The sequence below is a fragment of the Streptomyces sp. NPDC002138 genome, assembly GCF_040296485.1.
Lineage (GTDB): Bacteria > Actinomycetota > Actinomycetes > Streptomycetales > Streptomycetaceae > Streptomyces.
The window spans coordinates 1-43,344 of sequence record NZ_JBEOXE010000064.1; the positions used below are offsets into that span (position 1 = coordinate 1).

Annotated in this window: 40 protein-coding genes, 3 tRNA genes and 2 pseudogenes; 27 read left to right on the plus strand and 18 right to left on the minus strand. The window is 72.9% G+C overall.

The window, feature by feature from the left end; translation table 11 throughout:
• Nucleotides 1–91 precede the first annotated feature (91 nt).
• Nucleotides 92–460, minus strand: a complete 369-nt coding sequence (locus ABT084_RS30430) for a hypothetical protein (protein ID WP_351050678.1) — start codon at nucleotides 458–460, stop codon at nucleotides 92–94.
• 145 nt (nucleotides 461–605) lie between these two features.
• Between ABT084_RS30430 and ABT084_RS30435 the strand changes: the two genes are divergently transcribed.
• The gene (locus ABT084_RS30435; RefSeq protein ID WP_351050681.1) at nucleotides 606–1,466 is read left to right on the plus strand and encodes a MurR/RpiR family transcriptional regulator; all 861 of its coding nucleotides are present in this window, start codon (nucleotides 606–608) and stop codon (nucleotides 1,464–1,466) included.
• Nucleotides 1,467–1,510: 44 nt separating this feature from the next.
• Here the strand turns inward: ABT084_RS30435 and ABT084_RS30440 are convergent, their stop codons facing one another.
• Nucleotides 1,511–2,965, minus strand: coding sequence for a type III PLP-dependent enzyme domain-containing protein (locus tag ABT084_RS30440; RefSeq protein ID WP_351050684.1), 1,455 nt, complete (start codon nucleotides 2,963–2,965; stop codon nucleotides 1,511–1,513).
• A gap of 114 nt (nucleotides 2,966–3,079) precedes the next feature.
• On the opposite strand from ABT084_RS30440, the gene hutU reads away from it, so the two are divergent.
• The 12 genes and pseudogenes from hutU to ABT084_RS30500 all read left to right on the plus strand — a co-directional run bounded on the left by hutU (nucleotide 3,080) and on the right by ABT084_RS30500 (nucleotide 16,337).
• Nucleotides 3,080–4,744 (plus strand): urocanate hydratase, encoded by a 1,665-nt coding sequence (gene hutU, locus ABT084_RS30445; RefSeq protein ID WP_351050687.1) that lies wholly within the window; start codon nucleotides 3,080–3,082, stop codon nucleotides 4,742–4,744.
• Nucleotides 4,745–4,779: 35 nt separating this feature from the next.
• Entirely contained in the window at nucleotides 4,780–5,970 is a 1,191-nt protein-coding gene (locus tag ABT084_RS30450) for an allantoate amidohydrolase (RefSeq protein WP_351050769.1), read from the plus strand.
• A complete protein-coding gene (locus ABT084_RS30455; RefSeq protein ID WP_351050690.1) occupies nucleotides 5,961–7,310 on the plus strand; it encodes a formimidoylglutamate deiminase in 1,350 nt (449 codons plus the stop codon). The genes ABT084_RS30450 and ABT084_RS30455 overlap by 10 nt, the downstream gene beginning before the upstream one ends.
• A 96-nt stretch (nucleotides 7,311–7,406) precedes the next feature.
• On the plus strand, nucleotides 7,407–8,627 hold the full coding sequence (hutI, locus tag ABT084_RS30460; RefSeq protein ID WP_351050693.1) for an imidazolonepropionase: 1,221 nt from the start codon (nucleotides 7,407–7,409) through the stop codon (nucleotides 8,625–8,627).
• A gap of 126 nt (nucleotides 8,628–8,753) precedes the next feature.
• Nucleotides 8,754–9,449: an LPXTG cell wall anchor domain-containing protein gene (locus ABT084_RS30465; protein WP_351050695.1), complete on the plus strand. Its 696-nt coding sequence runs from the start codon at nucleotides 8,754–8,756 to the stop codon at nucleotides 9,447–9,449.
• Nucleotides 9,450–9,466: 17 nt separating this feature from the next.
• On the plus strand, nucleotides 9,467–10,573 hold the full coding sequence (locus tag ABT084_RS30470; RefSeq protein WP_351050696.1) for a COG1470 family protein: 1,107 nt from the start codon (nucleotides 9,467–9,469) through the stop codon (nucleotides 10,571–10,573).
• Complete coding sequence (locus ABT084_RS30475; RefSeq protein WP_502969232.1) at nucleotides 10,570–11,580, plus strand: hypothetical protein; 1,011 nt, start codon at nucleotides 10,570–10,572, stop codon at nucleotides 11,578–11,580. The genes ABT084_RS30470 and ABT084_RS30475 overlap by 4 nt, the downstream gene beginning before the upstream one ends.
• A 15-nt stretch (nucleotides 11,581–11,595) precedes the next feature.
• A pseudogene (locus ABT084_RS30480) lies at nucleotides 11,596–12,282 on the plus strand (acyl-CoA dehydrogenase family protein); the annotation flags it as partial.
• Nucleotides 12,283–12,300: 18 nt separating this feature from the next.
• Entirely contained in the window at nucleotides 12,301–12,693 is a 393-nt protein-coding gene (locus tag ABT084_RS30485; protein ID WP_351050775.1) for a MaoC family dehydratase, read from the plus strand.
• Nucleotides 12,690–13,856, plus strand: a complete 1,167-nt coding sequence (locus tag ABT084_RS30490) for a lipid-transfer protein (RefSeq protein ID WP_351050699.1) — start codon at nucleotides 12,690–12,692, stop codon at nucleotides 13,854–13,856. The genes ABT084_RS30485 and ABT084_RS30490 overlap by 4 nt, the downstream gene beginning before the upstream one ends.
• A 132-nt stretch (nucleotides 13,857–13,988) precedes the next feature.
• On the plus strand, nucleotides 13,989–14,546 hold the full coding sequence (locus ABT084_RS30495; RefSeq protein ID WP_351050701.1) for a SigE family RNA polymerase sigma factor: 558 nt from the start codon (nucleotides 13,989–13,991) through the stop codon (nucleotides 14,544–14,546).
• A 141-nt stretch (nucleotides 14,547–14,687) separates the two neighbouring features.
• On the plus strand, nucleotides 14,688–16,337 hold the full coding sequence (locus tag ABT084_RS30500) for a long-chain fatty acid--CoA ligase (protein WP_351050704.1): 1,650 nt from the start codon (nucleotides 14,688–14,690) through the stop codon (nucleotides 16,335–16,337).
• A gap of 30 nt (nucleotides 16,338–16,367) precedes the next feature.
• Here ABT084_RS30500 and ABT084_RS30505 read toward each other — a convergent pair whose 3' ends face one another.
• The 3 genes from ABT084_RS30505 to ABT084_RS30515 all read right to left on the minus strand — a co-directional run bounded on the left by ABT084_RS30505 (nucleotide 16,368) and on the right by ABT084_RS30515 (nucleotide 20,779).
• Nucleotides 16,368–16,943 (minus strand): antibiotic biosynthesis monooxygenase, encoded by a 576-nt coding sequence (locus ABT084_RS30505; RefSeq protein ID WP_351050706.1) that lies wholly within the window; start codon nucleotides 16,941–16,943, stop codon nucleotides 16,368–16,370.
• A 13-nt stretch (nucleotides 16,944–16,956) separates the two neighbouring features.
• Nucleotides 16,957–20,223 (minus strand): response regulator, encoded by a 3,267-nt coding sequence (locus ABT084_RS30510; RefSeq protein ID WP_351050708.1) that lies wholly within the window; start codon nucleotides 20,221–20,223, stop codon nucleotides 16,957–16,959.
• Between the two features lie 130 nt (nucleotides 20,224–20,353).
• On the minus strand, nucleotides 20,354–20,779 hold the full coding sequence (locus ABT084_RS30515; RefSeq protein ID WP_351050711.1) for an SSI family serine proteinase inhibitor: 426 nt from the start codon (nucleotides 20,777–20,779) through the stop codon (nucleotides 20,354–20,356).
• 185 nt (nucleotides 20,780–20,964) lie between these two features.
• Between ABT084_RS30515 and ABT084_RS30520 the strand changes: the two genes are divergently transcribed.
• The 11 genes from ABT084_RS30520 to ABT084_RS30570 all read left to right on the plus strand — a co-directional run bounded on the left by ABT084_RS30520 (nucleotide 20,965) and on the right by ABT084_RS30570 (nucleotide 30,883).
• Nucleotides 20,965–21,055, plus strand: a tRNA-Ser gene (locus ABT084_RS30520).
• Nucleotides 21,056–21,315: 260 nt separating this feature from the next.
• Nucleotides 21,316–21,388, plus strand: a tRNA-Arg gene (locus ABT084_RS30525).
• A gap of 76 nt (nucleotides 21,389–21,464) precedes the next feature.
• Nucleotides 21,465–21,830 (plus strand): PH domain-containing protein, encoded by a 366-nt coding sequence (locus ABT084_RS30530; RefSeq protein WP_351050712.1) that lies wholly within the window; start codon nucleotides 21,465–21,467, stop codon nucleotides 21,828–21,830.
• A 90-nt stretch (nucleotides 21,831–21,920) separates the two neighbouring features.
• Complete coding sequence (locus tag ABT084_RS30535) at nucleotides 21,921–22,355, plus strand: Lrp/AsnC family transcriptional regulator (RefSeq protein WP_351050715.1); 435 nt, start codon at nucleotides 21,921–21,923, stop codon at nucleotides 22,353–22,355.
• A 34-nt stretch (nucleotides 22,356–22,389) separates the two neighbouring features.
• A complete protein-coding gene (locus ABT084_RS30540; protein ID WP_351050718.1) occupies nucleotides 22,390–23,265 on the plus strand; it encodes a DUF2797 domain-containing protein in 876 nt (291 codons plus the stop codon).
• A gap of 153 nt (nucleotides 23,266–23,418) precedes the next feature.
• Nucleotides 23,419–24,333, plus strand: a complete 915-nt coding sequence (locus ABT084_RS30545) for an amidohydrolase family protein (RefSeq protein WP_351050721.1) — start codon at nucleotides 23,419–23,421, stop codon at nucleotides 24,331–24,333.
• Between the two features lie 104 nt (nucleotides 24,334–24,437).
• A complete protein-coding gene (locus ABT084_RS30550) occupies nucleotides 24,438–25,205 on the plus strand; it encodes a response regulator transcription factor (RefSeq protein WP_351050724.1) in 768 nt (255 codons plus the stop codon).
• Entirely contained in the window at nucleotides 25,205–26,749 is a 1,545-nt protein-coding gene (locus ABT084_RS30555; RefSeq protein WP_351050726.1) for a sensor histidine kinase, read from the plus strand. Before ABT084_RS30550 ends, ABT084_RS30555 begins: the two co-directional genes overlap by 1 nt.
• Nucleotides 26,750–26,774: 25 nt before the next feature.
• A complete protein-coding gene (locus ABT084_RS30560) occupies nucleotides 26,775–28,043 on the plus strand; it encodes a bifunctional glycosyltransferase family 2/GtrA family protein (RefSeq protein ID WP_351050729.1) in 1,269 nt (422 codons plus the stop codon).
• Nucleotides 28,040–30,160, plus strand: a complete 2,121-nt coding sequence (locus tag ABT084_RS30565) for an ArnT family glycosyltransferase (RefSeq protein ID WP_351050731.1) — start codon at nucleotides 28,040–28,042, stop codon at nucleotides 30,158–30,160. The genes ABT084_RS30560 and ABT084_RS30565 overlap by 4 nt, the downstream gene beginning before the upstream one ends.
• A gap of 93 nt (nucleotides 30,161–30,253) precedes the next feature.
• On the plus strand, nucleotides 30,254–30,883 hold the full coding sequence (locus ABT084_RS30570; RefSeq protein WP_351050734.1) for a TetR/AcrR family transcriptional regulator: 630 nt from the start codon (nucleotides 30,254–30,256) through the stop codon (nucleotides 30,881–30,883).
• 24 nt (nucleotides 30,884–30,907) lie between these two features.
• Here ABT084_RS30570 and ABT084_RS30575 read toward each other — a convergent pair.
• Both ABT084_RS30575 and ABT084_RS30580 read right to left on the minus strand, forming a co-directional pair.
• Nucleotides 30,908–32,488: pseudogene (locus ABT084_RS30575) on the minus strand (MDR family MFS transporter); the annotation flags it as partial.
• An 89-nt stretch (nucleotides 32,489–32,577) separates the two neighbouring features.
• Nucleotides 32,578–32,982, minus strand: coding sequence for a MarR family winged helix-turn-helix transcriptional regulator (locus tag ABT084_RS30580; RefSeq protein WP_351050778.1), 405 nt, complete (start codon nucleotides 32,980–32,982; stop codon nucleotides 32,578–32,580).
• Nucleotides 32,983–33,181: 199 nt separating this feature from the next.
• Between ABT084_RS30580 and ABT084_RS30585 the strand changes: the two genes are divergently transcribed.
• Complete coding sequence (locus tag ABT084_RS30585) at nucleotides 33,182–33,400, plus strand: hypothetical protein (protein ID WP_351050739.1); 219 nt, start codon at nucleotides 33,182–33,184, stop codon at nucleotides 33,398–33,400.
• 51 nt (nucleotides 33,401–33,451) lie between these two features.
• Here ABT084_RS30585 and ABT084_RS30590 read toward each other — a convergent pair whose 3' ends face one another.
• From ABT084_RS30590 to ABT084_RS30630, 9 genes are all read right to left on the minus strand, one after another.
• Nucleotides 33,452–34,285 carry a hypothetical protein gene (locus ABT084_RS30590; RefSeq protein ID WP_351050742.1) on the minus strand — a complete coding sequence of 278 codons (834 nt, stop codon included), beginning with the start codon at nucleotides 34,283–34,285 and terminating at the stop codon, nucleotides 33,452–33,454.
• Nucleotides 34,286–34,370: 85 nt separating this feature from the next.
• Nucleotides 34,371–35,231 carry an RNA polymerase sigma factor SigF gene (locus ABT084_RS30595; RefSeq protein WP_351050745.1) on the minus strand — a complete coding sequence of 287 codons (861 nt, stop codon included), beginning with the start codon at nucleotides 35,229–35,231 and terminating at the stop codon, nucleotides 34,371–34,373.
• Between the two features lie 219 nt (nucleotides 35,232–35,450).
• Nucleotides 35,451–36,404 carry an RNA polymerase sigma factor SigF gene (locus ABT084_RS30600; RefSeq protein ID WP_351050748.1) on the minus strand — a complete coding sequence of 318 codons (954 nt, stop codon included), beginning with the start codon at nucleotides 36,402–36,404 and terminating at the stop codon, nucleotides 35,451–35,453.
• Between the two features lie 220 nt (nucleotides 36,405–36,624).
• On the minus strand, nucleotides 36,625–36,786 hold the full coding sequence (locus tag ABT084_RS30605) for a hypothetical protein (protein ID WP_351050749.1): 162 nt from the start codon (nucleotides 36,784–36,786) through the stop codon (nucleotides 36,625–36,627).
• Between the two features lie 368 nt (nucleotides 36,787–37,154).
• Complete coding sequence (locus ABT084_RS30610) at nucleotides 37,155–37,442, minus strand: hypothetical protein (RefSeq protein ID WP_351050751.1); 288 nt, start codon at nucleotides 37,440–37,442, stop codon at nucleotides 37,155–37,157.
• Between the two features lie 134 nt (nucleotides 37,443–37,576).
• Nucleotides 37,577–37,663 (minus strand) — tRNA-Ser (locus tag ABT084_RS30615).
• Between the two features lie 138 nt (nucleotides 37,664–37,801).
• Entirely contained in the window at nucleotides 37,802–38,425 is a 624-nt protein-coding gene (gene tadA, locus ABT084_RS30620; RefSeq protein WP_351050753.1) for a tRNA adenosine(34) deaminase TadA, read from the minus strand.
• On the minus strand, nucleotides 38,425–38,991 hold the full coding sequence (locus ABT084_RS30625; protein ID WP_351050756.1) for a tRNA adenosine deaminase-associated protein: 567 nt from the start codon (nucleotides 38,989–38,991) through the stop codon (nucleotides 38,425–38,427). Before ABT084_RS30625 ends, tadA begins: the two co-directional genes overlap by 1 nt.
• 313 nt (nucleotides 38,992–39,304) lie before the next feature.
• Nucleotides 39,305–39,502: a hypothetical protein gene (locus ABT084_RS30630; RefSeq protein WP_351050759.1), complete on the minus strand. Its 198-nt coding sequence runs from the start codon at nucleotides 39,500–39,502 to the stop codon at nucleotides 39,305–39,307.
• A gap of 216 nt (nucleotides 39,503–39,718) precedes the next feature.
• Between ABT084_RS30630 and upp the strand changes: the two genes are divergently transcribed.
• Nucleotides 39,719–40,354: a uracil phosphoribosyltransferase gene (upp, locus tag ABT084_RS30635; protein WP_351050762.1), complete on the plus strand. Its 636-nt coding sequence runs from the start codon at nucleotides 39,719–39,721 to the stop codon at nucleotides 40,352–40,354.
• Nucleotides 40,355–40,465: 111 nt separating this feature from the next.
• On the opposite strand, the gene ABT084_RS30640 is transcribed toward upp, so the two are convergent.
• Together ABT084_RS30640 and ABT084_RS30645 are read right to left on the minus strand one after the other, a co-directional pair.
• Nucleotides 40,466–41,149 (minus strand): LytR C-terminal domain-containing protein, encoded by a 684-nt coding sequence (locus ABT084_RS30640; protein ID WP_351050764.1) that lies wholly within the window; start codon nucleotides 41,147–41,149, stop codon nucleotides 40,466–40,468.
• A 135-nt stretch (nucleotides 41,150–41,284) separates the two neighbouring features.
• Nucleotides 41,285–41,581: a type II toxin-antitoxin system VapB family antitoxin gene (locus ABT084_RS30645; RefSeq protein WP_330331599.1), complete on the minus strand. Its 297-nt coding sequence runs from the start codon at nucleotides 41,579–41,581 to the stop codon at nucleotides 41,285–41,287.
• An 88-nt stretch (nucleotides 41,582–41,669) separates the two neighbouring features.
• Here ABT084_RS30645 and ABT084_RS30650 point away from each other — a divergent pair, with 88 nt between their 5' ends.
• On the plus strand, nucleotides 41,670–43,256 hold the full coding sequence (locus ABT084_RS30650; RefSeq protein ID WP_351050766.1) for a helicase HerA-like domain-containing protein: 1,587 nt from the start codon (nucleotides 41,670–41,672) through the stop codon (nucleotides 43,254–43,256).
• The last annotated feature ends 88 nt before the right edge of the window (nucleotides 43,257–43,344 follow it).

Consider the following 43,344-nt stretch of genomic DNA (forward strand, 5'->3'; position numbering starts at 1 on the left):
CCGGACCCGAACCGCAGCAAGCTCCCCAGCCCTCATACAACCAGCGAACTACCAGACACACGCCGTGACAAGAGCAGCTAACAAAGCACTACTAGTCGCCGGTGTGGCGGTGGGGGAGTTTCGTGTGGGCGAGGTTTACGCCCAGGATGCCGGCCCAGGAGATCAGGAGGCCGGTCAGGCCCGCGTTGACGACGCCGATCGCCGACAGCGGGATCGCCAGGACCAGGGTCACGATGGCGAAGCCGAAGCGCTCGGCGAAGTTCGGCCCGCCGGACCGACCGGCGGCGGGACCGCCCCGGACCTCGTGCAGGCGCTGCTCGGCCAGCCGCCGCCTGACCTGGGTGTCCACCTTCTCGATGAAGGAGTCGACCAGCGCCGCCTCGTACTCGGCCCCCAGCTCCCCGCGGGCCTTCAAGGTGGCGTCGAAGTCCTTCTTCAGCTCTTGGGCGTGGGGTTCCATGCCCTCCAGGCTAGGAAGGCACGCAGCCCCGGGGCACTGGGGCTAGCCCCCGTATCCGACCGGCCAGGGTTGCCGTCCTGCATAACCGCATGCAGAGTGCTTGCTGACTGAATACGTCAGGGGTCCACGGGACGGAGGGGGCGGGATGAGCGACAAGAGCGACCGGGGCGACAGCCCGGCCGCGCGGCTGCAGAAGCTGTTCGAGGGGCACCGGCTGACGCCGACGCAGCGGCGGATCGCCCACTGCATGGTCCGCGGGGCGGCCGAGGTGCCGTTCCTGTCCAGCGTCGAGCTGGCCGAGCTGGCCGGGGTCAGCCAGCCGTCCGTGACCCGCTTCGCGGTGGCGCTCGGCTTCGACGGGTACCCGGCCCTGCGCCGCCACCTGCGCGAGGTGGCCCCCGCCGGCCGCCCCGGCGGGCCGGGCAGCGACTCGTACAACTCATACCAGCAGGCCGTGCAGGCCGAGATCGACAACCTGCGCCACCTCTCGGCGATGCTCGCCGACCCCGGCCCCGTCGAGGAGGCGGGGCGGGTGCTCGCCGGGTCGGTGCCGCTGCCGGTGCTCGGGCTGCGGGCCGCGTCCTCGCAGGCGCGCGGGTTCGCGTACTTCGCCGGCAAGGTGCACCCCGATGTGCGGCTGCTGGACGAGGGCGGTTCGATGCTGGCCGACCGGATCGACGCGGCGGCCGCATCCGGTGCCTCGGCGCTGCTGTGCTTCGCGCTGCCGCGGCACCCGCGCGAGGTGGTGGCCGCCCTGGAGTACGCCCGTACGGCAGGCCTGACCGTCGTCACGGTCGCCGACTCCGCGTTCGCCCCGGTCGCCCGCCACTCGGACCTGCTGATCCCGGCGCCGGTCGGCACCGGGCTCGCCTTCGACACGGCGTGCGCGCCGATGCTCCTGGGGCGGGTGCTGCTGGAGTCGATGGCGGACGCCCTGCCGGACGCCCAGGCGCGCCTGGAGGCCTTCGACGCGAAGGCCGCCGCCCGCTCCCTGTTCGTGGAGTAGAGCCGGGGCACGGGCGGGCCCGGGGCCCGGGCCCGGGGCCCGGGTCACAGCAGCGCGTCGCGCTGCTCCGCGCCCGCCTCCGCGACCAGGGCGGCGAGCGGCTGCCCCGGCCGGACCAGGGCGAAGCGGACCGCGCCCTCCTCGCCCGCGCCCTCCTCGCCCGCGCCCTCCCCGCCCGCACCGTCCCCGCCCGCACCGTCCCCGCCCGCACCGTCCCCGACCGTGAAGCCGTGGACGGGCGGGCGCGGCAGGCTGTTGTAGCCGTAGTGGGCCGTGAAGAAGTACGCGCCCGTGTCCGGTACGGCGATCAGGTCGCCCGGACCGAGCGGCGGCAGCGGCCGCGCCTCGGCCAGCAGGTCGCCCGCGAAGCAGGCGGGCCCCGCGACGTCCTGGGCGAGGGGCGCGCCGCCCTTCGGGACGCCCCGGCCGTCGTAGGCCAGGATCCGCACCGGCCACACGGCGGGCGCGTACACGGTACGGGTGGCCAGCTGGACCCCCGCGTGGGTGAGCGCGATCGGGCGGGAGCCGGTGGTCTTCGTGTACTCGACCCGGGCGATCACCAGGCCGTGCTTGGCGGTCAGCGCCCGGCCGAATTCGGTGACCAGGCCGTACGAGCCGTCGAAGAGGGCGGGGACGGCCGTGCGCAGGGCGGCCACGTGGTCGGCGTACGAGGGGGTAGCGGCGTCCGAGGCGAAGTTCACCGGCAGGCCGCCGCCGATGTCGAGGGTGTCGATCTGCCGCCGCCCGGCCGCCGCGTTGATCTCCTGCGCGAGCGCGTGCACCGCCCGCACCCCCTGCGCCATCAGCGCCAGGGGGACGCCCTGGGACCCCGAGTGGGTGTGCAGCCGGGTCAGCCAGGGGCGCTCGACGCAGGCGCGCACCAGCCACTCGCGCGCCCCCTCGTCGCGCAGCGCGAACCCGAACTTCGAGGTCGCGGTGGCGGTGGAGAGCGCGTCGATCGTGCCCGCGCCGGTCTGCGGGTTGATCCGCAGGCCCACCGGGGACCGGACGGGACCCGGGGCCGCCGCGATCAGGGCGTCGACGCGCTCCAGCTCCTGGCGGTTGTCGGCGTTGACGGCGATGCCCAGGGCCAGCGCCTCGCGCAGCTCGGCGGTGGTCTTGGCGGGGGAGTCCAGGACCGTGCGCTCCGGGGCCACCCCCGCGGCCCGGGCCAGCGCCACCTCCCCGGCGCTGGCCACCTCGCAGCCCAGCCCCGCGGCGTCGAGCAGCCGCAGCACCGGGACCAGCGGGCAGGCCTTGACGGCGAAGGCGTGCAGCACGGGGGTGCCGGGCGGCAGCGCGGCCGCGAAGGCGGCCGTCAGGGCGGCCGCCGAGGCGCGGATCCCGGCCGTGTCCAGCAGGCACACCAGGGGCGCGTCGCGCTCGCCCGGCCCCACCAGCCCCTGCCGTACGGCGGCCCGTACGGCCAGGTCGCGGCGCGCGGCGGCGCCCTTCGCGTCCACCTCGGGGGTCATGTCCGTCAGCCGGCCAGCGGTCATGCCGCCAGCCAACCACCGGCGAACCGTCATGGCGACATGCCCGCAGCTGTTGACTGAATCTATTCAGAGGGTGAGTATGTGAATGGATTGACCAACACCGGAGGAGGCACCGCCATGTCAGGACCCCGCCCCGTACGTGCCGCACGAGGTACCGACCTGAGCACCCTGGGATGGCAGCAGGAGGCCGCCCTGCGGATGCTCCAGAACAACCTCGACCCCGAGGTCGCCGAGCACCCCGACAAGCTGGTCGTCTACGGCGGCACCGGCAAGGCCGCGCGCGACTGGCGCTCGTACGACGCGATGGTCCGCACGCTGCAGACCCTCAAGCAGGACGAGACCATGCTGGTCCAGTCCGGCCGTCCGGTCGGCGTGATGCAGACCCACGAATGGGCCCCGCGCGTCCTGCTCGCCAACTCCAACCTGGTCGGCGACTGGGCCAACTGGGAGGAATTCCGGCGCCTGGAGAACCTGGGCCTGACCATGTACGGGCAGATGACCGCCGGTTCGTGGATCTACATCGGCACCCAGGGCATCCTCCAGGGCACCTACGAGACCTTCGCCGCCGTCGCCGCCAAGAAGTTCAACGGCACCCTGGCCGGCACCATCACCCTGACCGCCGGCCTCGGCGGCATGGGCGGCGCCCAGCCGCTCGCCGTGACGATGAACGACGGCGTCGCCATCTGCATCGACGTCGACCCGCGCGCCATCGACCGCCGCATCGAGCACCGCTACCTGGACGTCAAGGCCGACAACCTGCGGCACGCGCTCCAGCTGGCCGTCGAGGCCCGCGACGCCCGCAAGCCGCTCTCCATCGGCCTGCTCGGCAACGCCGCTGAACTCCTCCCGCAGATGCTCGCGGAAGGCGCCCCGATCGACATCGTGACGGACCAGACCTCCGCCCACGACCCGCTGGCCTACCTGCCGGTGGGCGTCGACTTCGACGACATGGCCGCCTACGCCGCCAAGGACCCGGCGGGCTTCACCACCCGCGCCCGCGAGTCCATGGCCCAGCACGTCGAGGCCATGGTCGGCTTCATGGACGCGGGCTCCGAGGTCTTCGACTACGGCAACTCCATCCGCGGCGAGGCCCAGCTGGCCGGTTACGACCGCGCCTTCGCCTTCCCCGGCTTCGTCCCCGCCTACATCCGCCCCCTCTTCTGCGAGGGCAAGGGCCCCTTCCGCTGGGCGGCCCTGTCCGGCGAGGCCTCGGACATCCACAAGACCGACAAGGCGATGCTCGACCTCTTCCCGGAGAACGAGTCCCTGCACCGCTGGATCAAGATGGCGGGCGAGCGCGTCCACTTCCAGGGCCTGCCCGCGCGCATCTGCTGGCTCGGCTACGGCGAGCGCGACAAGGCCGGCGAGCGCTTCAACGAGATGGTCGCCGACGGCACCCTCGCCGCCCCGCTGGTCATCGGCCGCGACCACCTCGACTGCGGCTCGGTGGCCTCCCCGTACCGCGAGACCGAGGCCATGCTCGACGGCTCCGACGCGATCGCCGACTGGCCGCTGCTCAACGCCATGGTCAACGTCGCCTCCGGCGCCTCCTGGGTCTCCATCCACCACGGCGGCGGCGTCGGCATGGGCCGCTCCATCCACGCGGGCCAGGTCACCGTCGCCGACGGCACGAAGCTCGCGGGCGAGAAGATCCGCCGCGTGCTCACCAACGACCCCGGCATGGGCGTCATCCGCCACGTCGACGCGGGCTACGACATCGCCGAGACCGTGGCCGACGAGCGCGACGTCCGCATCCCGATGCGCGAAGGCGACCAGGCGTGACCCAGAACGCCGCGGCCGGAGCCTCGTTCCACGACATGTGGGCCGGGCTCCGGCCCATCGGGCGGGACCAGGGGAGCGGCGGCTACCGCCGCTACGCCTGGACCGGCGCCGACGCCGACTGCCGGGCCTGGTTCCGGGCGCAGGCCGAGGCCCGCGGCCTGACGTACGAGGACGACCGCAACGGCAACCAGTGGGCCTGGCTCGGCGACCCCCTGGCCGGGGACGCCGTCGTCACCGGCTCCCACCTGGACTCCGTACCCGACGGCGGGGCCTTCGACGGCCCCCTCGGCGTCGTGTCCTCCTTCGCGGCCCTGGATGAACTGCGCGCCCGCGGCGCGGAGTTCTCCCGGCCGCTGGCCATCACCAACTTCGGTGACGAGGAGGGCGCCCGCTTCGGGCTCGCCTGCGTCGGCTCCCGGCTCGCCGCCGGACACCTGACCAAGGAGAAGGCGTACGAGCTCCGCGACGCGGACGGCATCAGCCTGCCCCGCGCCATGGAGGACGCCGGATACGACCCGGACGCCATCGGCGCCGACCCCGAACGCCTCGCCCGGATCGGCGCCTTCGTCGAGCTGCACGTGGAACAGGGCCGCGCCCTGGACCTGTCCGGCGACCGGGTCGGCCTCGCCTCCGCGATCTGGCCGCACGGCCGCTGGCGCTTCGACTTCCGCGGCGAGGCCAACCACGCGGGCACCACCCGCCTGGTGGACCGCCGCGACCCGATGCTCACCTACGCGGCGACCGTCCTGGCCGCCCGTACCGAGGCCGCCCTCGCCGGGGCCGTCGCCACCTTCGGGAAGATCTCGGTCGAGCCCAACGGCGTCAACGCCATCCCGTCGCTGGTACGCGGCTGGCTCGACTCCCGCGCCCCCGACCAGGCCGCCCTCGACACCGTCGTCACGGCGATCGAGAAGGCCGCCCGGGAACGCGCCGAGGCCGACGGCATCGACCTCGGCGTGGTCCGCGAGTCCTTCACCCCGGTCATCGAGTTCGAGGACGCCCTGCGCGACGAGCTGAACCGGATCCTGGGCGGGGCCGTCCCCGTCCTCGGCACGGGCGCGGGACACGACGCCGGAATCCTCTCCGGATCGATCCCGACCGCGATGCTGTTCGTACGCAACCCCACCGGCGTCTCCCACTCCCCGGCCGAGTTCGCCGCCGAGGACGACTGCGTCGCCGGAGTCCTCGCCCTCGCCGACGTACTGGAAGGTCTGGCGTGCCGTTGAACGCGCAGCAGAACACGTACTGGCTGGAGCACGCCTGGCTCGGCACCCACGTCGAGCCGGGCGTCGCCCTGGACGTCATGGACGGTCGGATCGCGGCGCTGCGCACCGGGGTGGACGCCCCGCCGCCCGGCGCCGAGGTGCTGCGCGGGCTCACCCTCCCGGGCCTGGCCAACGCGCACAGCCACGCCTTCCACCGGGCGCTGCGCGGCACGGTCCAGGTCGGCAGCGGAACCTTCTGGACCTGGCGCGAGCTGATGTACCGGGCCGCCCAGAACCTCACCCCCGAGAACTACTTCGCGCTCGCCCGCGCGGCGTACGCGGAGATGGCGCTGGCCGGGATCACGGCCGTGGGGGAGTTCCACTACGTCCACCACGCGCCCGGCGGTACCCCCTACGCCGACCCCAACGCCATGGGGGAGGCCCTGATCGAGGCCGCCGCCGAGGCGGGCATCCGCATCACCCTGCTCGACACGGCCTACCTCTCCTCCGGCTTCGGCCAGGCCCCGGAACCGCACCAGCTGCGCTTCTCCGACGGCACCGCCGAGGCCTGGGCCGAGCGGGCGGCGGCGCTGAAGCCGCGCGAGCACGCCCTGATCGGCGCGGCCGTGCACTCCGTGCGCGCGGTGCCCGCCGACCAGCTCGCCACGGTGGCCGGCTGGGCCGCCGAGCGCCGGGCCCCACTGCACGTGCACCTGTCCGAGCAGACCGCCGAGAACGACGCCTGCCAGGCCGCGCACGGGCGCACCCCCACCCAGCTGCTCGCCGACCACGGGGTCCTGGGGCCGCGCACCACGGGCGTGCACAACACGCACCTCACCGACGGGGACATCGCGCTCCTCGGCGGCACCTCCACCGGCACCTGCATGTGCCCCACCACCGAACGCGACCTCGCCGACGGCATCGGGCCCGCGACCCGGCTCCAGCGCGCGGGCAGCCCGCTGTCCCTGGGCAGTGACAGCCACGCCGTCATCGACCTCCTGGAGGAGGCCCGCGCGATGGAGCTGAACGAGCGCCTGCGCAGCCGGACCCGGGGGCACTGGACGGCGGCCGCGCTGCTGGCCGCGGCGACCCGGGACGGGCAGGCGGCCCTCGGCTGGGACGACGCCGGCCGCCTGGAGGCGGGGGCGCTGGCGGACTTCACCACCGTCGCGCTGGACTCCGTACGGACCGCGGGGCCGCTGCCGCGGCTCGGGGCCGAGACGGTCGTCTTCGCGGCCTCCGCCGCCGATGTCCGGCATACGGTCGTCGGGGGGCGCCACATCGTCCGCGACGGCGCGCACGCCCTGGTCGGGGACGTGGCCGCCGCCCTGTCCGAAGCCATCGCAGCCGTCCGCGGCTGACCCGTCCTGGGGCTCCGCCCCGGACCCCGCGCCTCAAACGCCGGCGGGGCTGTCATTCGCTGCGCGAATCCAGCCCGTCCGGCGTTTGAGCGCACCATGCAGCTCCGCCCCGGAGCCCCGTGCCTCCGAGAGGAAACCGTGACCACCACCGTCATCCACAACATCGGCAGCCTCGTCACCAACGACCCCGCCCAGGGCGACGGCTCCCCGCTGGGGCTGCTCCAGGACGCCGCCGTCGTCCTGGACGGCGAGACCGTGGCCTGGGTCGGCCCCACCGCGCAGGCCCCGGCCACGGACGCCGCGTTCGACGCGAAGGGCCGAGCCGTCATCCCCGGCTTCGTCGACTCCCACTCCCACCTCGTCTTCGCCGGCGACCGCACCCAGGAGTTCAACGCCCGGATGTCCGGCCGCGCCTACTCCGCCGGAGGCATCCGCACCACGGTCGCCGCCACCCGCTCCGCCACCGACGCGGAGCTGGAGGCCAATCTGGTGCGCCACCTCGACGAGGCCCGCCGCCAGGGCACCACCACCTTCGAGACCAAGTCGGGCTACGGCCTGACCGTCGAGGACGAGGCCCGCGCCCTGCGCATCGCCGCCGCCCACACCGAGGAGGTCACCTACCTCGGGGCGCACATCGTCTCCCCCGATTACGCCGAGGACCCGGCCGCGTACGTCGACCTCGTCACCGGCGAGATGCTGGCGGCCTGCGCCCCGTACGCCCGCTGGGTGGACGTCTTCTGCGAGAAGGGCGCCTTCGACGGCGACCAGGCCCGCGCGATCCTCACCGCGGGCGCGGCCGCCGGCCTGATCCCGCGCATCCACGCCAACCAGCTCTCCCACGGACCCGGCGTCCAGCTCGCCGTGGAGCTGGAGGCGGCCTCCGCCGACCACTGCACCCACCTCACCGACGCCGACGTCGACGCGCTCGGCCAGGCCGCCGGGACCACGGTGGCCACCCTGCTGCCCGGCGCCGAGTTCTCCACCCGCGCCCAGTGGCCCGACGCCCGGCGGCTGCTGGCCGCGGGCGCCACCGTCGCGCTGTCGACCGACTGCAACCCCGGCTCGTCCTACACGAGTTCGATGCCCTTCTGCATCGCCCTCGCCGTCCGGGACATGGGCATGACCCCCGACGAGGCCCTCTGGTCGGCCACCGCGGGCGGCGCCCGCGCCCTGCGGCGCACCGACATCGGCGCGATCACGCCCGGCGCGCGCGCGGATCTGGCCGTTCTGGAGGCCCCGAGCCACGTCCACCTGGCCTACCGCCCGGGTGTCCCGCTCGTTTCGGCCGTGTGGCAGCGGGGTGTCAGGGCCTCCTGATACCGGGGTGCACTTGTCTCTTCCCTCCGTAAGCCCCTCGGCGTACTTTGAGCCACCAAATCTGATGTGCCGTCAGTAACTTGCCATCAGTGACCCGTGGTTCCGAGGTCCGAGGGGAAGACGAAGGTGTCCAACCGGAAACGCTCCACCGCGCTCGCGCTCGCCACCGCGCTGGCCGGATCGGCGGTCCTGCTGGCCGCCCCGGCCGCGCAGGCCGATGTGGTCGACGTCAAGTACGACTGCGAGACCCCGATCGGTCCAAAATCGGCGGTCTCGCCCATCGACATCAAGGCCGTCAAGGAGGGCGACGGCTACAAGCTCACGATGTCCTTCCAGAAGGGCGTCTCCTCCAGCCCCATCGAGCTCGGCCCGGGCGCGATGACGCCCAGCGCCGTCATCACGGTCGCCGGCGCCGAGACGGCCAGTGTCCCGGTCGCGGGCCCGCCCAACGCCGCGGCCGCGCCCGCCAACACGCCCATCAAGATCTCCGACCTCTCGGGCACCTACACCCCGAAGAAGAGCGGCAAGGTCACCTTCACCGCGGGCGTGCTCACCATCAAGGCGATGGGCACCACGACCACCTGCAAGCCCGGCAACAGCCCCAAGCCGTCGCTCGAGATGGACGTGACGGGTGCCGCGGGCGCCCCCAAGGCCCCCGCCACCGGCGGCTCCACCAGCGGTTCCACCGGCGGGGACACCCTCCCGCAGACGGGCCCCGCCGACTCCGCCCTCGCCCTCGGCACCCTGGGCGGCACCGTGGTGCTCACCGGCGCCGCCGGAGTGCTCTGGCTGACCCGGCGCGGCCAGCGGGCCCGGTCCTGAACGGAGCGGACCCGGCCATGCCCGCGCTCCGCACCCGCCACCGCCGCGCCCTCCGCACGCGCCGTACGCGCTGTACGCGCTGTACGCGCCGCACGCCGTCCGGGCGGTCCGGGCCGCTCGGGCCGCTCGGCGTGCTCGGCGTGCTCGGGGTGCTCGGGGTGTTCCTCCTCGGCGTCCTGCCGTCCGCCGCCCCGGCGTGGGCGGCGGACCCCGGCTGGACCGCCGAGCCCGCCACCGGGTCGGCCGCCCGGCCCGGCGGGGCCCGACCGTACTTCTACCTGGAAGGAATCCCCGGCACCGTGCTGGAGGACCGGCTGGCCCTGGCCAACCCCACCGACCGGGAACACACCGTGACCCTGCGCGGAGCCGACGCCTACAACACCGGGGCGGGCGCCCTCGCGGTGCGCCCGGCGAAGGAGTCCACCGGCGCCGGTTCCTGGATCGGCTTCGGGGCGACCCGTACCGTCACGATCCCCCCGCGCACCCGCGCCGTGGTCCCCTTCACCGTCACCGTGCCGCCCTCCGCGCTGCCCGGCGACCACCCCGTCGCCGTGGTCGCGGCCGAATCCGGCCACGAGGCGGCCGTACGGGTCCACTTGCGGGTCAGCGGTCCGACGCTGGCCGCCCTCACCGTCGAGCACGCCTCGGTGAGCGGCAAGGGCGCGGCCGCCGTGATCCGCTACACCCTGGTCAACCGGGGCAACGTGGCGCTCGCGCCCGAGCTGTCGGTGCGCGCCGAGGGCCTGTTCGGCGAGGTGCCGGGCCGGGCGGCGCGCACCCTGCCGGTGGAGCTGCTGCCCGGCCAGCGGGTCGAGCTGAGCGAACCCTGGCCCGGCGCCCCGGTCTTCGACCACGCCGGTCTCACCCTCACCGTCACCGCCCCCGGCGGCGCGCGCGCCACGGCCACCACCTCCCGGTGGTTCGTGCCCTGGGGCCTGGCGGGCCCGACCGGCGCGGGGCTGTCCGGCCTCGCCGCCGTGGCCCTGGCCGCGCACCTGCTCGTACGCACCCGGCGGGCCGCCCGCGCGACGCCGTCCGACGCGGCGCCGCGCCCGCCGGACGGACCCGGAAGCGGCGCCGAACCCCACGAGGCAGCCCACGAGTTGACGGGAGCGCCCAGGTGAGCGCGCGTTACGATCCTCCGCTCCCGGCATCCGGCCGCGCCCGCCCCGCCGCGCACCGGCCGGGCCCGGGCCGCTGGGCCGCCGGGCTGGTGGCCGCCGTGACCGGCGCGCTGCTCGCGCTGGCGGCCGTACCGGCCTGGTCCGCGCCGGCCGCCGACGGAAAACCCACCGCGACGCTCTCCCTCCAGGAGGTCGCCAAGGGCACCGAGATCACCGTCACCGGAGCGGGCTGGCGGCCGAAGACGATGGTCATGCTGCTGGTCTGCGGGCAGAACATGATCGGCGGCACCAACAGCTGCGCCAACGCGGACGGCAACGCCGTCTCCGTCGACGAGGCCGGGCACTTCGCCGCCCAACTGCCGGTGGTGGCCCCGCCCAAGCCCTGTCCCTGCGTGGTCGACGTGGCCTCCGTCAACGGGGACCAGTCCACCGTCGCCGTGCCCGTGAAGATCACCGACCACCCGGTGGCGGACCTGCCCGCGGAGTCCGGGACGGCCCGCCTGGCGATCCTCACCGGCGTCCAGCTGGAGGGCGACGACGGCGTGCTGACCTGGTTCGGCGCCCCGCCGAGCCGCAGGTTCGTCGTCACCGTCGGCAATCTCGGCTCGGCCCCGGTCACCGACCCCGTCTTCCAGATCGGCACCGCCCACGGGGTGTTCGCGCCGACCTGGGAGGAGCACCAGTGGAAGGGCACGATCCCGCCCGGCCAGAAGGCCCGGGTCGCGATCGACGTCTCGCTCGACGCGGGCGCGTACGGCGACTACACCCTCTCGCTCAAGTACGGCGAGAAGGTCCTGGCGACCCAGCCCTGGGGGGTGGACCGGCCGTACGGCGTGCTGCTCTTCTGGGGCCTGCTCTGCCTGGTGATCCCCGCCGCGGTCTTCCGGATCGGCATGGCCGTCGTCGACAAGGTCCGCCCGCGCGCCCCCGGATCCGGCCGCCACCGCGGCAGCGACTTCTCGGAAAGCACCTGTGCACCTCGCGTGGTAATGGAAAATGGTATCTAGTAATCGCATTAAAGGGCGCGCGGCCGCTTCACCGCGGACGCGCGCGGCCGCCTCACCGGTACGGCCCCGGCCGTGCCGTGGCTGCGCGACGCCACGCACGTGCTGGTCCCGGACACGGACCGGACGCTGTGGCTCGTACGGACGGACGCACCCGGAGCCGCGACGGCGCGGGAGGAGACCACCGCCCCGTGGTCGGCCGGGCGGCTGACCCTGACCGCGGCCGGGGGCGAGCGGATCGGGGCGGCGGACGGCCGGGCGTACGAGGCGGTGCTCGCCGGCGCCCGCACCGCCTTCGCGGGGCTCCAGGCGGGCGTCTGCGCGGGCTCCCTGGCCCGCGCCGTCGCCTACACGGGCGTCCGCGAGCAGTTCGGCCGGCCGCTCTCCACCAACCAGGGGGTCATGCTGCGCGCCGCCGACGCGTACATGGACACCGAGGCCATCCGGGTGACGGCGTACGAAGCGGCCTGGCGCATCGACCAGGGGCTCCCGGCGGCCGAGCACGCCCTGACCGCCGCCTGGTGGGCCTCGGAGGCGGGCAAGCGGGTCGTGCACGCGGGCCAGCATCTGCACGGCGGGATGGGGGCCGACCTGGACCACCCCGTCCACCGGCACTTCCTCTGGGGGCGCCAGCTGGACGCGTACCTCGGCTGTGGCAGCGAACTACTGGCGGAACTGGGCGCCGTACTGGCGCAGGAGGTCTGAGGGATGAGAGCCGACGCGATGAGGGTGGGCGACAGCCTGCCGCCGCTGGAGATACCGGTCACCCGCACGCTGATCGTCGCGGGCGCGATCGCCTCCCGCGACTACCAGGACGTGCACCACGACGCGTCACTGGCGCGGGAGAAGGGCTCCCCGGACATCTTCATGAACATCCTGACCACCAACGGACTGGTCGGCCGGTACATCACCGATCACGTCGGGCCCGGCGCGGTGCTCCGCAAGGTGGCGATCCGCCTCGGCGCGCCCAACCACCCAGGCGACACCATGACGCTCACCGGCACGGTCACCGCCATCGACGGGGACACCGTCGAGATCAAGGTGGTCGGCGTCAACGGCATCGGCCACCACGTGACCGGCACGGTCACCGCCACGCTGCCAGGGGAGGCGGCATGAGCGTCCGCACCCGGGACTCCCTCGGAGGGCGCGCGGCCATCGCCGGGATCGGCGCGACGGAGTTCTCCAAGGACTCCGGCCGCAGCGAACTGCGGCTCGCCGTGGAAGCCGTGCACGCCGCGCTCGACGACGCCGGGCTCACCCCCGCCGACGTCGACGGCATGGTCACCTTCACGATGGACACCAGCCCCGAGATCACCGTCGCCCAGGCAGCGGGGATCGGGGACCTCTCCTTCTTCTCCCGCGTCCACTACGGCGGCGGGGCGGCCTGCGCCACCGTCCAGCAGGCCGCTCTGGCCGTCGCCTCGGGCGTCGCGGAGGTGGTCGTCTGCTACCGCGCCTTCAACGAGCGCAGCGGCCGCCGCTTCGGCTCCGGGGTGCAGCAGCGCGAGCCGTCGGCGGAGGGCGCGGCCCTCGGCTGGTCCCTGCCGTGGGGCCTGCTCACCCCGGCCTCCTGGGTGGCCATGGCCGCGCAGCGCTACCTGCACGCGTACGGGCTGACCCCCGAGGCCTTCGGGCACGTGGCCGTCACCGGCCGCCGGTACGCCGCGACGAACCCGGCCGCCTGGTTCCACGGCAAGCCCATCACCCTCGCCGATCACGCGGCCTCGCGCTGGATCGTCGAGCCGCTGCGGCTGCTGGACTGCTGCCAGGAGACCGACGGCGGGCAGGCGATCGTCGTCACGAGCGTGGAGCGGGCGCGCGAGCTGCGGCACGCACCCGCCGTCATCACGGCGGCGGCGCAGGGGGCGGGGCGCCGTCAGGAGGCGATGACGAGCTTCTACCGGGACGATCTCTCCGGGCTGCCGGAGATGGACGTCGTGGCCCGGCAGCTGTGGAGGACGAGCGGTCTGCGCCCCGGCGACATCGACGTCGGCATCCTCTACGACCACTTCACGCCGTTCGTGCTGATGCAGCTGGAGGAGTTCGGCTTCTGCAAGCCGGGGGAGGCCGCCGATTACGTCGCCGCGGGCGCGCTCCCGCTCAACACCCACGGGGGCCAGCTCGGCGAGGCCTATCTGCACGGCATGAACGGCATCGCCGAGGCCGTGCGCCAGCTGCGCGGCAGCTCGGTCAACCAGGTCGAGGGCGCGGCCCACGCACTGGTCACGGCCGGCACCGGGGTGCCGACCTCCGGCCTGATCCTGGGCGCGGACCACTAGGCCGTCTCTTCGGGACCCCCGCCTCTCCACCTTCAGGAGGTGGGGGAAACCCCCGTCCTACAACCTGAGAGGGACCCGGTTTCGGCACCTGCGGCCGATCCCGGGAGCCACCGCCGCTTCTAGCGTGGGGGCATGACCACGCCAGTGTGCACGTACGCATCGAACCAGTCGTCGCACCCGTCGTCGTACCCGTCCTCGTACCCGTCCTTCTCGTCGTACGTGCGGACCCGCGGGACGTCCCTGATGCGCACGGCACGGTCCCTGACCGCGAACCCCTGCGACGCCGAGGACCTGCTGCAGACGGCCCTCGCCAAGACCTACGTCGCCTGGGACCGGATCGAGGACCACCGCGCCCTCGACGGTTACGTCCGCCGGGCCCTGGTCAACACCCGCACCTCCCAGTGGCGCAAGCGCAAGGTCGACGAGTTCGCCTGTGACGAGCTGCCGGAGACGGACGTGGCACCGGCCGCCGACCCGGCCGAGGCGCAGGCACTGCGCGACGCGATGTGGCGCGCGGTGACCCGGCTGCCCGACCGGCAGCGGGCCATGGTGGTGCTCCGCTACTACGAGGACATGAGCGAGGCCCAGACCGCTGAGCTGCTCGGGGTCTCGGTCGGCACGGTCAAGAGCGCCGTCTCCCGCGCCCTGGGCAAGCTGCGCGAGGACCCGGAGCTGACCCCGGTCCGCTGACCCCGGTACTCCCGGCAGCGGCATGTTTCACGTGAAACAGTGAGTCTCCCCCTCCGGGTAGTGACATGCCGAGCGGTACGTGAGCAGAATCGGCAGCATCCGTAGCCGCCGTAGCGCCGCAGCGCCCACCGGGAGGACGCTTTGCTGAGCACCATGCAGGACGTACCACTGCTCGTCAGCCGCATACTTCGACACGGGATGACGATCCACGGGCAGTCCCAGGTCACCACCTGGACCGGCGAGGCCGAGCCGCACCGCCGCAGCTTCGCGGAGATCGGTGTCCGTGCCACCCGCCTGGCCAACGCCCTGCGTGACGAGCTGGGAGTCCAGCAGGACGACCGGGTGGCCACGCTCATGTGGAACAACTCGGAGCACGTCGAGGCGTACTTCGCGATCCCCTCCATGGGCGCGATCCTGCACACGCTCAACCTGCGGCTGCCCCCCGAGCAGCTGGTCTTCATCGTGAACCACGCCGTCGACCGGGTCGTCCTGGTCAACGGCACCCTGCTGCCGCTGCTCGCGCCGCTGCTGCCGCACCTGCCCACCATCGACCACGTCGTGGTCGCGGGCATCGGTGACCGCTCGGTGCTGGAGGGGCTCGACGTCCGCGTGCACGAGTACGAGGACCTCCTGGCCGGCCGCCCGGACACCTACGACTGGCCCGAGCTGGACGAACGCCAGGCCGCCGCCATGTGTTACACCTCCGGCACCACCGGCGACCCCAAGGGCGTCATCTACTCCCACCGCTCCATCTACCTGCACTCCATGCAGGTCAACATGACCGAGTCGATGGGCCTGACCGACCGCGACACCAGCCTCGTCGTGGTCCCGCAGTTCCACGTCAACGCCTGGGGCCTGCCGCACGCCACCTTCATGACCGGCATCAACATGCTGATGCCGGACCGCTTCCTGCAGGCGGCCCCGCTCGCCGAGATGATCGAACGCGAGCGTCCCTCGCACGCGGCGGCCGTCCCCACCATCTGGCAGGGGCTGCTCGCCGAGGTCACCGCGAATCCCCGCGACCTGTCTTCCATGAAGCAGGTGACCATCGGCGGCTCGGCCTGCCCGCCCTCGCTGATGGAGGCGTACGACAAGCTCGGTGTCCGCGTCTGCCACGCCTGGGGCATGACCGAGACCTCCCCGCTCGGCACCATGGCCCACCCCCCGGCCGGTCTGAGCGCCGAGGAGGAGTGGCCGTACCGCCTCACCCAGGGCCGTTTCCCGGCGGGCGTGGAGCCGCGCCTGGTCGGCCCCGGGGGCGACGTACTGCCCTGGGACGGCGAGTCCGCGGGCGAGCTGGAGGTGCGCGGCACCTGGATCGCCGGGGCCTACTTCGGCGGAGCCACGGGTGAACCGCTGCGTCCCGCGGACAAGTTCAGCGCCGACGGCTGGCTCAAGACCGGCGATGTCGGTGTGATCAGCCCCGACGGATACCTGACGCTGACGGACCGGGCCAAGGACGTCATCAAGTCCGGTGGCGAGTGGATCAGCAGCGTCGAACTCGAGAACGCGATCATGTCCCACCCCGAGGTCGCCGAGGCTGCCGTCGTGGCCGTCCCGGACGAGAAGTGGGGCGAGCGCCCGCTGGCCACGGTGGTCCTCAAGGAGGGTGCGACCGTGGACTTCGTCGCCCTGCGCGCCTTCCTCGCGCAGTCCATCGCCAGGTGGCAGCTGCCGGAGCGCTGGACGGTGATCGAGTCCGTGCCGAAGACGAGCGTCGGCAAGTTCGACAAGAAGGTGATCCGCAGGCAGTACGCGGACGGCGAGCTGGACGTCACCAAGCTCGGCTAGGGCACCCGCTCCCCCGACGGGATGCCGGGTTCAGCCGCGCGTGAGCCATGGCCGCAGCAGCTTGCTGGCGGCGGGCATGGCCACGTACGTCATCAGGGTGCTGAAGACGACGGCGAAGGCGGCCGTGCGGACCACGACGTGCACGTTCACCAGGTACGGCCCGAGCAGCGCGTTGCCGAGCAGCGAGATCGGGAAGATGGCCAGACCCGAGCTGACCGCCATCTTCCAGCGCGGCGGCGCGGGCCGGGTCGTACCCGGCTTGGCGAACCACGTCTCCATGCCGTGCAGTTCGCGCCGGGCTATCTCGGTGTGGTGATGGCCCTGGCAGTTGGCGAACCATGCGGCCCGCTCGGCCGAGTCCTGCCACCGCTGGAAGGCCGCCTGGTGGCGGAAGCGGTGGACGAGGAACCACGGCCCGCCCTCGGTCGCCGGGCGGAACAGGCCGTACCCGAGGTGGTCCGGGAAGGTCGCCGCGGTCTCCAGGATCCCGCGCGCCCAGACCTCGAAGGCGTCCTCGTGGCCCGGCTCCACCTGCCGGGCGATGAGGAGGCTCACCTCGCCGTTGTCGGCGGGGACGCTGTGTTCGGTCGTGTCGATGAGGGCCATCGGACCAGGGTCGCTAATTGGTCCCGATCTTGGCCAGCAAGTCCACGATGCGGCCCTGCACCTCGGCCGTGGTGGACCGCTCGGCGAGGAACAGCACGCTCTCGCCGGAGCCCAGCCGCGGCAGGTCGGACGGGTCGATCCCCTCGGTCGTGTAGACGACCAGCGGGGTCCGGTTCAGCTGCCCGTTGGCGCGCAGCCAGTCCACGATCCCGGCCCGGCGCCGCCGCACCTGCATCAGGTCCATGACGACGAGGTTCGGCCGCATCCGGGTGGCCAGATCCACCGCGTCGGTGTCGGCGCCCGCCCGCGCCACCTGCATGCCGCGCCGCTCCAGGGCGGCGGTCAGCGCGGTGGCGATCTCGTCATGCTGCTCGATGAGCAGCACGCGGGAGGGGTGCTGCTCGCTGTCGCGCGGCGCGAGCGCCTTGAGGAGGACGGCCGGGTCCGCGCCGTACGCCGCCTCACGCGTCGCGTGCCCCAGTCCCGCCGTCACCAGGACGGGCACCTCGGCGGCCACCGCGGCCTGCCGCAGCGACTGCAGGGCCGTCCGGGTGATCGGCCCGGTCAGCGGGTCCACGAACAGCGCGGCGGGGAACGCGGCGATCTGCGCGTCCACCTCCTCGCGCGAGTGCACGATCACCGGGCGGTAGCCGCGCTCGCTGAGGGCCTGCTCGGTCTGTACGTCCGGAGCGGGCCAGACCAGCAGCCGCCGCGGGTTGTCCAGCGGCTCCGGCGGCAGCTCGTCGTCCATCGGGCGCGGCGCGGGCCGGTTGACCACCTCGACGGCGCCTCCGGGCCCGTCCAGCGGCTCGGGGCCCTCCGCGGAGCCCGCCTCGGGGGCTCCTATGGCGAAGGCCCGGCCCTGGGGCGCCGGTTCGGACAGCCGCCGCCTGCGACCGGAACCGGAGTCCACGGCGATGCCCTGGCCGAGGGTGCTGCCCAGGGGGCGCACGCTGATCGGCTGGGCCGCCGGGGGCTGGGCCGCGGTCTCGTGGGGCTGCCGGGCGCCGGGCAGCGCCACCGGGCCGGCGGCCGCGTCGGCGTCCTCGTCCTCGGGAGCGGTCCGCGCGGCCGGTACCGGCCAGGCGGGAGTGGCGGGCAGAGCCCGGCGCCGTCCGGTGGGCGACTCGGCGGGGGAGCCGTCGGGCTCCGCCGTGACCTGCGGGTCGGCCGGGGCCGTCGGCGGGGTGGCGGCGGGTGCCTGCGGGGCGCCGAGCGCGCGCCGGACACCGGCGCTGCTGGTCCCGGTGCCGGGTACGGGCGCTACGGGCGCCAGACCGGTGGCCGGTACGGGCTGCGGCGGCCGGCCGGGGCCGTCGCTTCCCTGCGCGGAACCCAGCGCGCGGCGGCGGCCCGCGGGGGGCTCGCCGGAGGGGTGGACAGGAGCGGGCGGGAGGGCGGGCATGCCCTGCGGAGGCACCGGGCGCCGGGCCGGACCGGTTTCGGAGCCGCCGACGTCGCCGCCGTTCCCGGCGGCGCCGCTGTCGCCGTCACCGGCACGGCCGCGCCTGCGGCCCGTGCCGAGACCGGCCGGGTTCACCGGGGACGCGGCCAGCCCGCCGCCCGCGGGAGCGTCGGCTCCCTCGACGGCGTCGGCCGCGCGCCGCCGCCCGGAGGGCAGTGCGAGCGCGCTTCCGCCGGAGCCGGAGTCCTCCGCGGGGGCCTGACCCGCGCGGACCTCGTCGTCGAGGAAGGCATCCACACCGCGCCGGGCCCGGCGGCCACCGGGGCCGTCCTTCGCGTCGCCCGCGCCGTCCTGGCCGCGGCCGTCCGCGACCGGCCGCGCCGGAGCGGGCTCGGGCGTCGGCTCGGGCAGGGTCACCGTGCCGGCTCCCGACCCCAGCGGCAGTTCCAGTACGAACGCGCCGCCCGGGGCCCCGGGCACCTTCACGGTCTGCAGCACACCGCCGTGCGCGGCCACGATGCCCCGCACGATCGGCTCGTGCACCGCGTCGCCGCCGCTGTACGGGCCGCGCACCTCGATCCGTACGACGTCCCCGCGCTGCGCGGCGGCGACCACGATCGTCGAGTCCGTGTAACCGCTGCCCTGCGGGGTCTTGCCGGTGGCGTCGACCCCGGCGACGTCCGCGATCAGGTGGGCCAGCGCGGTGGAGATCCGGGCCGCGTCCACCTCGGCCTCGATGGTCGGGGCGTGGACGGCGAACTGTGCGCGCCCCGGCCCGATCAGCTCGACCGCGCCGTCGACTCCGGCCGTGACGACCCCGTCGATCAGGACCTTCTTCTTCGCGAGCTTCTCGGTGCCCGCGTCCAGCCGCTGGAAGCCCAGCACGTTGTCGACCAGCGTGGTCATCCGGGCGTAGCCCGCCGCCAGGTGGTGCAGCAGCTGGTTCGCCTCGGGCCACAGCTGACCGGCGTCGTCCGCGGCCAGCGTGGCCAGTTCGCCGCGCAGTTCCTCCAGCGGGCCCCGCAGGGAGTCGCCGAGGACCGCCAGCAGCTGCGCGTGGCGCGCCGCCAGGGCGTCGTAGGAGCGCCGGTCGGTGAAGGTCATCACGGCCCCCACCAGCAGCTCTCCGTCCCGGACGGGGGAGGTCGTCAGGTCGACGGAGACGGGCTTGCCGCTCTTGTTCCACAGCACCTGCCCGCGCACCCGGTGCTTGCGCCCGCTGCGCAGGGTGTCGGCGAGCGGGGACTCGTCGAAGGGGAACGGCGAACCGTCGGCGCGCGAGTGCTGGATCAGCCCGTGCAGTTCGCGGTTGCCGAGGTCGGTCGCCCGGTATCCGAGGATCTGCGCGGCGGCCGGGTTGACCAGCACCACGCGACCCTCGGTGTCCGTTCCGACGACGCCTTCGGCGGCGGCGCGCAGGATCATCTCGGTCTGCCGCTGCGAGCGGGCCAGCTCGGCCTCGGTGTCGAGGGTGCCCGTGAGGTCGCGTACGACGAGCATCAGCAGCTCGTCGCCCGTGTAACCGGGGTTCGGGTCGCGGAAGGCGTCGCGGCCGTCGAGATTGGCGCTGGTGACCTCGACCGGGAACTCGGTGCCGTCGGTACGGCGCGCGACCATCCGCGTCGGCGTGGCGCGCTGTTCCTTGCCCTCGTCGGGACGGCGCATGGAACCGGGGATCAGCTTCGAGTCGAATTCGGGCAGGAGGTCGAGCACTCCACGCCCCACGAGTCCCGTGCCGGGACTCTCCAGCGCCTCGAGCGCGATCGAATTGGCGTTGACGACCGTGCCGTTGGCGTTCACGAGCAACAGGGCGTCAGGAAGAGCGTCGAGTATTGCTGCGAGGCGAGCAGCGCCTCGGGATGGCCTGCTGCTCACGACGAGCTTCCTCCCTGACCACGACTACCGGCATGACACGGGAGGAGTCTAAGGCCACCTCCCCTCGGCGGGGCGGCGGATGCGGTGCCCGAGTCGGGCATATCCCGCATCCCGACCGCATCTTCCCTGGTCAGGAACGCGCACTCGGAAGCAGAGGTTCCAACTCGTTCCACCGGCGGATCTCGCACCCGTTGCTGCGGTCGAACCGGGCGTTCACCTCGTGTCCGTGCCAGGTTCCGGTGACCCTGGCGGTCGCGGGGCCGCCGTCCTGGAAGGTGCACAGCTGCCGCTTGGAGACCGGGGCGAAGGGATCCTTGTGCTGCTTGGCGAGTTCGGCGAGCCGCGCACAGGCCTGCGCGGCCAGCGGGTGGGTGCCGCCGACCGGGTCGCATTCCAGCCGGTACTCCCCGTCGGCGCGCGGGTTGCCGCTGGAGGAGACGCTGACGGTGAGCCGGTCGGGCGTCGCGAGCAGGCCCAGGGGCAGCGGTGGCAGCGGTCCGGCTGCCGCCGCTGCGAGGGCGGAGGTGGTGACGGCGAAGGCGGCGAGACGCAGCATGGGGCACTCCAAGTCGTCCGTACGTCGTACGCCTGCCCAACGACGCGGCCGCCCCGACGTTCCGTGTTCCGTGGGCTTAAGGCTTTGCCCTGGGGGCTTTCCGCCTAGTACCGTGAGAGCGGATTGGTGAGCGGCCCTGCGCCTGTGTCATCATCTGCACGCACCTTCGTACGCGAGGGTGTGCTGGAGGCGTCGCCTAGTCCGGTCTATGGCGCCGCACTGCTAATGCGGTTTGGGGCTTACCCCCCATCGAGGGTTCAAATCCCTCCGCCTCCGCACCTCACCGAAGCCCCGGTCCTCTTGGACCGGGGCTTCGGTGCGTTCGGGGCGGGCTTCGGTGCGTTCCGGGCGCGGAAGGGCCTCCGGGGTGCTCGCGAGGTACCGGGCGCCCCGCCGACGCCCCCTCGGGGAATCGCCCGTTCCGGGGTGTTTCCGCAGGTCAGACGCTGTTTAGCTAATGGATTTCGCGTCCCGCCGAGGTCCATGTATTGTTGTTCTCGCAAGGCCAACGGGGCGCAAAACCCCGGGAAGCACAAGCACTCGTAGCTTAACGGATAGAGCATCTGACTACGGATCAGAAGGTTGCAGGTTCGAATCCTGCCGAGTGCACAGCCCAAGAGGCCCCCTGGAGAAATCCAGGGGGCCTCTTGCGTTGAACCTGTCACCTGAAACGAGGGGGGCCCTCATGGGTCTGTTCGGGAACGCGCACACGGTCGACCCCGTGGCGGCGCAGCGGGACTACGCGCGACTGCTGGGGCACGGGGAGCAGGTGCACGCCGCGTATCTGCTGATACGCGACACGATCCTCTTCACCGATCGGCGCCTGGTGCTGATCGACAAGCAGGGGATCACCGGCAAGAAGGTGGAGTACCACTCGGTTCCGTACCGGAGCATCACCCACTTCTCCGTGGAGACAGCCGGTCACTTCGATCTGGACGCCGAGCTGAAGATCTGGATCTCGGGCACGGCCGCTCCCCTCCAGAAGACCTTCACCAAGGGTGTCGACATCTATGAGGTGCAGGCGATCCTGACGCAGTTCGTCGCGCGCTAGCCACGGCGAACCGAATCAAGTTTGGCCCGATGGTGGTATCGCAGGATGCGGTACCGTCTCCCCACAGATCATGGTGGGGAGGAAGAACACGTGGACGACATCGACCGGACGCTGATCCTGCGCCTGCAGGAGGACGCCGGACAGTCCTACGCCGCCCTCGGCGCCGCCATCGGGCTCTCGGCCGGGGCCACCCACGAGCGGGTGCGCAAGCTGCGCGAGCGCGGGGTGATCCGGCGGACCACCATCGACGTGGACCCCGCGGCCGTCGGCAGCGGGGTGCTCGCCTACGTGCACGTCGACTCGAACGCCTGGATGGGCGAGGCCGGGACCGCCTTCGCGGCGATCCCCGAGATCCAGGAGGCCCACATCATCGCGGGCAGCGCCTCGGTCCTGGTCAAGGTGCGCACGGCCACGACCGAACAGCTCCAGGACGTCCTGCGCAGGCTCTACGCCATCGAGGGCGTGAGCGGCACCCAGGCGACCGTGGTCCTGGAGACCTTCTTCGAGCGGCCGCTCCCGCTGTGACCCGGCGGCCCCGGTGACCTGGCGGTGCACCGGCATGGGGTGGAGCGGCGGGGAGCCCTCGATCGGCTGGTACGCCGAGACCGGCGGCCCGGGGACCGGTGAGCGCAGGAGCGTCCTCGCCCGGGGGCAGCGGCTGGCCTTCATGGGTCTGGGCGAGCGGCACTGTCTGGGTGTCCGGCGGGCGGGCAGGCGCACCCCCTGCCCCACGGCCGCCACCGTGCCCGGCCGCGCGGGCAACGCCCAGTGCCCTGAATGCGCCCGCCTGGACCGGTCCTTCTCGGTGGCCGCCGACACCAACGCCGCCGACCCGCGCACCTACCGCGTCTACCTGGCCTGGTTCGGGGCCGGACTGGTCAAGGTCGGCATCACCGCCGAGGAGCGCGGCCCGGTCCGGCTGTGCGAGCAGGGCGCGGTGACCTGGAGCTGGCTCGGCCGCGGACCGCTGATGGCCGCCCGGCGCACCGAGGAGCTGCTGCGGGCCGCGCTCGGGGTGCCCGACCGGATCGCCTACGCCCGCAAGCGGGCCGTACGGGCGCAGCTGCCGCCCGCCGCGGAGCGGGCCCGGGAGGTGGCCGAGCTGCACGCGCGGGCCACCGCGCTCGCCGGATGGCCCGAATCGCTGGAGCGGACGGCCTGCGAGGTCGCCGACCACGCCGGGCTGTTCGGGCTCGACGGGCTGCCGGTACCGACGCGGGTGATCACCGGGATGATGTCCGGCGGAGCCGTCGCGGGGCTGCTGGTCGGCGCGGCCGGACCCGATCTGCACTTCGCCGACGGGCTCGTGGTCGACACCCGGCTGCTGGCCGGCTGGGCCCTCGTCGCCCCGGAGGGGCCGGACCCGCTCACCACGGCGCCGTGGACCGACCTCGCGCTCCCCTCCGCCGCCGCCGAGCAGGACGGGCTCTTCTGACCCGGCCGGGCAGGTCAGGCCGGGCCCGACCCGCCTGCCGGGCAGGTCAGGCCGGGCCCGACCCGCCCCGGACCCGCCTCGACCCGCCTCGACCCGCCTCGACCCGCCCCGGACCGTGGACACGCGAGGGGGCTGACGCAGAGGGTGGGTGCCATGAGCATCCAGTTGAGCGGAGCCGCGGCTTCGCCCGCGACGGCCGAGACGGTCCGTGCCTTCCGGGAGCGGCTCGGGCTCCCCGGGCTGGTCGACGTCCACACGCACTTCATGCCCGAACGCGTCCTGGCCAAGGTGTGGGACTACTTCGACGCGATGGGGCCGCTGACCGGCAGGCCGTGGCCCATTACCTACCGGCACGAGGAGCAGCAGCGGGTCGACCTGCTGCGGGAGTTCGGGGTGCGGGCCTTCACCGCCATGCTGTACCCGCACAAGCCCGCCATGGCGGCCTGGCTCAACTCCTGGTCCGCGGAGTTCGCCGCCCGGACGCCCGACTGCCTGCACACCGCGACCTTCTTTCCCGAGGAGGGGGCCGGGCACTACGTCCGCCAGGCCGTGGAGAACGGTGCGCGGATCTTCAAGGCACACCTCCAGGTCGGCGGGTACGACCCGAACGACGAGCTGCTCGACCCCGTCTGGGGGCTGCTCGCCGAGGCCGGTGTCCCCACGGTGATCCACTGCGGTTCCATGCCGGCTCCCGCCCCGTACACCGGCCCCGGACCGATCGGGCGGCTGCTCGCCCGGCACCCCCGGCTCCCGCTGGTCATCGCACACATGGGGATGCCCGAGTACACCGAGTTCCTGGACCTGGCCGACCGGTTCGCCGAGGTCCGCCTCGACACCACCATGGCCTTCACCGACTTCGCCGAGCGGACGGGGCCCTTCCCCGCCGGGGACCTCGGCCGGCTCGCGGCCCTCGGCGACCGGATCCTGCTCGGCACCGACTTCCCGAACATTCCCTACCCCTACGAGCACCAGCTGGCCGCCCTCGAACGGCTCGGCCTCGGCGACGACTGGCTGCGCGCCGTCTGCCACGACAACGCCGCCCGGCTCTTCTCCCTGCCGTCCCTCTGATCCCCGCCGCCCCCCACCGGCCGCCGCGTCCTGACAACGGATTCTCAGGAGAATCACAGAAAGGGCCAAGGGGGCTTTCACCGGCGGGCGGGAGCGTGGACGCCATGACTGCGACGACCACCTCCCACGCGTCCACGTCCACCAGCAACCCCATGGCCCTCGTCCGGCCCGACGGCGGCCCGTGCCGGGTGCTCGTCGTGGACGACGAGGCCTCGCTCTCCGAGCTGCTGTCCATGGCCCTGCGCTACGAGGGGTGTGAAGTGCGCACCGCGGGCGACGGAGCGGGCGCGGTGCGCATGGCGGCGGAGTTCCGGCCCGACGTGGTGGTCCTCGACATCATGCTCCCGGACATGGACGGGCTGGCCGTCCTCGGGCAGCTGCGCCGTCGGCTCCCGCAGGTCCCGGTGCTCTTCCTCACCGCGAAGGACTCGGTCGAGGACCGCATCGCCGGTCTGACGGCGGGCGGCGACGACTATGTCACCAAGCCCTTCAGCCTGGAAGAGGTCGTGGCTCGGCTGCGCGGTCTGGTGCGCCGCTCCGGCGCGGCCCAGGCCGCGCGCGGCGAGTCCGTCCTGGCCGTGGGCGACCTGCGGCTCGACGAGGACAGCCACGAGGTCAGCCGGGGCGGCCGGGAGATCCACCTGACCGCCACCGAGTTCGAGCTGCTGCGCTACCTCATGCGCAACCCCCGCCGGGTGCTCAGCAAGGCGCAGATCCTGGACCGCGTGTGGTCCTACGACTTCGGCGGCCAGGCCAATGTGGTCGAGCTGTACATCTCCTACCTGCGGCGCAAGCTGGAGAGCGGCCCCGGCCTGCCCTCGATGATCCACACGCGCCGCGGCGCCGGATATCTGATCAAGCCGAGCGAATAGTGCGGATCCCGCTGCCGGGCCGACGGCCCTGGTCCCTGCGGACCAGGCTCGTCGTCTCCGCCGTGCTGCTCATCGCGGTGGTGGGCGCGGCCATCGGCACCGTCACCATCCTCGTGCTGCGCTCCTACCTCGTGGGCCAGCTCGACCATCAGCTCGCCACCTCGGTGAACATGGCCATCAGGGGCCCGGGCGCGGAGAAGTCCTCCCGGGACACCCTCGCCTTCGTCCTGGGACCCGGCAGCCCCTTCGGCGCCGCCGGGGTCCGCCTCGACTCGGACGGCAAGGTCGTCGCGGCGGCCCGCAGCGCGCCCGCCGAAGGGCCCGCCCCGGACCACCGCCAGCCGCTCACCGAACCCCAGACCCAGGCCCTCGTGGCCGCCGCCGGCAAGGCCCGCGCGGGCGAGGAACGGCCCGTCGACGTGCGCCTGCACGGCCTCGGTACGTACCGCGTGCTCACCGCCGCCGACGGGAGCCTCGTGCTGGGCTTCCCGCTCGACGGGGTCGACTCCACCGTGAACACCCTGATCGGTGTGGAGGTCTGCGTCACCCTGGCCGGGCTGATCGCCGCCTCCCTCGCCGGACAGGCCCTGGTCGGTGTCGCCCTGCGCCCGCTGCGCCGGGTGGCCGCCACCGCGACCCGGGTCTCGGAACTGCGCCTGCACAGCGGCGAGCCCGCCCTCGACGAGCGGGTCCCGGACGCCGAGGCCGACCCGCGGACCGAGGTGGGCCAGGTCGGCGCCGCCCTCAACCGGATGCTGGGCCACGTCTCCGCCGCGCTCACCGCCCGCCAGCAGAGCGAGACCCGCGTCCGGCAGTTCGTCGCCGACGCCAGCCACGAGCTGCGCACCCCACTGGCCTCCATCCGCGGGTACGCCGAACTCACCCGCCGGGGCCGCGAGGAGCCCGGCCCGGACACCCGGCACGCGCTGGGCCGGATCGAGTCCGAGGCGACCCGGATGACCGGCCTGGTCGAAGACCTGCTGCTGCTGGCCCGGCTCGACGCGGGCCGCCCGCTGTCCCACACCGCCATCGACCTGGCGCCCCTGGTCGTGGACGCCGTCAGCGACGCCCGCGCGGCGGGCCCGGAGCACCACTGGCGCCTCGAACTCCCCGCCGAGGCGGCCCTGGTGGCCGCCGATTCCGCCCGGATGCAACAGGTCCTGGTGAACCTGCTGGCCAACGCCCGGACCCACACCCCGCCCGGGACCACCGTCACCGCCCGTGTTTCACGTGAAACATCCTCGGTCCGCGTCGAGATCGAGGACAACGGCCCCGGCATCCCGCCCGGCCTGCTCCCCCACGTCTTCGAACGCTTCGCGCGCGGCGACGCCTCCCGCTCCCGCAACGCGGGCTCCACCGGCCTCGGCCTCGCCATCGTGCAGGCCGTCGTCTCGGCCCACGGCGGGACGGTCGGCGTACGCAGCGAGCCGCACCGCACCCGGTTCGAGGTCCGCCTCCCCCTCCACACCGAGCCCGGGCACCCGTCGGCACGGGACACCGGACGGCACTCACAGACGGGTCACAGCCTCACCACACAGCCGTGACAGCCCGTCCCGCGAGAGTCGGCGCATGCCAACCGATGTCTTTCCCGGGACCGGGACCCTGCCCGCACGGGCGCCGCTCGCGACCGTGCCCGGCGAACCCGTACTCGACGTGGTCATCCCGGTCTTCAACGAGGAGAAGGATCTCGGCCCGTGCGTGCACCGCCTCCACGAGCACCTGACCCGGACCTTCCCCTACGCCTTCCGCATCACCATCGCCGACAACGCGAGCACCGACCGCACCCCCGAGGTCGCGGCCGGCCTGGCCCGGTCCGTCAGCGGCGTCCGCAGCACGCGGCTCGAGGAGAAGGGGCGCGGCAGGGCCCTGCGCACGGTCTGGTCCGCCTCCGACGCGCCCGTCCTCGCCTACATGGACGTCGACCTCTCCACCGACCTGAACGCACTGCTGCCGCTGGTCGCCCCGCTGATCTCCGGACACTCCGACCTCGCGATCGGCACCCGGCTCGCCCGCTCCTCGCGGGTGGTGCGCGGCGCCAAGCGCGAATTCGTCTCCCGTGCCTACAACCTGATCCTGCGCTCCTCCCTCTCCGCCCGCTTCAGTGACGCCCAGTGCGGCTTCAAGGCCATCCGGCGCGACGTCGCCGAGCGGCTGCTGCCGCTGGTGGAGGACTCCGGCTGGTTCTTCGACACCGAGCTGCTGGTCCTCGCCGAGCGTGCCGGGCTGCGCATCCACGAGGTGCCCGTCGACTGGGTGGACGACCCCGCCTCCACCGTCCACATCGTCCGCACCGCCACCGAGGACCTCAAAGGGGTCTGGCGGGTGGGCCGGGCCCTCGCCGTCGGCGCCCTCCCGCTCGACCGGATCGGCCGCCCCTTCGGCGACGACCCGCGCGACCGCGCGCTGAGCGGAGTCCCCCGGGGCCTGGCCCGCCAGCTCCTGGGATTCTGCGCGATCGGGGTCCTGAGCACCCTCTTCTACCTGGTGCTCTATTCCGCCCTCCGCTCCGGCGCCGGACCCCAGATCGCCAACGGCGTCGCGCTGCTGCTCTCCGCCGTCGCCAACACCGCGGCCAACCGCCGGCTCACCTTCGGCGTCCGCGGCCGGGACCGCGCCGTGCGGCAGCAGGCCCAGGGCCTCGTGGTCTTCGCCATCGGACTGGCCCTGACCAGCGGCTCCCTGGCCGCCCTCGGTGCGGCCACCGACACCCCCGCCCACGGCACCGAGCTGGCCGTCCTGGTGACCGCCAACCTCGCCGCGACCGTGCTGCGCTTCCTGCTCTTCCGCGCCTGGGTCTTCCCGGACCGCTCCACTCCTGCGAAGGACAACCTCCGATGACCACGGCACTGCCCCTGCTGGACTCACCCTTCCCCGAACGCGCTCCCGCGGCCGCGGTCCCGCTGCGGCCCCGCTGGGAGCGCCCCGCCCTCGTCGGGCTCCTCCTCGCCACCGCGGTCCTGATGCTGTGGAACCTGGGCGCCTCCGGGTACGCCAACTCCTTCTACTCCGCCGCCGTCCAGGCGGGCAGCGAGAGCTGGAAGGCCTTCTTCTTCGGCTCCTCCGACGCGGGCAACTCCATCACCGTCGACAAGCCGCCGGTCGCCCTGTGGCCGATGGCCCTGTCCGTACGGCTCTTCGGACTCGGCGGCTGGCAGATCCTGGTCCCGCAGGCCCTCATGGGCGTCGGCACCACCGCCGTCCTGTACGCCTCCGTGCGCCGCCGGTTCGGCCCGGTGGCCGCGCTGCTCAGCGGTACGGTCTTCGCCCTCACCCCGGTCGCCGCGCTGATGTTCCGCTTCAACAACCCCGACGCGCTGCTGGCCCTGCTGATGACCGTCACCGTCCACTGCGTGCTGCGCGCCCTCGACGGCGCCCGCACCAAGTGGCTGGTCTGGGCCGGTGTGGCCGTGGGCTTCGCCTTCCTCACCAAGACCCTGCAGGCGTTCGTCATCCTGCCGCCGCTGGCCCTGCTGTACGCCGTCTGCGCGCCCACCCGACTGCGCCGCAGGCTGGGCCAGCTGCTCCTCGCGGGCCTGGCCATGGTGGTCGCCGGCGGCTGGTGGGTCGCCATCGTCGAGCTGTGGCCGGCCGCGTCCCGCCCGTACATCGGCGGCTCCCAGAAGAACTCCTTCCTGGAACTCACCCTCGGTTACAACGGACTCGGCCGGATCAACGGCGACGAGACCGGCAGCGTCGGTGGCGGCGCGCGGACGGGTGGCGGTCCGGGCGGCGGCGGTGGCGGAGGCTGGGGCGAGACCGGGATCGACCGGCTCTTCTCCGCCAACATCGGCGGTCAGATCTCCTGGCTGCTCCCGGCGGCCCTGGTGCTCCTCGTGGCCGGACTGGTGATCACCTGGCGGGCCCGGCGGGCCACCGACTCGCTGGAGAGCATGGCCCGGGCGTCCTTCCTGGCCTGGGGCGGCTCCCTGCTGAGCACCGCCCTCGTCTTCAGCTACATGCAGGGCATCTTCCACGAGTACTACACGGTGGCGCTGGCGCCCTACGTGGCCGCGCTGACCGGCATGGGGGTAGCGGTGCTGTGGGAGGAACGGGGCGGCCGGGCCGCCGCGTTCACCCTGTCCGCCGTCGTGGCGCTGACCGCCGTGTGGTCGTACGTCCTGCTCGGCCGGGCCGCGGGCTATCTGCCCTGGCTGCGCTGGACGGTGCTGGTGGCCGGGCTGCTCGCGGCCGTGGGGCTCCTCGTGGGCGCCCGCCTCGGACGCCGGGCCGCGCTGGGCGCGGCGGCGCTGGGCCTCGGCGTGGCGCTGGCCGGGCCCCTCGCCTACACCCTGGACACGGTGAACACGGCGCACACGGGCTCGATCGTCACCGCAGGCCCCGCGGTCGCGGGCGGCCGGGGACCGGGCGGCATGGGCCGGGGACCGCGCTTCGCCGCGAGGGAAGGCGGCCGTGGTCAGGGCAACGCCCCGCAGGGGATGCCGCCGCAGGGCGCGATGGCGCCGGGCGGCCCCGCGGGCCAGGGCGGCCCGGGCGGCGCCGGCGGCCCGGGCGGCCGGGGCAAGGGCGGCTTCGGGGGCGGCCCCGGCGGCGGTATGGGCGGCCTGCTGGGCGGTACGAAGACGAGCGCGGCGGCCACGGCGGCCCTGCGCGCGCACGCGGACCGCTACACCTGGGCGGCCGCCGCCGTCGGCGCGCAGAACGCCGCGAGCTATCAGCTGGCGTCGGGTCAGCCGGTCATGCCCATCGGCGGGTTCAACGGCAGCGATCCGTCCCCGACCCTGGCGCGGTTCCAGGAGTACGTGAAGGCCGGGAAGATCCACTACTTCATCGGCCAGGGCACGGCATCACCGGAGGGCGGCCAGGGCGCCCAGGGCGCGACCCGCGGTGGCGGTCCCGGCGGCGGCGCGAGCAGCGCCATCGAGGCCTGGGTGAAGGCCAACTACCGGGCCACCACGGTCGGCGGGGCCACCTTCTACGACCTCACCCCGTCCTGAACCGACCACAACACGAGGGGCACCCTCTAGCATCATCAAGAGGGCGGACCGGGCATTCCGGGCTGATCCACCTGTCTTGAGGAGGGTGCCTCCATGGCCACCGCGGCGGACCCCGTGAACATCCGGACCAGTGTGTGGCTGGCCGCGCGGCCCGCCTCCGGAGCCAGACGCCGCTGCGAGGACCCCACCGGGCTGGACCGGGACCGGATCACCGGGGCCGCCGTCCGGCTGCTCGACACCGAGGGGCTCACCCGGTTCTCCATGCGGCGGCTGGCGGGCGGGCTCGGGGTCACCGCGATGTCCCTGTACTGGTACGTCGACACCAAGCACGACCTGCTGGAACTGGCCCTGGACAGCGCCCTGGGCGAGCTGACCCTGCCCGCGGACTCGCCCCCGGCGGGCTGGGCCGGCCGACTGCGGGCGCTGGCCTGCGGATACCGGGGGCTGCTCGCCGAGCGGCCGTGGGTCGCGACCCTGGCCGCCGAGTACCCCAACATCGGGCCGCACGCCCGGGCCTTCGACGCGGCGCTGCTGCGGCTGCTCGACGCCACGGGGCTGACGGACGGCGGCCGGACCGGAGCCCACCTCGCCGTGTCGCAGTTCCTGCACGGCTGTGGGGGTCCGGTCCGGCGGGCGCCCGAGGACGATTTCCGCTTCGCCCTCGATGTCCTCGTCGCGGGCATCGAGGCGAAGACGGGCCGTCAGGCGCAGACGGGTCTCTAGACCGTTGCCTTACTTCGTAGACCCCGCCGGGGCCTGGGCCTCGGCGGCGACGGGTGCGGCGGCCGGAGCGGCCACGGGGGAGGCGGCGGCCGGAGCGTCGGCCACCGGCTTCGAGCGCAGCGCGACCTCCTTGATGAACACCACCAGGAGCAGCCCGAGCAGGGCGGCCGGGGCGGCGTAGAGGAAGACGTCACCGACGCCGTGGCCGTACGCGGACTCGACGACCGCGCGGAACGGCGGGGGCAGCTGGTCCAGGTGGGGGATGGCCCCGCCACCGGTGCCGCCGTGGCCCATCGCCGCGGCCTGCGGGCCGAGGGCGGCCAGGCCGTCCTTGACGTAGTGCGTGACCCGGTTCGCCATCACCGCGCCGAGCGCCGAGACGCCCACGGCGCCACCGAGCGAGCGGAAGAAGGTGACGACGGAGCTGGCCACGCCCAGGTCCTCGGCGGCCACCTGGTTCTGGGTGGCGAGGACCAGGTTCTGCATCATCATGCCGAGACCGAGGCCGGTCAGCGCCATGTAGATCGCGATGTGCCAGTACGGGGTGTCGTAGCGCAGGGTGCCGAGCAGGCCCAGTCCGGCGGTCAGCAGGACGCCGCCGGAGACCAGCCAGGCCTTCCACCGGCCCGTCTTGGTGATCACCTGACCGGAAACGGTGGAGGAGACGAAGAGCCCGCCGATCATCGGAATCGTGAGGATCCCGGACATCGTGGGGGTCTCGCCACGGGCCAGCTGGAAGAACTGGCTGAAAAATACCGTGCCCGAGAACATCGCGACGCCGACGAACAGCGAGGCCGCCGAGGCCAGGGTGATGGTCTTGTTGCGGAACAGGCGCAGCGGGATGATCGGCTCGCTCGCCTTGGACTCGACGAGGACGAAGAGCAGGCCGAGGACCAGGGCCCCGCCGGTCATCGCCCAGGTCTGCCAGGAGACCCAGTCGTACGAGGTGCCCGCCTGGGTGACCCAGATCAGCAGGGTCGAGACGGCGGCGCTGATGAGGAAGGCGCCGAGCCAGTCGACCTTGACGTCACGGCGTACGACCGGGAGCCGCAGGGTCTTCTGGAGCACGATCAGCGCGATGACCGCGAAGGGCACGCCGACGTAGAAGCACCAGCGCCAGCCGAGCCAGTCGGTGTCGGTGATGACCCCGCCGAGCAGCGGCCCGCCGACGGTGGCGACGGCGAAGACCGCGCCGAGGTAGCCGCTGTAGCGGCCGCGCTCGCGCGGGGAGATCATCGCGGCCATCACGATCTGTGCGAGGGCGGACAGGCCGCCGACGCCGATGCCCTGGACCACGCGGCAGGCGATCAGCGTGCCGGTGTTCTGGGACAGGCCCGCGACCACCGAGCCGAGGACGTAGATCACCAGGGATATCTGGACCAGCAGCTTCTTGCTGAAGAGGTCGGACAGCTTGCCCCACAGCGGGGTCGCGGCGGTCATCGACAGCAGGGCGGCGGTGACCACCCAGGTGTAGGAGGACTGGGTGCCGCCGAGATCGCTGATGATCTGCGGCAGCGCGTTGGAGACGATCGTGGAGGACAGGATCGCCACGAACATGCCGAGCATCAGCCCGGACAGCGCCTTCATGATCTGGGGGTGCGTCATGGGTGCGCCGTCGGGCGTGGGCTCCGACTGGCTGCCTCCCCGCACACCGGTGGGTGTGGTCGTAGCCATGTGATTCCTTTTTCTCTGGTCTAGAAGCTCGATCGGAGCCGGGCCAGCAGGGTGGTCAGGACGGTGATGTCCTCGGCGGACCAGTCGCCCAGCGTTCTCTCCAGGGCGGCCGTGTAGCGGGCCCCGAGCTCCAGGAGCAGGGCCCGGCCGGACGGGGTGAGGCGCAGGATGCGGGAACGGCCGTCCCCGGGGTCGGCCTCGCGGGCGATCCAGCCGCGGTCGGCGACGTGGGTGACGTGGCGGCTGGTCACCGAGATGTCGATGGCGAGCAGCTCGGCGAGGCGGCTCAGCCGCATCTCGCCGTGCCGGTCGAGGACGGTGAGGACGGCGGCGGACCCGGGCGGGCAGTCGGCCGGCAGGGTGCGGGCGAGGTCGCGCTTGACCGCGCCGATGCCGGTGAGCTGGCGGGCGAGTTCCTCGTACAGCGCGTACTGCGTGCCGGTCCGTGTCCCGGTCTGCGTGCCGGTCCGTGTGTCGGTCCGTGTGTCGTGTCGCGTGAGCACCGCGCTCCCCCTCCCCATCTTGTTGCTTTGAGCAACCATATAAGCGGATGGTTGCTACAGGCAAATGATTTCAGGGGAGGGGGCGGTAAAGGAATCGGAAAACCCGCTAGGGTCCTGAGCCATGGCTGCACACACCAACTCCCAGGGCCCCGAGGGCAACTACGACCCCGCGGGCAACACCCAGATGTTCCGTGCCTTCGTGGACGAGGCCGAGACCGCCCGTCCGGCGGCCGCGGCCGCCTCGCACCGGCAGCAGGCAAGCAGGACCGGGCTGTGGCTGGCGGTGGTGGCCGGGCTCGTGGTCGTCATCGGCGCGGTCGCCTGGCTCGCGCTGCGCTGAGCCGAGCCGCGCTGAGCCGAGCCGCGCTGAAGCGAGCTGCAGCGCGCTGAGCTAGCTCCAGGTGGCGGTGACCCGCTGGGTTTCGATGTGCATGCCCAGGGGGACCCGCCAGGACTCCACGCACACCGTGTACGTCTGCGTCTTCACCGACCCGCCCGCTATGGGGGCGGGCAGGGGCTGGGCCGAGGTGATGGTGGCCCAGTCGATCCCGAGCGCGCCGATGATGTGGGTGGAGAAGGTCACCGTGCCCGCACGCGCGGCCGTGCCGCCCGTGTTGGTGAAGGTGACGCCGACGTGTTCGCACCAGCGGTCCGCTGCCGCCGACCTGGCGGGGGTGCCGAGCTGGAGCCGGGCCGGGGTGGCCGCCGGGGGCTTCGCGGGCGGGGGCGTCGGCGTGGCCGCTCCGCCGGAGCCGCCCGTGCCCCCGGGGTTGCCCGAGCCGCCTGCTGCCCCCGGGGCGGGCGGGGTCGTGCCCGGGGTGCCCGCGCCGCCCGAGGTGTTCGCGGAGCCGCCGCCCGAGCCGCTGCCCGAGCCGGAGATACCGCCCGAGCCGGAGCCGCCGCCCGAGCCGGATCCGGGGGCGCTCGCGGAGCCCGTGGGGGCGCCCGGGGTGGCCGTGCCCGCGCCGGAGCCATCGGGCGCCGGGTTTCCCGGCGCGCTGGGCGACGTACTCGTGGACTGGGCGGAGGCGCTCGCGGCCGAAGGGCTGCCCAGGGACTGGTACTCCACCGCGCCCTGGGGGGCCACGGTCTCCCCCGCACCCCGTTCGGGCCCCTGGGCGGCGGCGCCCACGGCGACGTAACCGTCACGTGGCTGACCGCCGCAGCCCGTCAGGGTCACGGCGGTCACGCACACGGCAAGCAGGGTGAGCGGTCCCTTTCGCATCGCGCCAGTTTTCCTGACGGATCGTCAATTGGGAAGCGCCCGCGGCATGGTGACCCGGCTCGCCCGACGGGCCCGGCAACCCGGGCTACTCGCCGATCAGCCCCTGGCGCAGCTGCGCGAGGGTGCGGGTCAGCAGCCGCGAGACGTGCATCTGCGAGATGCCGACCTCCTCGCCGATCTGCGACTGGGTCATGTTGGCGAAGAAGCGCAGCATGATGATCTGCCGCTCCCGGGGCGGGAGTTTGGCGAGCAGCGGCTTGAGCGACTCGCGGTACTCGACGCCTTCGAGCGCGGTGTCCTCGTACCCGAGACGGTCCGCGAGCGAGCCCTCGCCGCCTTCGTCCTCGGGCGAGGGCGAGTCGAGCGAGGAGGCCGTGTAGGCGTTGCCGACGGCGAGGCCGTCGACGACGTCCTCCTCCGAGACGCCGAGGACGGCGGCCAGCTCGGGGACGGTCGGAGAGCGGTCCAGCTTCTGGGCCAGCTCGTCGCTCGCCTTGGTCAGCGCGAGGCGCAGCTCCTGGAGCCGGCGCGGGACGCGGACGGACCAGGAGGTGTCGCGGAAGAAGCGCTTGATCTCGCCCACGACGGTCGGCATCGCGAACGTCGGGAACTCCACGCCGCGTTCGCAGTCGAACCGGTCGATCGCCTTGATCAGGCCGATCGTGCCGACCTGGACGATGTCTTCCATCGGCTCGTTGCGGCTGCGGAAGCGGGCCGCGGCGTAGCGGACCAGCGGCAGGTTCAGCTCGATCAGGGTGTCGCGTACGTACGCCCGGTCGGGACTGTCCGCGTCCAGTGCGGCGAGCCGGTGGAACAGGGAGCGGGAGAGCGAGCGGGTGTCGTTGGGCGCCGGGGGCGCTGGCGGGGCTTCCGTGCGGTCGGACACAGCCGGCGTCTCGCTCTTGATGAGCGTGAGCACCTTGGAGCTGCCCTGTTCTACGGACATGCCACCCCCTTGGGATCGCGGACGGTCGCGGTGGCGCGCCCGTCGGAGGAACGCAGCCTCCACCTGAATACCGGAGGCGGGGCTGCGGCAAACGCGGTTCCAGCAGAATGTCACATGTCGGCAACACGCTGTAGCGCCAAGTCGACATATAACTCCAGCGACAGAAGGGGTCTTACCGACCTTGTCGGTAAAGCGTCCGGAGGCTTTCACCCGTTCCGGTTACGCCTCGATCCTGTTTGCGGACCGCAGTCGCGCGAAGCTCCGCGCGAGCAGCCGGGAGACGTGCATTTGGGACACTCCCAGCTCCGCGCTGATCTGCGACTGTGTCAGGTTGCTGTAGTAGCGCAGCAGCAGGATGCGCTGTTCGCGCTCGGGCAGCTGGACGAGCAGATGGCGGACCAGGTCGCGGTGTTCGACCCCGGTCAGCTCGGGGTCCTCGTAGCCGAGCCGGTCGAGCAGGCCGGGCATCCCGTCGCCCTCCTGGGCGGCTTCTAGGGAGGTCGCGTGGTACGAGCGGCCCGCCTCGATGCAGGACAGCACCTCGTCCTCGCCGATGCGCAGCCGCTCGGCGATCTCGGGGGTCGTGGGCATCCGTCCGTGGAGCGTGGTGAGGTCCTCGGTGGCCGCGTTGACCTGGACCCACAGCTCATGGAGGCGGCGCGGGACGTGGACCGTGCGGACGTTGTCGCGGAAGTACCGCTTGATCTCGCCCACCACGGTCGGCATCGCGAAGGTGGGGAACTGGACCCCGCGCTCCGGATCGAACCGGTCGATCGCGTTGATGAGCCCGATCGTGCCGACCTGGACCACGTCCTCCATCGGCTCGTTGCGGCTGCGGAAGCGGGCGGCCGCGTAACGGACGAGGGGGAGGTTCGCCTCGATGAGGGCCCCCCGGACCCGGCTGTGCTCGCTGGTACCCGGTTCCAGGTCCTTGAGCCGCCCGAAGAGCACCTGGGTCAGGGCCCGGGTGTCGGCGCCCCGGGTGCTCGGCGGGCGCGGGGAGATGGTGACCGGGGCGACGCCGACGGCGGTGCCGGCGGGGGCCGCGGCGGGGGTGATGCCGGGGGTGATGGCGGGGGTGACGCCCACGGCGGTTGCGGCGCCGGCGGCCGACGGTGGATCGTCGTGGGGGTCTTGCTGGGGTGGCACCTGAGGCGCAGTACTGGCCGGCACGGTCACGCCACCCCTTCAGTCAACCAATCAGTCAAAAGCGGTCATAGCATCACAAGACAGGTGCACTGTGTGCAAGCACCGTATATCGCCGTGTTGAGGGCAAGTTGGGCATTCGCCGCGCATTCAGGTGCCATGTGAATCGAACGGGGAACGCGAAAGCCCCCCACCCGTCGGAGTGGGGGGCGGCCGGGACGTCCGGAAGCCGCAGCAGCGTTCGGGTTCAGCGCACCAGTTCGGTCATGAACTGGCCGATGCCCGAGGCGGCGTCCGAGATGCCCTGGAAGCCGATCTGAACAAATTCGGCCGCTTTGACCGGTTGAGTGATGATCACATAGAGCACGAAGACGACGAGTCCGCCCACGACGATCTTCTTGATGTCCACGAGCGGTTTCGGCCTCCCCTGCCGGTCCTTGCAACGACGAGTGAGTCTAACCGGTCAGCTTCGATCACTCACCTGCCCTTTAAGGACCAATGACCCGACTGTCCGGGCCCTTTGCCGCTGCGGAGGGGGTGGCGGGAGGGGCAGGATGGGTGATGCGCCCACCGGTTCTGGCAGGAAATCGGTGGGTGAGGGACAGGACCTCACTGCGGGGTCCGAGCCGCACGCTTCCCCCTGACTGCGGCTCGGGCTGGCAGGTTCCGTCCTCGTCGGGGGAAGTGGCTTGTCCCCCCGATGCCACTTCCCCCGTCCCATGCGCAGAAGGTCCCGACCTCGGTCGGGGCCTTCTGCGCATGGGGCCGTTCCAGGGGTTATTCGATGCCCGTGACCAGGTTGGTCACCGGCGAGACGTTGTTCGTCACGGGCGAGAGCTGGTCCGGAATGGTCATCAGCTGGTTGAGCTGGTTCAGGTCGTTCAGCTTCGCGCCGATCTCCTGGACCGATCCGGGCGTCGCGCCCGCGGGCATGCCGGGGGCGGCGACCGGCAGGTCCGGCAGGGTGATCGGGGCGGCCGAGGCGACGGGGGCGGTGGCGGCGGCGAAGCCCGCGGTGGCGCCCGCGAGGGCCAGGGCGGCGAGCATGCGCTGGGTCTTGGTCATGCCGTGTCAACGGCCGAGCACCCGGCCGGTCACGCACGCCCCGCCGGACACGGCCGGGGCTCACCGGTGCGGAGTACGGCGTCCCGATACGCCGAGAGCCCCGACCCTTGCGGGGCGGGGCTCTCGGATCAGAGCGGTAGCGGTGGGATTTGAACCCACGGACAGCTTGCACCATCACACGCTTTCGAGGCGTGCTCCTTCGGCCGCTCGGACACGCTACCGAGAGAGAGCTTAGCCCAAGGTGGCCCGTGCTCTGAAATCCATGCGCGGCGAGGGCGCCGGCCCGGGATCCGATGTGGAATCCGGCCCGGGATCCGGCCCAGGAGCCGACGAGGGCCCGCCCAGGAGCGGGCGGCGGATCACAGGTTCCGGAAGAAGCCCGTCAGCTGCCGCGCGCACTCCTCGGCGAGCACGCCGGGGATCACCTCGGGCCGGTGGTTGAGCCTCCGGTCCCGTACGAGGTCCCAGAGCGACCCGGCGGCGCCCGCCTTCTCGTCGCTCGCGCCGTAGACGACGCGGGCGATCCGGGACTGTACGAGCGCGCCCGCGCACATCACGCACGGCTCCAGGGTCACCACGAGGGTGCACCCGGGCAGCCGCCATGCGCCGAGCCGCGCGGCGGCCCGGCGAATGGCGACCACCTCGGCGTGCGCCGTGGGGTCGCCGGTCGCCTCGCGTTCGTTGTACCCGGTCGAGAGCACGCTCCCGTCCGGGCCGAGCACGACGGCGCCGACCGGTACGTCACCGGCCGGGACCGCCCGGGCGGCCTCCGACAGCGCCAGGCGCATGGAGGTCCGCCACGGGTCCCGGACGGGATCGGTCCCGGCCTCGGTGCCGACCTCGGAGCCGGAGCCGGAGCCGACTTCGGAGCCGGAGCCGACTTCGGAGCCGGAGCCGGAGCCGGAGCCGAGGCCGATGTCGGGGTCGGGGTCGATGTCGGGATGGGAAGGGGGGTCGGGGGCGGGGTGGTGCGCGGGGCCCACTAGCGAACGGCCTCCAGCACCTCGGTCGCGCCGAGCGATTCGGCGATCTGCGAGAGCGCGTCCCCGTCGAGGTCCAGCAGCTCCTTGTGGCCCACTCCGAGGTCGTCGAGGAGCCGGGGGTCGCCGAGCGGCCCCGCGGGCACCGGCTCCGCGCCGGTCCCCTCCTCGTCGTCCGCGGCGTCGACGTCGTCCTCGGTGGAGGAACCTTGCTCGAATACGGCGACCACGTCCTCTTCACCGTCCTCGGTTCCGTCGAGGTCCAGATCGTCGAGTTCGACTTCCTCCTCGTCGCTGCCGAGCAGCTCGTCGGTGAGCATCGAGCCGTAGGAGCTGCGGGAGGCCGCGGCGGCGTTCGAAACGAAGATGCGCGGGTCCTCCTCCCCGTCCACGCGGACGACGCCGAACCAGGCGTCCTCCTGCTCGATGAGGGCGACCACCGTGTCGTCGTCGACAGCGGTGGAACGGGCGAGATCGATCAGATCGGTCAGCGACTCGACGTTGTCGAGATCCGTGTCGCTCGCTTCCCACCCGTCTTCGGTGCGCGCGAGCAGTGCGGCGAAGTACACCGTGACTCTCCCACTGGTGATAGGCGTGCCGGTTGGAGATCCCCCCGGCCGGAGGTTGGGGTCGAACGGCCGTCGTGCTCGCCGTCGTGCCCCGCCCAATCGGCATCGTGGCAGAAACAGCGGCTTTGCGAGAGGTCTTCCGCGCTGCCGCGTGCCGTGCCGTGTCGCCGGTGGGCTGCTCGGGGGGTGTCCGGGAGCCCGGCCGCGGGCCTGCGCGCGGGGTGCCCGCGGTCGTGCGAGCGGCGTGCGGACGGCGTGTGTGCGGGCGCGGCGGGGCCCGTACGGAGCCCCGGGGACCGGGTACGGGACCCGCTCACCAGCGGAACGTACGCATCCGCATCTGCTGGCGCATCCGGGCCGCGCGGGCACGCCGGGGCTGCACCCGGTCGCGCAGCTCGCGGGCCTCGTTGAGATCGCGCAGGAACTGCGCGCGTCGCGCCCTTCGCTGCGCCGCGCTCTCCGGCGGCTGCGCTACTTCCCGGTCCTCTTCGGTCGGCTGAACGTCGGGCATCGGCCATCACCCCGGCTGGTCCGGTCGTCCTCCTCCGCGTCGCGAAGCAGACCCCCCGCCCATCACCTTCCCCCCGACCCCCGGGTTGATGCCAGTGTGCCGCGGCATTTCGGCAGGTCACACGAGGGAGCCGGGCGGGCGGCCGGCGGAGCGGGCCGCGGGGCCCGTCCGGCCCGCACGGCCCCGGGGCCCGGTCCGCCCGGTTACTGTGGAGTCATGCGGATTCATGTCGTCGACCACCCGCTGGTGGCGCACAAACTCACCACTCTGCGCGACCAGCGCACGGACTCCCCGACCTTCCGGCGGCTCGCCGACGAGCTGGTGACCCTGCTCGCGTACGAGGCCACCCGGGACGTGCGCACGGAGCAGAGCGACATCACCACTCCGGTCGGCCCGACGACGGGCGTCAAGCTCTCGTACCCGCGCCCGCTCGTGGTGCCGATCCTGCGCGCCGGTCTCGGCATGCTCGACGGCATGGTGCGGCTGCTGCCCACCGCCGAGGTCGGCTTCCTGGGCATGGTCCGCAACGAGGAGACCCTGGAGGCCTCCACGTACGCGACGCGCATGCCGGAGGACCTCTCCGGGCGCCAGGTCTACGTCGTCGACCCGATGCTCGCCACCGGCGGCACGCTGGTCGCGGCGATCCAGGAACTGATCAAGCGGGGCGCGGACGACGTCACCGCCGTGGTGCTGCTGGCCGCGCCCGAGGGCGTCGAGGTCATGGAGCGCGAGCTGGCGGGCGCGCCGGTGACGGTCGTGACCGCCGCCGTCGACGAGCGCCTCAACGAGCACGGCTACATCGTGCCGGGCCTGGGCGACGCGGGCGACCGGATGTACGGCTCCGCGGAATAGCGGCGGCGAACGGCTCTGACCGGTCCGTCCCCGAACGGGATTCGGGAACGGACCGGTCCGGACCGGATCAGAACCGGACCGGACCGGATCAGAGATCAGCAGGTTCGGAGATCAGCAGGTCGCGGCGGGCGCGGGCTTGGGGTTGGCCAGGATGGCCAGCGTCCTGTCCGCGTCCTCTTTTTTGGTGAGCTCCTTGAAGGAGTCGCCGAGGATCAGGTCGATGTCCGTGCCCTCGCGGGTGTCGGTCTGCGGGGCGGCGCCGGCCAGCTGGGCGCCGAGTACCGAGAAGGCGGCCTTGTCGGTCTTGGGCGAGCCCAGCAGTATCCCGGGTCCGGTGACCTTCTTGTCGAAGTCGGCGGGGGCGTTGCCGACGTGGCCGATGACGAAGCCGCGCTTCTTCAACTCCTCGCCGACGGCCTTGGCCAGGCCCGCGCGCGGGGTGGCGTTGTAGACGTTGACGGTGATCTGACCGGGCTGGGGCAACGCAGCGACCGGGCTGGCCTTGGCCGCCGGTTCACCGCGGGCACCGCCCGCCGTGTCCTTCTTGGCGGCGGGTTTCGCGCTCGCGACGGTCTTCGCGCAGTCCTTGCCGCCCGCGGCGGTGTGTTTGCCGCCGTCACCTCGGAAGACGTCGATGAGCTGCAGCGCCCCGTAGCCGAGGAGGGCGAGTGCGACGACGGCGCCGAGCGCGGCCAACACGATCCGCCGACGACGCCGAGGACGGCGCATGCGGGGGTAGGCGGCTCCCGTGACGCGGTACTTTCCGCCCATGCCGGGGGGAGTGAGCATGCTCATGGGCGGCAGCGTAGTGCGGCTCGGTGACGATGCCTACTAAATGATCTGTTCATAGGCCAATCCAGACCCGAAAGGCGCAATCCCGGGGATTCCCGGCAGGCGTACGGACCCGGCTCGCCCGGGCCGTGGCGCGTCTCAGCCCATTTCGAGGACGCGCGCGTGCAGCACCTGGCGCTGCTGGAGCGCGGCGCGGACGGCGCGGTGCAGCCCGTCCTCCAGGTAGAGGTCGCCCTGCCACTTCACGACGTGCGCGAAGAGGTCGCCGTAGAAGGTCGAGTCCTCGGCGAGCAGCGTCTCGAGGTCGAGCTGACCCTTGGTCGTCACGAGCTGGTCGAGCCGGACCGGGCGCGGGGCGACGTCCGCCCACTGCCGGGTGGTTTCCCTGCCGTGGTCGGGGTACGGCCGCCCGCTTCCGATGCGCTTGAAGATCACACGGAAAGCCTACCGGTCAAGGGCCTGCGGGCGCAGCCTCGCCTCCAGGGTGCAAAGGTGGCAGACAGTGCTATTTCGGGAGTGATGCATGAGCGAGAGCAGCCACGAGAGCAGCGAAACGGCGGCCGACAAGATCGTCGCCGGGTACGCCTTCACCGGACCGGCACTCGATCTGGGAGCCCTGCTCTGGGACGGGACCTGCCTGCCGGACCACCAGATCCGGATCCCGCTGTCCATGCTCAACCGCCACGGGCTGGTCGCGGGCGCGACCGGCACCGGCAAGACCAAGACGCTCCAGCTGATCGCCGAGCAGCTCTCGGCGAACGGCGTCCCCGTCTTCCTCGCCGACATCAAGGGTGACGTCTCCGGTATCTCGGCTCCCGGCGTGCCGAGCGCGAAGACCGAGGAGCGGGCGAAGGACGTCGCCCAGGACTGGCAGGCCACCGGGCACCCCAGCGAGTTCTACTCGCTGGGCGGCATCGGCCCCGGCATCCCGGTGCGGGCGACCGTGACCAGCTTCGGTCCGGTGCTGATGTCGAAGGTGCTCCAGCTCAACCAGACGCAGGAGCAGTCGCTCGGCCTCATCTTCCATTACGCGGATTCCAAGGGCCTGGAGCTCATCGACCTCAAGGACCTGCGGGCCACCGTCGCCTTCCTCGTCTCCGACCAGGGGAAAGCCGAGCTGAAGGGGATCGGCGGCCTCTCCACGGTCACCGCGGGGGTGATCCTGCGCGCGCTCACGGCGTTCGAGCAGCAGGGTGCCTCGGAGTTCTTCGGCGAGCCCGAATTCGATACCAGTGAATTCCTCCGTACGGCCGCGGACGGCCGCGGCACGGTCTCCGTGCTGGAGCTGCCCGCCGTCCAGGACAAACCGCAGCTCTTCTCCACCTTCCTGATGTGGCTGCTCGCGGACCTCTACACCGACCTCCCGGAGGTCGGCGACCTGGAACGGCCCAAGCTCGTCTTCTTCTTCGACGAGGCGCACCTCCTCTTCAACGGCGCGTCGAAGGCGTTCCTCGATTCGATCACCCAGACCGTCCGGCTCATCCGCTCGAAGGGCGTGGGCATCTTCTTCGTGACCCAGACCCCGAAGGACGTGCCGGCCGATGTCCTGGCCCAGCTCGGCAACCGGGTGCAGCACGCGCTGCGCGCCTTCACGCCGGACGACGCGAAGGCGCTCAAGGCGACGGTGAAGACGTTCCCCCGTTCGGACTACGACCTGGAGGAACTGCTCACCCAGCTGGGCACCGGCGAGGCCGTGATCACCGTGCTCAGCGAGAAGGGCGCGCCGACACCGGTGGCCGCGACCCGGCTGCGCGCGCCGCAGTCGCTGATGGGGCCGGTCGAAGCGGCCGCCCTGGACACGGCGGTCAAGGCCTCGCCGCTGTACTCGCGCTACGCCGAGCCCGTCGACCGCGAGTCGGCGTACGAGAAGATCAGCGCCGAGCAGGCGGCCGCCGAGGCGGCGGCGGAGGCGGCGGCCGCCGAGGCCGCGGCCGAGAAGCAGGCGAAGGAGGCGCAGAAGGCGGCGCGTGGTGCGCCCAAGCCGGACCCCTCGCTGGCCGAACAGGTGGTGGGCAGCGGCCTGTTCCGCTCGCTGGCCCGCTCGATCGGGACCCAGCTGGGCCGCGAGATCTCCCGCTCGGTCTTCGGCACGGCGAAGCGGCGCCGCTAGGGGGTGTCTGACGGATGTGCGTGGGGAAGGAGGGGTGTCCGGTGCGTGCTCTCGGTGCGCCGACCGGAGGCCCGTGTACTGGACGTAC

What these genes read in the sequence shown, in the direction of transcription:
- ABT084_RS30440 (WP_351050684.1), bottom strand. Translation starts at nt 2,965, where the DNA reads ATGACCGCTGGCCGGCTGACGGACATGACCCCCGAGGTGGACGCGAAG.
- upp (WP_351050762.1), top strand. Translation starts at nt 39,719, where the DNA reads ATGCGGATTCATGTCGTCGACCACCCGCTGGTGGCGCACAAACTCACC.
- hutU (WP_351050687.1), top strand. Translation starts at nt 3,080, where the DNA reads ATGTCAGGACCCCGCCCCGTACGTGCCGCACGAGGTACCGACCTGAGC.
- ABT084_RS30550 (WP_351050724.1), top strand. Translation starts at nt 24,438, where the DNA reads ATGACTGCGACGACCACCTCCCACGCGTCCACGTCCACCAGCAACCCC.
- hutI (WP_351050693.1), top strand. Translation starts at nt 7,407, where the DNA reads ATGCAGCTCCGCCCCGGAGCCCCGTGCCTCCGAGAGGAAACCGTGACC.
- ABT084_RS30470 (WP_351050696.1), top strand. Translation starts at nt 9,467, where the DNA reads ATGCCCGCGCTCCGCACCCGCCACCGCCGCGCCCTCCGCACGCGCCGT.
- ABT084_RS30560 (WP_351050729.1), top strand. Translation starts at nt 26,775, where the DNA reads ATGCCAACCGATGTCTTTCCCGGGACCGGGACCCTGCCCGCACGGGCG.
- ABT084_RS30585 (WP_351050739.1), top strand. Translation starts at nt 33,182, where the DNA reads ATGGCTGCACACACCAACTCCCAGGGCCCCGAGGGCAACTACGACCCC.
- ABT084_RS30485 (WP_351050775.1), top strand. Translation starts at nt 12,301, where the DNA reads ATGAGGGTGGGCGACAGCCTGCCGCCGCTGGAGATACCGGTCACCCGC.
- ABT084_RS30495 (WP_351050701.1), top strand. Translation starts at nt 13,989, where the DNA reads ATGACCACGCCAGTGTGCACGTACGCATCGAACCAGTCGTCGCACCCG.
- ABT084_RS30450 (WP_351050769.1), top strand. Translation starts at nt 4,780, where the DNA reads ATGTGGGCCGGGCTCCGGCCCATCGGGCGGGACCAGGGGAGCGGCGGC.
- ABT084_RS30640 (WP_351050764.1), bottom strand. Translation starts at nt 41,149, where the DNA reads ATGAGCATGCTCACTCCCCCCGGCATGGGCGGAAAGTACCGCGTCACG.
- ABT084_RS30610 (WP_351050751.1), bottom strand. Translation starts at nt 37,442, where the DNA reads ATGACCAAGACCCAGCGCATGCTCGCCGCCCTGGCCCTCGCGGGCGCC.
- ABT084_RS30530 (WP_351050712.1), top strand. Translation starts at nt 21,465, where the DNA reads ATGGGTCTGTTCGGGAACGCGCACACGGTCGACCCCGTGGCGGCGCAG.
- ABT084_RS30545 (WP_351050721.1), top strand. Translation starts at nt 23,419, where the DNA reads ATGAGCATCCAGTTGAGCGGAGCCGCGGCTTCGCCCGCGACGGCCGAG.
- ABT084_RS30435 (WP_351050681.1), top strand. Translation starts at nt 606, where the DNA reads ATGAGCGACAAGAGCGACCGGGGCGACAGCCCGGCCGCGCGGCTGCAG.
- ABT084_RS30430 (WP_351050678.1), bottom strand. Translation starts at nt 460, where the DNA reads ATGGAACCCCACGCCCAAGAGCTGAAGAAGGACTTCGACGCCACCTTG.
- ABT084_RS30515 (WP_351050711.1), bottom strand. Translation starts at nt 20,779, where the DNA reads ATGCTGCGTCTCGCCGCCTTCGCCGTCACCACCTCCGCCCTCGCAGCG.
- ABT084_RS30540 (WP_351050718.1), top strand. Translation starts at nt 22,390, where the DNA reads ATGGGGTGGAGCGGCGGGGAGCCCTCGATCGGCTGGTACGCCGAGACC.
- ABT084_RS30565 (WP_351050731.1), top strand. Translation starts at nt 28,040, where the DNA reads ATGACCACGGCACTGCCCCTGCTGGACTCACCCTTCCCCGAACGCGCT.
- ABT084_RS30570 (WP_351050734.1), top strand. Translation starts at nt 30,254, where the DNA reads ATGGCCACCGCGGCGGACCCCGTGAACATCCGGACCAGTGTGTGGCTG.
- ABT084_RS30505 (WP_351050706.1), bottom strand. Translation starts at nt 16,943, where the DNA reads ATGGCCCTCATCGACACGACCGAACACAGCGTCCCCGCCGACAACGGC.
- ABT084_RS30595 (WP_351050745.1), bottom strand. Translation starts at nt 35,231, where the DNA reads ATGTCCGTAGAACAGGGCAGCTCCAAGGTGCTCACGCTCATCAAGAGC.
- ABT084_RS30590 (WP_351050742.1), bottom strand. Translation starts at nt 34,285, where the DNA reads ATGCGAAAGGGACCGCTCACCCTGCTTGCCGTGTGCGTGACCGCCGTG.
- ABT084_RS30490 (WP_351050699.1), top strand. Translation starts at nt 12,690, where the DNA reads ATGAGCGTCCGCACCCGGGACTCCCTCGGAGGGCGCGCGGCCATCGCC.
- ABT084_RS30630 (WP_351050759.1), bottom strand. Translation starts at nt 39,502, where the DNA reads ATGCCCGACGTTCAGCCGACCGAAGAGGACCGGGAAGTAGCGCAGCCG.
- ABT084_RS30650 (WP_351050766.1), top strand. Translation starts at nt 41,670, where the DNA reads ATGAGCGAGAGCAGCCACGAGAGCAGCGAAACGGCGGCCGACAAGATC.